The sequence below is a fragment of the Paenibacillus endoradicis genome (assembly GCF_024721975.1).
Window position 1 is genome coordinate 173,014 of the sequence record NZ_JANQBB010000001.1, and the last position, 57,671, is coordinate 230,684.

Genomic DNA, 57,671 nt, shown 5'->3' on the forward strand with positions numbered 1-57,671 from the left:
TGTAAAATTGATTTCGTGACTTGAGATAATCTAAGTTCATATTCATTATTTGAATTCATCTTAGTTTCTAAAGGAAATAGATGAAGTTGTTCATTTAATGACATCAATACATCTAAATCAATGTTTTTCGTGTTCCCTCGTTCTAGATTACTTAAATAAGAAGGAGAAACGCCAAGTAATTCTGCAAACTTATTTAGCGAAAGCTTCTTTTGCTCTCTTGATATGCGAATCCTTTGACCAATGTTTTGCATCGTGCACCTCCATAAAATGAAAGGATAGAAGACATCTATGAAAAAACAAAAAGTGATGACCATTCTAGAACCTATGATTACAAGTATTACCTATGTTGAGGACTCTCAAGCAGCGAGTGAGTGGCTAAAGTTATATATTGAATTTCGTAAAGAAACGCTAATGTCCATGATTAATAAGGAGATTAACTAAATGATTTCAACTAAAAAGACGGTTGTATATTTGAGGAATTCAGCTGGATTTCAAGAAAATTCAATTGCACTTCAAAAAGAAAGAGCACTCTTGTGTGCAAACCAAAATGGTCTATTTATTGACGGTTTTTATGAGGATAAGGATACGTCAGCAGTGAAAAACTCGATAAAAGAAAGACATTGGCTATATCGTCTAATTAAAGATATTGAAGAAGAAAGAGTAGGCACGATTATCGTGTATAAGCGAGATCGATTGGCAAGAAAAGTTGAAGAACACATGATATTGTACGCTTTATTTGAAGAAAAAAAAGTTAAGGTTTATTTTAGTGCAGCCAATGAATTTCCAATGGTTTATTCACCGCAAGGTTTCACAATAGAATATCTATTAGCTTCATTTGCAGAAAATGAGGAAGTTCAATTAAAACAAAGGATTAGCGATACGAGAGCTGCAAAGTTCAAAACTGGAAAAACTATACCAGCCAATCTGCCATTTAGATATAAAAGGGAAGTAGGAGGAAGTGATGGAAAAAAGAAATTTCGCATAGTGTTAGTACCACATGAAATTAAAGTGGTAAAAACAATCTTTTCAACCTTGTTACATGGTAACTTTCAAACTTTAGATGATTTTCGAATCTACTTAAAAGTGAATCGAATAAGTACAAGAGGGAATTAATCGACAATGGGTAGTAAGAATATCGAAGATCTTATTTCTAATCGGACATACAAGGGAGAACTTGTTCGCAGATTTAGTGAAAATGTAATTACATTGCCTCTAGCAAGTCATTTGCATGTGCTTTCTAAGCAAGAATGGGATATAGCACAACAGATTCTTGAACAAATTAAACCTAACAAAGAAAAGTTACCTAAGATGACGTTTTTACTCGAAGGTCTTATTGTCTGTTGTCAATGCAATAAGAAAATGAAAGTTGTAGTAGAGAAACGTCAGAATAAATTTATTGGCTTCTATCAATGTAATAAGCACAAATATCGTTATGAAAAAAAAGAAATTGAGCTCAGAGTTTTAGGTGATGTACTTAGAGAGATGAGCTTGCATTTAATATCAGTCAAAGAGTATAAGTTTTTAAAACCTCTTGCAAAGAAAATACATGTTCATATCCAAACTTTTAATTCTGAGATTAATCATTTAATGGATGAGTATGCGAAGTTAATGGAGAAATATCTTACTTTAGATGATATAAAAATGAAAAGGACACTGTTAGAGCAATGCAATAATATTAGGAATAAGGTAGATGATAGACGTGAGCGGGTAAATCAACTTCAAATAATGGAAAACAACTTCAGATTAAATGCGAAGCCCGTAAAGGAAGTTGATAATTTTTTGAAGGATTTCAATAATTATTCTGATGAATATCGAGCAATATTATTGAAAAATGTGATTGCTGAAGTGAAAGGCTCAAAGCAAAGCATTCATATTGTGTACAAATACTTTGATCAAATATTAGGAGGACGAGATGAAATCTATGCTAAATAAAAGTGAGATTAAAGGTAAAATAGGAGCTTTTTATGGTCGGGTATCTACGAATGCACAAGACTTGAATATGCAACAAGAATCATGCCAGTTTTTCATACAAAAATATGAATGTAGTATTAATCACCGTTATACAGAAGAGCTGTCTGCAACACGCAATCCTCTAGAAAAACGTAAAGAGCTTATGAAGCTAATTGCTGATGCTGAAGAAGGTTTGTTTGATTTCGTTGTGATTTATAATCATGATCGTCTAGCAAGAAATCCGATAGAACATCTTAAAATTAGACGGATTTTTAATGAAATAGGTATTCCAGTCTATGCCTCCAGTACAGAGTCGAATTATAGCTATAAAGATATTTTAAGTAATGCATTAAGAGATAATTACAGTAAAGTGGAAGCAGATAATATTAGAGTCCGGATGAAGGATAGTATTTTAACACGAGTTCATCAAGGGAAATGGACAGGTGGAAAACTCCCTTATGGTGTAGAATATGTAAATCCTCTTCAAGAACTAAATATTGATTCAAAAAAGAAATTGCGATTTGTTAAGGATAAAATACTAGTAGTTCAGAAAATATATGAACTGTATATTAGTGGATTTGGATTTAAGGCAATTGCAAATTATGCTAATGAGCATAGATTAGATACAGGATTTCTTTGGTCGAAGGAACGAGTAAAGTTCATTGTTACTAATCCCATTTACGCTGGATATTTGAGTATTTATAAACGTAAAGCAAAATCTACAAATAGCACTAACGATAAAAATAGCTGGGAAATTCACAAGATGGAAGAATTAGAACCAATTATAGATAAGCATCTTTGGGAGCAATGCTTTGAATTGTATCGCAGTAGAAAAGAGAAAGAAGTAAGTAACCCTAGATATTTGACTACACCATATTTACTGAAGGATATTATTCATTGTAAGAATTGCAGACGGAAGCTATTAACAAAAGACCAACGAAGTAAAGGATACGGAGAGAAAATTTATTATTGTAGTGGCAATTAAAAGGAAGCTCCATGCGGTATTCGTATAAAAGCAGATGATCTAGATAAAGTCTTTGTGGAATTTTTATCTAAAACAATTTTAGGAGAAATTCATAAGACGACGGTTATGCAAAATATGATTAAACAAATTACAGAATATTATGAGGAGAAGGTTAGAAGCTTATTGTTCGAGCGACATGAGGTTGATCAATCGATAAGAAAATTAGAGAGTCAAATTATCCAAGTTGAGCAGCAACTCACTCAAATCGTAAAATTAGATGCTGAGAAAGCAAAGGATGAGATTAAAAATCTACAGATGTATCACAGTTATAACATGAATAAGAAGGAAACTTTGAAAACAAAGCTAGTTGAATTAAATCAAGAGGTCGATCGTATTCAAATGCTGCATATGGATGAAGAATCATTAAAAATTATGCTCAGAACAGATAAACCATTCAAAGATTGCCCACAGCACGTGCTTCGTAGAATGCTTACCTACTTGATTCCAGAAGCAGTTATTGATGGTAGCGGGAAAATCTCTATTAAGTCAGTTATTCATATAGCATAAAAAATCGTCTTGATATTCAAGACGATTTTTTTGTGCTTTCTTTTCTCGGTAAATGGGTGTACAAGCTATAAAATTCTCTGCTAAAGGGTGATAACGGCATGCCGTTATCACCCTTTAGCAGAGGTAAAACGACGAAAGATCCCTTGTAATATGGGGATTTTTGGGCTGAAGTGTTTTATTTATGGATCATTTGTGATGATCATTTTGCTTATCTCGGTTAATGGGTGAGTAACTTTATTATGGTTTTATAGTTGTTGGAAAGTATTGGGTGTAATATTAAGCAGTATTTTGTATAATTAATTGAAATTAGTTTTTCTTCGGTAATTAGGTACTACGAGATTCATGAATAAGATGTTATCGGAAATTACCCAAAAATAAGAAAGAGGTCAGTAAAGTGCTAGCAACATATATAATGTTTGGTTTTGCAATAGTTTTTGGAATTGTTTTATTTGGAGCGATGATTACACTCATAAAAAAGTACCCAAAAGTAGCAGTATGGGTGGAGTTGTTTGGATATTTCATTTTAATAATATCTATTATTTGGGTTATGTTTGATTTTACTGCTGCTAAACAAAATCAAGATGGTCAGAATTTAGTAATTAACGAAAAGTTAGATAATATTTGGAGTTATTTTAATAATTTAAATAGTTACTATTCAAATAATGACCTAAGTGAACTTCAAAATTCTTACTATGAAAAAACCAAGTATATTCGCACCGTCATAGATCCAATAAATAAAGAAGGTTGGACAAAAATACATGAATTAACCTCAAAAATACAACTAATATTAATTGCAATATCTGGAGCAATGATCCCCGCAGGTAGATTTAATGAGTTAATCGAAAGATTAAGAAAGAAAAATGTAGAGTAGCTCGAAGAAGAGGGTAACACCAGATTCACACTGCGGTCGTACGCTCTTGGTTGGAAGAAGATATATTGCAATGAATTAACTCACCAACACATTCATTTTACTAAAATAAGTGTTATCTAAAGGAAATGAACGTCGTGAATCCACGAATCGTTATATGTAATGTCCTAAATAATAAAAAATGGAGATGAAAAAATGGAAAACAACATTAAAAATAAAGTCGAAAGGGTAATTGCTAAGATAAGTAATCGTGATCACTATTTACTGAAGAATGATCTAAATGAACGGACAATTGCTCATAAATTTGCGACTTACCTTCAAGAAGAATTTAATGATTATGACGTGGATTGCGAATATAATAAAAAAGTTGATGAAGATAATGGTTCGAAAAATATCTACATACTGAAAGTAGAATGTGAAAAACTTCGAAAGAAGACAAGAAATGAAATATTAATTAACGATGAGGAATACTCGAAATTCTCAATATATCCGGACATTATTGTGCATCACAGAGGAAATAATGACAACAACCTATTAATTATTGAAATAAAGAAATCCACAAATGCGATAGATAGAAAGTTTGATTATAAGAAATTACAATGTTATACAGATAAGTCCCCATACAATAAACTTCATTATAAATATGGACTATTTATCGAATTCAAAACAGGGAATTTAGAATTAACGACACCGGAGTTAATTTGGTATAGAGATGGTGATGAATATATCTAAAAAAAGATCACACAGTATTCACACTCCGGCTATGACTTGGTCACGGTGATGCTATTAGCAGAGTAGTTGATTCAGGTGACAATCTTGCTTACGTAAGGTTCGTGAATACCTGAATGTTTTGTAAAACTAATTAAAGGAGAAAAACTATGAACACATTAATAAATATTGATTTGATTAATTGTATTGAGACAGTAATTGATAGAATCCAAGATAATAACATTTCTGATTTTAACGAATTAGCTTACATTTCAGTAACGAGTAAAAGTGAGTCATACTTTAGAGATAAGATCGCGATTGAATTACAAAAACGGTATAAAGACAAAGTGATCTCAAGAGAATATGTCTTTAGAAATGAAACTGATGATAAGAGCAATAAAAGATATGATCTAGCTATATATGACACGAATTTATCTTTACCTATCAAAATTATTGAATTAAAAAGTTGGTATGTCCATGACATTAGATCTAGTAAAGTGTGGAATGAAGTTATTTATGATTTGAAAAAAATAAATGAATTATCGATCGAATTGGATTTTGAATTCGTAATAATATTTACACATGTTATGGATTCTTATCATGATTTACATGATGGTATTATAAAATATCAATCTATGGTAAATGCGGATTATAAAAAACGAATTCAAATGAAATATCCAGAAGATATTGATAATTACTTTAATATGCGACTTACAGATATAAATTTTGAATTCAAGCGAATTGATACCAAATTAGGTAAGTATAGAAATAGAGATATTAAGAATTATATTTATGTTATTTCAAAAAAGAATTAGCTTCACCTTACACCAGATTCACGCTGCGGGCATGCGCCCTTGGTTGGAGATGTATTAGCAGAGAAATCAGCTCATCAACACATTCATTTCCTAAGATAAGAGCTATCTAAGGGGGAATGAACGTATTGATTACGAAACTTTATAGGGATTTGTATTCTAAAATTAGGAGGTCATAAAATTGGGGCAAGAAGTTATTAAAATTCTAGATGATTATTTCACTGGTAAGTTCAAGCAGTTGAACCTTTATGTTCTGCCACAATTCATGTGGCTAATTTTATTATACTATTTGATGTTAAACTCATTTGTTAGCATTATAGATAAATCAAACTTGCTACAGAATATTGGATTGAAACCGATACTAACATATTTCCCTGAAATAATAATTGAGAAAAACGAATTAATATTACAATTTTTAACTGATTGGTGTCCGTTTATTATATTTTTATCAATAGGTTTATTACTTTGTGGTGTGATTCTGATACTTCTTAAAGAGATAATTGTGATAGGTGAATATAAAGTTATCTGGAATCATTCAAGTTACGGTATATCAGCATTTTTATGGTACTCGTTGATAGGTATTACAATATACTTTTATGAATTAATGCAAGCTTGGTTTCCTCTTTATGTTATTGTAGCGTATACATTATCTAAATCTTTCGAAATTGTAAAGGAAAAAATAAATAAGGGTGACTTAACTTTCTTAAGTTAGGTCTATGCTGGCAACAACATCCTATAGAATCACACTGACTCAGCGGTTACGCTAGGTAAGAAGGTGTGTATTCATAATTATATTTTAAATTTGAAGTTGAGAGAGTTAACAGACAGATAGTTTGCACTGAAAAGTATTTTATATAAATTAAATAAAAACTCTGATTCAGCTGAATTGCATAGAAGTCATCACATCACTCCGCACAGAATTCATGCGGTAGGTATACTTGTAAGATGAACACACGCTTTTTATCACCATTTTACTTACGCACTAGCCAACTACATTCCTATAAGAGAAATTAACCATTTTATCCGTTTCCTATCTCCAAGTCATAGGACATTCCCATCACCTCATAGATTGTGATGAGGTGGTTGAGGTGGCAAATGAAAGTAAGCTTAAAATCACTTATCAGCATCAAAGCATAGTCAATGACAAAGAGAATAACGATAGTCAGCGTGAATTGGATAAAGTTATTAAATACGTTTGGGAACAATTAGCACCTGATATATTACAAGAGATTCAGAATGAACTAACCTATAGCTAGCAGCCGACAGTGATTAATCACTGTCGGTTTTTATTTCCACTAATCAAGCCGTGTACTATTCACTATAATTAGTTCATACCTTGTTTATAACGAGTATCTAATTGATGTGTACAAAGGTGGAAGAAGAATGATTGGATTATACGTTCGGGTATCGACTGCCCTGCAAATAGATAATACAAGCTTAGACCAACAGGTAGAATTATGTCGTAAGTTAGCTTTCGAGATGGGCTATACCGATAAAGACATTATTGTATATAGAGAAGAAGGATATTCGGGAGAAGATATTGACATCCGTCCTGAGATGATGAAGCTGCGTGAAGATGTCGCTGATGGGATCATTACGAAGATTATTTGTTCCCATCCAGATCGGTTAAGTCGTGACTTAACCGACAAGCTGATCGTCGTTCGTGAACTAGAAAAGAACGGTGCAGAGATCTTGTTCACGGATACAGAGTTTGAGAAGTCTCCTGAGGGTTTACTTTTCTTTAACATTATCTCAGCTATCGCTAGTTATGAGTTAGCCCTAATTAAGAAGAGAACGGTGCGTGGTCGAGAGCGAGCAGTTCGTGAGCTACATAAAGTGATGCCAATGCGTGTAGCACCGTTTGGATACGATAAGGACGAAACGGGACAGCTCATCATCAATGAGCGAGAAGCGCAATATGTCAAAATGATCTACGAATGGTACGTGTACGAGCATCTGACGACAAGGGAAATAGGAGATCGTCTCGTTACTTCTGGAATTATGCCTAAGCGTGGAGAATCTAAAAACTGGAGCGCATCCAGTATTGGTAGAATACTATCCTCCGAAATTTATATTGGGAACTATTATTATAACCGTCGTAAGACAGCTAAGGTAAAAGGGCAAACGACTAAAGGTGGAAATCCAAAACGTGAGATCGCCTATCGTGATGAACAGGAATGGCTTCAAGTATCTGTTCCAGCAATTGTTGATAAGCCTTTATTTGATCTTGTCCAACGTCAGAAACTGAAAAATACAACGAATAAGCATATTGGCAATCCTAAGCATGAGTATTTACTGAAGTCATTACTGAAATGTGGTTGCTGCGGTAGAACATGGGATGCCACTACTTATTCAGGAAGACTAGATAAGGAAACAGGAAAAAAAGTTAAATATCGGTGTTATCGTTGTCCAAATCTAGCTCCACGCAAATACGGACCTAATGTAGAGAAATGTAAAAGCCAATCACTTCGTGCAGAGCTAATTGAAGATTTCTTATGGAAGCAAGTTCTCTCGCTTATAAGTCAGCCTGAGCTTTATGTCCAACAAATGAATCAAAGCAATGAAGCGGGTGTGGATGAGCTTCGTCTAAGAGTGAATGCACTGGATGCAGAAGCTAAACAGCGACAACAGGAGAAGGAAAAGATTAAGCTGATGTTTCGCAGAGACGTTATTACAGAGGATGAAATGCTACAGGACATCCATAAACTTAACGAGACCTTCGAGCGTTTAGAGCAATCCAAAAAGCAGATTCAGATGAAATTAGCTTCAATTGAGAAAGAGCATGTCTCACTAGAGCAGCTACAGCAGGTGCTTCAGCGTATTCAAGTGAAGCTACAGGAACCGGAAAACTTAACCTTTGAATTTATGCGGAAAGTGATTGAGATGCTGTTCGAGGAAATTATTTTAAGATTTGATGATACAGAGGACGGACAAACCGAGCTAATTGTGACCTCAGTAGGGGCATTTGACCAGTTTTCCATGAAGGATAATCACATCGGAGTTCGACCACATCATCTTGACGATATGTGCAACTAGACGAAGGTTATGCTCTATAAGTATGTTGCGGGAGTCAGCATCACCAAGTGCCATCTGCGCTAGATGATATTGCTCTTCATCCTCCTTTAAAGGCTGAGGAAACGCATTGTTCTTAACATAAGATACTAATAAAGTAAGTTGCTTAATGAACAACGCTATTGATGAGAAAAAACCTGGCATATATCCACCTCCACATGCAAGTAAGGGCCAAGACTAATGATACTTAGCCTATATAGTCTGTTCTCTAATGTATGAGGGCGGGTGCCTAGATGTGCATGTACCTAGTTAAAATTTCTTAAAATTTCAATGTAGTGAACAAATGGACATATATTTTATTGTCTAATTAATTAAGACGATTCACATTTGACCACTTACTTAAAAAGTGGTCTTTCTCTTGCCCAAACTATGAATGAAGGTAAAGTAAATTCTCAAAAGTTTAATAAAGATTATGTAATTTTTTAGTGATCTGTAGTACTTAGATTCACACTATGGATGTGAATTTATGGATAACCTTCTGATCGTATAGAATCACTTTGCTTAGTGCAATATAAGTCCAGGAGGTGATTAATTCATGTATAAACGCATGGCGTTTGCACTAATTTCTGCAAGCATAGTTCTGACAATGTCAGGATGCGGAATGAACACAAAAAACGTTAAAACGAATGAATTAAAAGTTCGTTCAACGGAAAACCGAGCAATATTAGACGAAAATATGTATGGTAACACGAATGGCAACACGAATGGTAACATGAATGGCAACATGAATGGTACTATGAACGGCAACAAGAATGGTAATGCAAACGGGTATAACATGGGCACCAAGAATGTGCATGTTGATGCAGCCGAAAATATTCAAAATTCTATTTTGAAAATAAAAGGTGTATCAGCAGCTACTGTCTTTGTTAACAACAATGATGTTGTCGTAGGGGTTGACTTGAAGGATAATGCTAACAAAGCAGAAGTCGAAAAACAAGTCAAAAAAGCAGTTGAGAAGTCTGATAAAGGATACAAAGTACATGTGACTAGCGATAAAAACATGCATACTCGTATTCAAGATATGAAGACTCAAATGGTTCCTATGGACGGACATCCTGTTCGTAACATGGCAAAAGATGTAGGAATTCTAATTGAAGATATAGGTAAAGCTATTACTGCTCCTCTACGTTAATAATGATGCAGTATCAACTTGCAGTGTAAATTCAATTAGTTTACATCAATGAGTACTTGAAGATTTATAAATAACCCGCTAACTATTAATTTAGTTTAGCGGGTTATTTTTCATTTATTAATCTATTGGCTAAAAACTTAAATTTATCGTTTCAAATAAACTATTTTAACAAGCATTTAAAATAGTTAGAATCCATTGAGCTTCTTCTTATTGCAGTACAGAGAAAGAGCTATGTGATTTCAGAACTAATGATCAGTACCGATATTTAACACTAACGTTGAGCGACGGAACGATAGTTACGTTAAATTTTGTGCGTGAAGGATATGTAGGATATGGAAATACTAATGTTTATTTCAAATTTGAAGGAGATACGCTCCAAGATGTATGCGTTTTGCTAGAACCGTAAGACGATTTATCGAGGGTGTTTTTGATGAAAATTATCTTTTGAGCTCAATTTGTAATCAGTTATCAGATATCGACTATTATTAGGAGTAATATTTATTCAGACAGGCTAGGTATATTCCAGTTCATTCTCACAATCTATGAATATGTTATTATGTACCATCAATGCATAATTTTTTCATAGGGGGTGAGCGTAATGGAGTTTATTTTCGATAACGAGATATATGTTCTATTGAAACAATATATTCAGCCAGAAATGCTAATTGTAGTGCCAACATTATTGTTTCTTGGCTGGATGATGAAGTCCACTCCTAAAGTACCTGATTGGCTAATACCATATGTGAATACCGTCGTAGGTATAATAGCCGGCATCGCGATGACGCCTTCGGTGATTGATGGCATTATTCAAGGGATACTTGTGTCAGCAATGTCTATCCTTGTTTACAATTTATATCGCCAATGGAAACGTAAAAATGGTACAGACGCTAATAATGAGAAAGAACAGCCTAAATAGTTGGGCAGTACGTTTTATTAATTGTACACTAAGATTATATTGGCTTCATTGTAGAAAGAAGATAATTAGCGCACATAGTTGCTGCTAGTTATCTTTTTTCATTTGTTATGATCAATTTTACTTAATGGAATCAGATAAGTTATTATAGTGTTATCACTTAGGCAAAAGGAGGTTACATGATGAATGAAGTTATTGAGACGATGATGCAACATCGTTCGATTCGCAACTATAAGGATACAATAATTACGGATGAGCAATTATATACAATAATTGAAGCGGGTCAAATGGCTTCAACCTCCAGTAATTTGCAAGCATATAGCATTATTAATATTGTAGATCGTCGACTGAGACATGAACTCGCAGAACTGGCAGGACCACAATGGCATGTAGATACTGCCCCAGTTTTTCTTGTATGGTGCGCTGATCTTAGGAGAGTCGCTGTAGCTACGGAGACAACTATTGATAAACATATAGAAAATCTTGAACTTACTGAGAATTTTCTCGTCGCAACAGTAGACACTGCTCTAGCGGCGCAAAACAGTGCATTAGCTGCGGAATCAATGGGACTTGGTATACTCTTTGTTGGTGGTATTCGTAATCAGATAGAGCAAGTTTCGCAATTGCTGAAATTGCCACAACATGTAGTTCCTTTGTTCGGAATGTGCATAGGATACCCAGATGAACAACCATTTATCCGTCCTCGATTTTCATTAGAAGCGGTGTTACATCAGAACAGTTATAATGAGGAAAAGATTGAGGCGACTATTGCCGAGTATGATGAGAGAGTTGTAGATTATGTTATGGAACGTAGCAACGGAGCGGATAGTTTTAGTTGGAGTGAATCAATGAGAAGAAGACTATCTCAAGCTCGCCAACGTACCACTCAGCAAGCATTTTTCCAAAGCAAAGGATTAATGAAAAAGTAATATTTATGAAGAAATAATTAGAATTACAGTGAAATATAATAAAGCCTTAGATATGATGCGTACATGCTCAATCCTATCTAAGGCTATTTCTAATGAGGGAATTCATTATTTAGTTTAATTCGTAGGTGCAGTTAAGTATTTACGACCTGTTGCAGCTGAAAGGATGAAGCATAAGAATAAGACCATACCTGCTAAAAGATACGGATAATCGATATTAATATCGTATAGGATACCAGCAATAATCGGTCCAAGAATATTACCAAGACTTGTATAAGCAGAATTCAATCCGGCGACATAGCCTTGTTCGTTCGTCGTCATCTTCGACATTAATGTTCCTAAGGCGGGTCTAAGAATATCCATTGCCAAGAAGACAAGGAAGGTGACTGCGAAAATTAGCCAGTATTTATGAACAAATATCGTTAATATAATGAATAAGGCTGATCCAAAAAGACAAGCGGTAATAACTTTGAATTCACCAAACTTGTTCAATATTGTACCAAATGCGGTAGCTTGAATGACGGCACCAGCTATAGAGCCGAATGTAATAATATATGCGATATCAACGGTACTAAATCCAAATTTATCATTAACATAAAGTGTAAACACCGTCTCAAAATTAGCAAGTCCGAAAGATGCAATGAAAATAATGATTAAACTCATAAAGTAAGGTTCTTTCACTGAAAGTGCAAGTTGCTTCCAAAGCGGTATGGAAGCTTTGGCGTCATCTAATGATTCATTCTCATCTTGGTCAGCAATTTCTACTTTAGATGGTAAAAATATAAATGTAATTAATGCAGCAATTAGTCCTGCGATTGCTGCACCATAGAATGGTATTCTAACGCCATACTGGGCTACGAATCCACCTATACCTGGACCTATAATGAAGCCAGTTGTTATCGCTGCATTAATAAAGCCCATTCCTTGAGCACGTTCTTGCTTTGTTGTAACATCAGCTGCATACGCAAGTACGGCGGGCATTATTAATGCAGCACCTACTCCTCCAAGCATGCGAGCAATAAATAGTAATGGGATATTGTTAGATGCTCCAAAAATCCATTCTGCTAAAGCGAATATAAGCATTCCTGCTATGATAACTGGTTTTCTACCTAGACGATCTGAGATCCGTCCAGCAATAGGGGAGAATATGAGCTGAGCAATAGAAAAAGCTGCTACCATAAGACCGATTTGGCTACCGCTTATATGCAATAATTCCATATATTTAGGTAAGATCGGAATAACTAGTCCAATTCCGACAAATACAATAAAAATATTGATCATTAATAATAAAATTGACCCACGATTACGTAATAATAACGACATAATAAACCTCCACATGATGAAACACTCGAATTAGGTATCCGTAATACATGATATTGATAGCATGGACAAATTCCACATATTCATTGCAATAGTTGGCAGGTAAATATTGCAACGTCCTGATATTCTATAGCAGATCCCTTCATCCTCTCATCTATAGCATGCTTCGTGTAATGTAAATTCGCTAAGCAATAACATTAAAAAATGGACATGCTCTATATTCTACAAGTACGCATATAATAAGCAAACAGTAGAGAGGGGGTTTATTGATGAAGAGAAGAACGGTGACTATCATTTCACTTGTTTTATACGGCATCGCTATTATTACGTTAATAACCTCTTATTGTCTCAATAAATAGTTATAAGTAACATAATTCGTTGTTGTAAATGACAAAAATTCCATATAATGCTCACAAATGTAATGGGATATGGTAATGTTAATAGATAGTATGTTAGCGCATTCATTGAAATACAAAGTGGCATTACTAACCGGTCAACACATACAGCCTCAGATATCTTTTTGATCTGAGGTTATTTTTGTATTCTAGTAACAAATCATCTATAGACTAGTAAGAAAGCTAATTTCTATATGAAAAGTACAATAAAGTGTTGGGTGTTAGCAAAGAGGAAACTAAGCTAATATGAATACAATATATTTTTTAGGAGTTTGTGATAACTATGACAACAAATGCATCCGGAACTAAATTATATTATGCACTGCCTGCTTCCGAATGGGAAGAAGCACTTCCTATCGGTAATGGTCGTATTGGCGTAATGGTATTTGGTAATGTGAACAAAGATCGATACCAATTAAATGAAGATACTTTATGGTCGGGTTTTCCAAGAGACACGAACAATTATGAAGCACTCCGACATTTGAAAACATCACGTGATTTACTGCAGCAAGGGAAGTATGCAGATGCTGAAGTGTTAATCGAAAATAAGATGCTTGCAGTAAATTGCCAAGCTTATCAACCTTTTGGTGATCTATATATTGAATGGTTGAATGCACCAAGTAATGTATCTCAATATGAACGTAGCTTAGAACTATCAACAGCCGTTGCCACAACGGTAGCTGTTGATGGGGATAATTCCTATATTCGTGAAGCTTGGGTGAGCTCAACGGACGATATTCTATTTATCACTTATCGATCCCAAGGAAGAACAAACCTTTCCTTGAAAGCAAGCTTTGTTCTTCCTCATCCGTCCAATGTTCTCATCGAAGATGAGCGCTACATTGTAAACAGTAAATGTCCAACGCATATTGCAGATAATTATTTTGAGGATCATCCCTTCGCGGTGCAATACGAAGAAGGTAACGGAGTTATATTTCAATCACAATTGCAAGCGTTCTCGAATGGTGAAATTTTTGTAGATGAAAGCGGCGTATCTGTTAACAATGCCACTGATATTGTGTTCGTAATATCAATAGCAACAAGCTTCAATGGATTTGATAAGCAACCACATCACGATTACGATGCACTTTCACTTACGAATAAAGCCAAATTAGCAGCTGTAACGGAATTGAAATATGATCAACTTTTACATGCCCATATTACTGAACACAAGCGATTATTTGAACGGGTTCAATTCCATTTAGAAGAAAATGAACCTATGCATCATATGCCTACGGATCAACGACTAGAGCGATATAAGCTTGGCGAACAAGATTTGGCACTAGAGAGTTTGTATTTTCACTACGGAAGATATTTACTAATAACTAGTTCCAGACCTGGTACGCAGCCAGCTAATTTACAAGGCATATGGAATCACCGAGTTCAACCACCTTGGAATAGTGATTATACAACGAATATTAATACTCAGATGAATTATTGGCCAGCAGAGTCAACTTCATTGAGTGAATGTCATGAGCCATTATTACAAATGGTCGAAGAATTAACGGTAACTGGCGCTCGTACGGCACGCGTTCATTATAATGCAGATGGTTGGGTGACCCATCACAATGTAGATATATGGAGGATGTCTTCTCCCACAGCAGGTCATCCAAGTTGGGCATTTTGGCCAATGGGTGGTGTATGGTTAACGCAACATTTATGGGAACGTTACTTGTTCCATCCGGATCAGACCTATTTAGCAAAGCGAGCTTATCCTGTTATGAAAGGTGCAGCTCAGTTCTGTCTTGACTGGCTTATTGAGGACGAGCAAGGACAGCTGAAGGTAAGTCCGTCAACTTCGCCAGAGAACAAATTTATATATGGTGATAACAAAGTAAGTAGCGTAGCAGAAAACTCTGCGATGGATATCACTTTGGTAACTGAATTGTTCCAACACGTTATTGAGGCAGCTCATATTCTGAATATTGATCAAGACTTCCGAGCGAAAGTTGTACAAGCATTGGCAAAAATGCCGAAGCTGACTATTAATGAAGCGGGTCATATTCAAGAATGGTCAACGAATTTTACAGAGCAAGAACCAGGCCATCGTCATGTTTCGCATCTATATGGTTTGCATCCAGGTACATCGATTAATACATCTGAGCTTATCGAAGCAGCAAAGCAATCATTAGCTAGTCGGATTTCTCATGGTGGTGGTCATACAGGTTGGAGCTGTGCTTGGCTTATTAATTTATATGCGCGCCTTCGTATGCCAGAGGAATGCTACTCATTCGTCCGTACATTGTTAACAAAATCTACTTATCCTAATCTCTTTGATGCACATCCACCTTTCCAAATTGATGGAAACTTTGGGGGAATTGCCGGGATGGTAGAGGCTTTAGTTCAAAGCCATGCTGGGGTGATAGAACTTCTCCCATCTTTACCGAAAGTTTGGGCAACAGGTGAGATCAACGGATTAACAGCACGCGGCGGATTTAAAGTAAGTTTGAAGTGGGCAGATGGACAATTAAGAGCTGCATCAATTGAGTCGTTATATGGACAACCGCTACGTGTAGCATATAACCAAGCGATTATTATAATGGACGAAGTAACAAATCAGACGTATGCAGCAAATCAATTGATTTCTACCAATATAGGTAGTCGATATACAGTTCACATAAGCTAGTTCAATATATTCAAGGGAGAGACTACTATGACTACAACTAACCAATATCCGTATCAAGACCATACATTAGCACTAAATGATCGAGTGAACGATCTTATCTCAAGATTTACGCTTGAGGAAAAAATAGAATCAATGGTGCAATATCAACCAGCGATTGAACGTTTGGGAGTTGCTGCATATAAACATGGTACAGAAGCAGCACATGGCTTGGCTTGGTTAGGTGAAGCTACATCGTTCCCACAACCCATTGGACTTGGTTGTACGTGGGATCCACAATTAATGAAAGAAATTGGCTCCGTTATTGGTGATGAAGCCCGTATATTCTACCAACGTAATCCAGAAGTTAACGGACTAACATTATGGGCTCCAACTGTTGATATGGAACGTGACCCACGTTGGGGACGTACCGAAGAAGCTTATGGTGAAGATCCAGTACTTACTGGTGAGCTCACATCTGGTCTAGTACAAGGTATGCAAGGCGATCATCCTACCTATTACAAATCGATTGCAACATTGAAGCATTTCATTGGTAACAATAATGAGGTTGATCGTGGTAGCTGTTCCGCAAGTATTGATCCACGTAATATGAAGGAATACTATCAAGCTGCATTCAAGCCAGCATTTGTTAAAGGCGGAGCGAAGTCTATGATGACTTCGTACAATTCAGTAAATGGTACGCCAACTATTCTTCTTAATGATGTAAAGAAAGTTGTTAAAGAAGAGTGGAATATGGATGGCTTTATTGTAAGTGATGCAGGAGATTTACTAGGAATCGTTAATGATCATCATTACTATGATAACTATAAAGAAGCGGTTGCTCATTCGATAAAAGCTGGTATAGATAGCATTACAGATGATAAAGAAAAATCTTGTAATGCAATTCGTGAAGCATTAGCAGAGGGGTTGTTAGTTGAGCAGGATCTTGATACTGCACTGTTCAATACGTTCAGAGTACGTTTCAAGCTAGGAGAATTTGACCCAGTTGAGCTTAATCCATATGCGAATGTACCAGAGTCTAAATTAATGGCGCCTGAGCATACCCAGCTTGCTCTACGTGCAGCACAAGCATCCGTTGTTCTATTAAAAAATGATGGTAACATATTACCTCTTCAAGCAGAGAAACTTCAATCCGTGGCAGTAGTTGGACCACTTGCTAATATTGTGTTCCGTGACTGGTATGCAGGAACTCTTCCATACAAAGTAACTGTATTAGAAGCGGTTGAACGTAAACTTGCGGGCAAATCTGTTAGCTTTTCTTCTGGCAATGATATCGTGACTTTAGCAAAAGCAGCGACAAAGCAAGGTTTTGTTGTTGATACAGACAATGAGAATAGATTGAAATTAATTGAATCCGGTGAGGCAGCTACATCATTTGAAATGGTCAATTGGGATTGTGGAAGCTATACGCTTCTAAATACAGCAACGAATAAACTATTAACTACCGCTGATGACAAGCATCTAGCAGCCAATGCAGATGAAGCATTCGGTTGGTTCGTTAAAGAAGTTATTCGATTGAAGGAAGAGAAAGATCAATTATTCAGCATTAAGTCTTGGAATAACAAAGCGATTAAATTACCACAAAACATGGGTGAAGTCATTACAGTTGATGAAGAAGCGGTAACTACAATGGATGACCTACTTCACATTATACAGTTGAATGATGGAATTGCGGAGGCTACAGCGCTTGCTGCTATAGCTGAACAAGCGATAGTTGTTGTTGGTAACAATCCGCTTATTAATGGTAAAGAAGAGATCGATCGTCCTAGTTTAGAACTAGCTGCTGATCAAGTTAAACTAATTGAAGAAGTTTTGGCAGTTAATCCGAATACAGTGGTTGTTATTATTGGTGGATATCCATTCGTACTTGGAGCTCTTGCGGACAAAATCCCAGCCATCGTCTACCTTTCACATGCGGGACAAGAATTAGGTAATGCCGTAGCTGATGTATTGTTCGGCGATTATTCGCCTGCAGGTCGCTTGAATATGACATGGTATACAGGTGAGGAGCAACTTACAGATCTGTTAGATTACGATATTATCAAGAGCAAGCGTACCTATCTATATCTTGAAGATAAACCACTATATCCATTTGGACATGGTCTAAGTTATGCTAGCTTTGCTTATAGTGACTTCAATGTAACGACAGCTTTCAATGCAGCTGATCAGCTTGAAGCAACCGTTACAGTTAGCAATACGTCTAGTATTACCGCAGATGAAGTAGTACAGATCTATGTAACGGTATCAGGCTCTCGCGTGAAGCGCCCTGTCAAAAAACTGGTTGCTTTTACGCGTGTGAAACTTGAAGGTGACGCTACTGCGTTCATTACTTTACCAATCCATATTGATCAATTGCATATGTGGGATGTTACGAGAGATCGCTTTGTACTTGAACAAGCAACTTACAACTTCCAAGTAGGTTCTACTTCTGCGGATATTCGCGCTGAGCAGTCACATGAGCTTGCTGGTGAAGTTATTCCTGCTCGTAATCTTACCGATTGGACACGTGCTGAAAATTATGATCAATATACAAATGTATACTTGGATGAATCCAAGGAAGGTACTACTTGCGTAAGGGCAAATGGAGAACAAGGTTCGATTGTATATGAGAATGTAGATTGTAATTTACCACATACTAAGCTTCAAGCTAGAGTAGCTGGTGGTGAATCTGGAGGCAAGCTTCAAGTGAAGTCTAACTCCGAAATAGTCATTGGAGCTATCGATATAGCTCCATCAAGCGAGCAGCAATGGTCAGATGTTGTAGTGGAGCTACAAACGGTAAATGATGAATTAACAATCGAGCTTATTGGATCTGTGAAGATTAGTGGCTTTAAATTAATTTAGATAGTTATATCTATAAGTACATGTTCAAAGAGTGGACCAGTCTTCATCAAAGAAGATACATTACGATGTCGACTATATTACGTTAGCATAGTCATCGTTATCAAGTCCGCTTTTTGAACATCCTCTATATTAACCCATGATGTAACGGAGCTCCTCCGTTACACCATGGGTTATCGTTTTGTGCAACCTATGTTATGATACGATAGTATTTATACAAAAATCAGATTCTATATTTCATCAAGTGAGGATAAGAAATCATGCTATCAAAGTTTCTTGCTCGGCTAGATAATGTGCGTATAAAACAAAAGTTGTTTGTCTCATTCATTGTTGTTGCCTTCGTACCGATTATTTTTGTAGGTGTATATCTTACGTCGCAATTCAGGCAGCATGTACTTGAGCAAGCAACGGAGCAATCCAATAATAATGTTGAACGAATTAAGTTGCAATTGGAAAGTACAATTCAACGACCAATTGATATTTCTGGTATATTGATGAGTGATGCGAATCTTTCGAATGTTATAAATACACAATATGAGAGTACATATGAAGTCGTCAAAGCATTTCAAGATTACAGTGATTTTCGTGAATATTTGAAACTTTACAATGAAATATCCAATATTAAATTTTATTCAAGTAATAAAACGCTGTTAGATAACTGGGAATTTATGCGACTTACAGATGAGATTACCGAGAGTTCATGGTATGACTATACTAATCATAGTGGACTTATCTATTGGGCATTCATTGCTGATGAAACAAAGAAAAATCAATCCTATCTTTCCCTTGTAAGAAAGGTGGAATTTCCATTATATAGAACCAATGGTATCCTTGTTATGAATATATCGCCTGATGTATTGAACAATATCGTTAGGCAAGAAACATTTGATACGTATATTATTGATAGCTTAGATACGATTGTAGCAGCTAAAGATCATAGTTTAGTTGGTCAGAGAATATCCGAATTAGACTTCGCAAGCGAGCGAATCAATTGGGGTGTTGGACAGTACGAGATGAAGGTAAATGGAGAACCCTCAAGAATTATCGTGGAGGAATTGTTACCGCAATACAGTCAAAACAGTTTGAAGATTATGTCGATTTTCAGAATAGATAGTATAGTGAGTGGTGCTGATCGGATTTCATATCAAGGTTTAATAGTTATGTTAATAAGTATCATTATTTCTATGATTCTAATCTATGCAACGTCTTCTTTAATATCTAAGCGAATATTGGCTTTAAACCGCCACATTAGTAAAGTCAGTACGGGGGATCTAAATGTTAACTCCGATATAACCGGTAATGATGAGATAGGATTGTTATCGCGCCAGTTCAATAATATGGTTGGTAATATACGCGATCTAATGGATCGCGTTCGAGATACAGAGTATCAAAAATCTCAGCTAGAACTACGCCAGCGGGAAATTAAACTGAAAATGATGGCAAGTCAAATCAACCCACATTTTCTGTTCAATGCATTAGAATCTATTCGTATGAATGCTCATATGAAAGGTGAAAAGGAACTTGCTGGCATTGTGCGAATGCTTGGTAAAATGATCAGGAAAAATTTAGAGGTTGGATCAGGTTCAATTTCAATGGCAGATGAAATCGAAGTTATCCGTTGTTATCTAGAAATTCAAAAATTCCGATTCGGGCCTGAACGATTAGCTTTTACATTAGACGTTGATGAAAGTGCTTTAGAACAGAAAGTACCACCACTATTAATTCAACCAATCGTTGAAAACGCCGTTGTGCATGGTTTAGATCAAGTGATAGTAGACGGGAAAATTCATATTTCAATTCAGTATCATTTGGCCCAGTTGAGAGTGGTTATTACAGATAATGGACAAGGTATGGATATCGAGAGATTACAACAAGTTATGCAAGCAATAAGTGAGCTTGAAGAAGAGAATGGATCACGTATTGGCCTAAGGAACGTACATCAAAGATTAGTTATGACATACGGAGTCGAAGCTGGTTTACAAATAAATTCTCAGCTAGGTGAAGGTACTTCCGTTTCATTTGCAATCAATATGGAGGAGAACTAGATGTATAAAGTAATGATTGTTGATGATGAACCAATGATTAGACAAGGCTTGCAATCATTAATTGAATGGGAAGAGTATGGTTTTCATGTAGTTGCTCTTGCTAGTAATGGAGTAGAGGCTATTGAGTTATATAAGGAACATAACCCCGACCTCATACTCGTTGATATTCGTATGCCAATCATGGATGGAATTCGAACGATTGGAGAGCTTCGTCAATTAGGTTCCAAATCACGAATATTAATATTAAGTGGCTATGGTGAATTTCAATATGCCCAACAAGCGATTCGATTTAAAGTGGACGGTTATGTGTTGAAGCCTATAGATGAGAATGAGCTAACGCTTTATATTGAGAAGGTTAGCAAAGAACTGAATAAATCACAGCAAGAAGCAGTTATTAGTACACAAACATTAGCGTTGCTTCGAGAAGAATGGTTAAAAGGTTTTGTGGAATATGAGCTACAAGAAGCGGAACTAAGTTTAGAACATTGGAAGCGTCTTTTTACGCACCCATATTCAGAAGCGAATATCATTTTACTTGATACATATAGTCGTGAACATTCATTAACGACTCGCAATATGATTAAACAACAGCTTTCTAGCTTTATTGAAGACCAGAAATGGGGATATGTATTCTCAACAGATGCATATATTGGCATATTAATTAATCAGGTTTCGATGAACCAGTCGAAGAAAGAACGTTTAAATAATATTATTGAACTCTCATGCAATCAGAAAGCACAATTCGTTGCAATTATGAGTGCTACACATACAGACTTAAAGGCATTGTATGAGGAACTTGTTCAAGTGAAAATTGCATTGAAAAATCGCTTCTTTATGCATGCAAATGATTTATTTGAACTTAATGAGATTAAACTTGCGCATGATTTTGACAAGCCTGAGCTTCCATTGTCGGTATTTATTGATCAAATGTCTCAAAAATTATTTTATGTGATTGATGTTGGCAACAAAACGATGCTAGATGAACTTCTCGATCAAATAGCTGATCTATTGAGAAATTATTGTGAAACTGAGCAACAGATGAAATCTAGTTGGGCACAATTGTTAACGATGGTGATGAATCGAATCTCTGCGATGCATCCACAATTAGCACTTGAAGACGATTTGAAACTTGTTACGCAGCTTTATTTGACTCATCATTATCATCTTATGATAGACCAATTAAAGCTCCAATTAACTTCGTTAATGAATCGCTTAACAGTAACAGAAAGTACGAATACAACAGTTATGAAACAGATGATTGATTTTATTGATCGACATTACGCAGAACCGCTGCGATTAGAGACGATGGCTGATCTATTCAATTATAATAGCGGTTATCTGGGTAAAATGTTCAAAAATCATACCGGCGATAGCTTTAATACGTATTTAGACAATGTGAGAATTGAGCAGTCCATTGTTATGCTTCAAGAAGGTTACAAAGTACATCAAGTGGCGGAGCGAGTAGGATATGCTAATGTAGATTATTTCCATAGCAAATTCAAAAAATATAAAGGGGTTTCGCCCTCTGCATATAAACCTACCTCTATGAGTAAAAAATCATGTGAATAATAATTATTTTAGAACTAATTTATAATTAGTTCTATTTTTTTGTGTTGAAAACGCTTCGATTTATATAAAAACCACTAATTATTATGGCAAAAGTCATTTTTTGATATGATTTTATAGCAAATTTATATGGTGTTACCGTTTTTTTATATCAGCTATTATAAAGCTATCAACGAATCAGTTATATGGATCATTGTAGTAGGAGGAAGCCGGATGAAAGAACAAACAACAAACATCACGACAGTTAATGGTGCAAGCAAGGGCAAAAGGTTTTGGCAAACGATGCTTCAACAAAAGTATTTATATCTAATGTCTATGCCATTTGTTATATGGGTCATTATTTTCAGTTACGTTCCGATTTGGGGATGGTTGATGGCCTTCCAAAACTATAGACCTCGGAATTCAATTATGAATCAAGATTGGGTGGGTCTTAAACACTTTATTGAACTATTCACAGATGAGCGCTTTTACTTAGTGTTACGTAACACCTTAGCAATGAGTTCAATGGGATTGATTGTTAGCTTTACAGTGCCCGTTATCTTTGCACTTTTACTTAATGAATTGCGTCAACAATTTTTCAAAAGAACGATTCAAACGATCGCTTATCTACCTCACTTTGTATCTTGGGTAGTTGTATCAGGTATCGTTACGAAAATGCTATCTACGGATGGCGGTGCAATTAATGATTTTCTAATTAGTTTACACATAATAGATCATCCGATTCAATTTATGGCTAAGGGAGAATGGTTCTGGTCAATCGTAACCATCTCAGATGCTTGGAAAGAAACAGGTTGGAACTCCATTATTTTCTTAGCTGCAATGTCTGGTATTGACCAGGAATTGTATGAAGCTTCAACAGTAGATGGTGCAGGACGCTTTAGAAAAATGTGGCATATTACATTGCCAGGCATTAGAACGACATTTATGGTACTGTTCATACTTTCTATCGGTCACCTTGTTAGTATCGGCTTCGAGAAACAATTCTTACTCGGAAATCCGGTCGTCGTCGACTATGCGGAAGTCATAGACTTATACGCATTAAATTACGGTATTAATCTAAGTAGATATTCTTACGGTACTGCGATTGGTATTTTCAACTCTGTAGTTAGTATCATTCTCGTATTCCTCGCGAACTATATTTACAAAAAGGTTACGAAAGAATCTATCATCTAGAGGAGGAAATATAAGATGAGTTCAAATGCAAGCAAGCTTATGAAAAGAAGTGTAGGCGATAAAATATTCGACACAGTCAACGTGGTCATCATGTTGCTGGCTGGTATAATAACACTTTATCCGTTCTTGAACGTTCTAGCCATTTCATTGAATGATTCCGTTGATACGGTACGCGGTGGAATAACGATTTTCCCACGCGAATTCACTTGGCAAAACTATCAAACTATTTTTGGTTATGAATCACTAGGTACTGGTCTTCGCAATACGTTAATTAGAACGATTCTAGGTACAGGTATTGGTGTACTTACCGCTTCGATGCTTGCTTACACACTTAGTCGTATTGATTTCCAAGCAAGAAAATGGTTGTCTCCAATGTTCGCAATGACAATGTACTTCTCAGGTGGTCTTATCCCAGGGTACATGCTGATGCGTCACCTTGGATTAATTGGTACATTCGAAGTGTACTTACTGCCTGCACTATTAAGTGTATGGAACGTATTTATCGTAAGATCTTACATCGATGGATTACCATTAGCACTACAAGAATCAGCTAAAATTGATGGTGCTAATGACTTAACGATTTTCTGGAAAATCATTTTACCTCTATGTACACCAGTTCTTGCAACGATTGCCTTATTCATTGCAGTAGGTCACTGGAATGCATGGTTTGATACTTATCTTTACAATAGTCAGAAGCCACAATTTACGACATTGCAGTATGAATTGATGAAAGTGCTTCAATCAACACAGTCATCTGCAAACTATCGAGATCCAAATGCACAACAAGCGATTGCCTCAGTATCTCCTGAGTCTATCCGAATGGCAATTACGATTGTAGTTACTGTTCCTATTTTATTCATCTATCCATTCTTACAACGTTATTTCGTAAAAGGAATGACATTAGGTGCAGTAAAAAGTTAATTTTTCCTTGATATTGTCGAGATGCTTTTACAAACGTTCAAGCATCTCGTAATATAATACACAGATAGATAAAGGGAGGCAGTTTCTAATGAAGAAAGTAAAGATGGGTCTTAGCTTGTTGTTAATGATGACGATGTTATTTTTAGCAGCTTGCGGTAATAACAGCAATAGCACTAATACTCCTAGTACTACTAATAACAGTACTTCTGGTTCGAGTGAAGCAACTCAAGAACCTATGACAATTAGTCTTGTATCTGGTGATGTGAATCCAGACTGGGACAAAAATCAAAGTGAAATTGGTAAAGTAATCAATGAAAAAACTGGTATTACTGTGGATGTACAATTCCCAGTTGGTGGTTCGGATGCAGATACATTCGCATTGATGGTTGCTAGTGATGAGTATCCAGATCTAGTAATGCCAAAAGGCAACACAAATAAATTGGTAGATGCTGGTGCGCTTCTTGACCTTCGTCCATTACTTGAAGAACATGCTCCTAACCTTATGAAAGTATATGGCGAATATCTTGATCGCCTTGTATACAGTTCTACTGACGATTCTATCTATACATTACCGCTTGATGGCGTTGGACAAACTTATTTTGAAGCTAGTGGTGGTTTCCAACTACAGCATCAAATATTAGAATCTCTTGGCTACCCAGAAATTAAAACTGTAGAAGATTATGAAAGCGCAATTAAAACTTATATTGAGCAAAATCCAAAAACTGAAGATGGTCAACCTCGCCTAGGACTTTCCTTGAACGGTGGAGAATGGCAAATTCTTATCTCTGTAACAAACCCTGCATTCTATGCAACAGGTGCGCCAGATGATGGTGAATACTATGTTAACCAAGAAAACTATGAAGTTATTATGCATTACCAACGCGCTGAAGAAAGAGAATACTTCCGTTGGTTGAACCATATGAATGATATCGGTCTACTTGATCCGGAATCCTTCGTCCAAAAATATGATCAATATAAAGCTAAAGTTGCTTCTGGTCGTGTACTAGGCCTAATCGATCAAGCTTGGGACTATCAAGAAGCAGAAAATGCTTTGAAAGCTGAAGGGAAAATTGATTCAACTTATGCACGTTTCCCTGTAACACTTGATGAAACATTCAAAGATGCATCATTCCAAGGTACTGGTTACATTGCTGGTTATGGCATTGGTATAACAATTGATGCAGAAGATCCAGTTCGTATTATTAAATACCTTGATTACTTAGCTTCTGATGAAGGTCAAGTACTTGTTAACTGGGGTATTGAAGGTGTTCACTATACAGTAGATGCTGATGGTAAACGTTCAATTCCTGCTGAAGTACAAGATCGCAAAGCAAACGATGCGAGTAACTTCAGAAAAGAAACTGGTATCGGTAACTACTGGATGTCTGCACGTTATGGCGATGGCGTTCTAGATCCTTCTGGTAACTACTATACGACTAACTTCCCTGATCAAATCGTAGCCGCATACTCAGATGCAGATAAGAAAACTCTTGCTGCTTATGGCGCGACAACGTACAAAGATCTATGGCCTGCTGATGATGAATTTGCAGAACGTGCATATGGTGCTGGTTGGACAATTAATTTCGATACAGCTTCTGATGCGAATGTTATCTTCCAAAAATCACAAGATTTGATGAAGAAATATATTCCACAAGCGATTCTTACTGACCCAGCTAATTTCGATAAAGTGTATGATGAATTTATGGCTGAACTTGATAAAATCGGAGTTTCTAAAATGACAGATGAATATTCAAAATTAATTAAAGATCGTGTTGAAATGTGGTCTAACTAGTCTCGATTATATGCTAATAGACAGAGAGCCCAGCAATGGGCTCTTTGTTATATTCGTGAACATGATAAAGGAGAATGAAACGTGATTAATAATAAATTACCTAAAATGTGGTACGGTGGAGATTATAATCCTGAGCAATGGGATACGCCAACAATGGAGGAAGATATTCGCATGTTCAAGCTTGCGAATATAGACATTGCTACAGTGAATGTTTTTTCATGGGCATTAATACAACCAAGTGAAAACGAATATGATTTTTCAGGACTAGATCGTATTATTAAACGTTTGACAATGGATAATGTATATATTTGTTTGGCGACAAGTACTGGTGCACATCCTGCTTGGATGGCACATCGTCATCCTGATGTTACTCGTGTGGATTATGATGGACGCAAACGGAAATTCGGAGGACGTCATAATTCATGTCCTAATAGTCCTACGTATCGCAAGTATTCACGTGAAATCGCCAGCAAACTATCAGAACGTTATGCTAACTATGAAGGGTTAGTTGTATGGCATATTTCTAATGAATATGGCGGGTATTGCTATTGTGTCAATTGTGCCGAAGCATTCCGTGGCTGGCTAAGCAATCGCTACGAAACAATTGAAGCTTTGAACAAAGCTTGGTATACGAACTTCTGGGGACATACGTTCTACGATTGGGCAGAGATTGTTCCACCGAACAGTTTAAGTGAAGAGTGGGCAGGTAATCGTACCAATTTCCAAACCATTTCATTGGATTATCGTCGTTTCCAATCTGATAGCTTACTTGAATGTTTCAAAATTGAATATGATGCAATTCGGGAATTTTCCAAAAATGTTCAAATTACTACGAACTTAATGGGTACATATCCTGAACTTGATTATTTCAAGTGGGGCAAGGAGATGGATGTTGTTTCTTGGGATAACTATCCTTCGATAGACACTCCGGTTAGTTTCACTGCAATGTCTCATGCTTTAATGAGAGGTCTTAAGGGTGGGCAACCATTTATGTTAATGGAACAAACGCCTAGTCAGCAAAATTGGCAACCTTATAATTCTTTGAAACGTCCCGGTGTTATGCGCTTATGGAGCTATCAAGCAGTTGCTCATGGTGCAGATACAGTTATGTTCTTCCAACTTAGACGCTCATTAGGTGCTTGTGAAAAATATCATGGTGCCGTAATTGAGCATGTTGGTCATGAACATACTCGTGTGTTTCGTGAGTGTGCAGATCTAGGCAAAGAGCTTGTGCAACTTGGGGATACATTACTTGATGCTAGACACCAATCTAAAGTGGGTATCGTGTTTGATTGGGAAAATCGATGGGCTCTTGATCTTACAAGTGGTCCTACGATAGATTTGAAGTATGTTGATCAAGTGCATAAGTATTACGACGCTTTCTTCCAACATAATATACAAGCAGATATGATTAGCGTAGAAGAGCAATTCGAACGCTATGAAATTGTTGTAGCACCGGTAATATATATGATGAAACCAGGATTTGCTAAGAAAGTGGAGCAGTTTGTTGAAAAAGGCGGTACGTTCATTACAACGTTCTTCAGTGGTATCGTGAATGAAAATGATATTGTTACTACAGGGGGATATCCAGGGGAATTGCGCAAAGTATTGGGGGTATGGGCTGAAGAGATTGACGCCTTACTTCCAGGTCAATCGAATGAGATCGTCATGAATGATCAATATGGTCATATGAGTGGTCAATATCAATGCAATATTTTATGTGATTTGATTCATAGTGAAGGTGCTGAAGTACTTGCAACCTACGGTAGTGAGTTCTATAAAGGAATGCCAGTTCTTACGAAAAATGAATTTGGAAACGGTCAAGCATGGTACGTTGCTAGTAGTGCTGATGCACAATTTTTATCTGACTTTGTGAAAACAGTTGCCGAAGAAAAAGGTATTCATCCATTACTGAAGCCTGTAGCTGGGGTGGAAGTGACGGAGCGGATTAAAGACGGACAGGCATATCTATTTGTTCTGAATCATAATGCTCATGAAGTAACGATGGATTTAGGTGAGATACAAGGAACTGATCTACTAAGACAATCATTAGTACATGGGGAATTGCAACTGAGTGCCAAAGATGTGATGATTATTAAGAAATAAATGAATTTATTAATTATAGCTGCTGGTATCTATTGATGGTATATCCATCAATAGATACCAGCAGTTTTTATTTGAACTTTCATTGTAAGAGGAAGTTCAAAAAGTTGGCTTTGATAACGATGATAGGCATTGTAGACTAATCGGCATCGAATATACTCCGAACTTGGCAAGTCCAACAGTTTTAATCATCTGGAGGACAATCAGTCAATTTTAATTACATAGAACTTGAAATTTTGTAAACAATATAACTAATCGTAAGTCATCGCTTCGAAAGTTTTTTGTTTGCATAGAAGCAAATCAATGTAGTCGCTATATGTTTTAGCGTATGCTTCCGTATCAACTTTTCATTACGAACAGGTGGTTCATAGGAGCTATATGAAAAGTTTTAGATTAAGCTTTCGTAGTGACTTTTCATTACGAAGCTGTTGTTCAGAGGATGATATGAAAAGTTTTAGGAGGATTATTATGAGCAAACCGAGTAAAAAAACTGTTACAAAATATTCAAAGTCGAATATGAGTTCTAAAGAGTATCAAAGTTTCGCTAAAACACAAGAGCCTCCACGTACAGTACTTAAAAATTGTGTGATGGCGTTTCTCATTGGTGGAGCGATATGTACGCTTGGCCAAGGTGTCACAGAACTATATATGTACTTCTTCAAAATGACTTCTGAAGAAGCGAGTAACCCTACAGTAGCTACATTAATTCTTGTATCTGTTATTTTGACTTCGCTCGGAGTATATGACAAATTTGCGCAGGTCGCAGGCGCAGGTTCTGCAGTGCCAGTTACAGGTTTCGCAAATTCAATGGCTTCTGCTGCGATAGAACATCGCTCGGAAGGTTTCGTGCTTGGCGTTGGTGCTAATATGTTTAAGTTAGCAGGTTCAGTTATCGTATTCGGAACGGTAGCAGCATTTTTTGTGGGAATAGCCTATATCGTACTAGGTATAGGGGGTCATTAATATGTTACGAGGACAGCAGACTTGGTGGTTTGAGAAAGCTCCCAAAATAATTAGCACAGCTACAATTGTAGGACCGTTGGAAGGTCTAGGGCCTCTTTCGGATACTTTTGATGTCATTCATCCTGAATTGGATATGAATGAGAAGACATGGGAAAAAGCTGAACGTTCAATGCTTAATCAAGCGACACAAAAATCACTATCGAAAGCGAATTTGGATTCTTCTGATCTACAGATCTATGTAGGAGGAGACTTACTTAATCAAATCATTACGAATAGCTTTGTTGCTCGGGAGTTAGCTATCCCTTACTTAGGTGTTTTTGGTGCTTGCTCCACTTCAATGGAATCTTTAGCTATCGTAGCGCAACTAGTCAGTAGCGGTGCTGTGAAATATGGGATGGCAGCTACTAGTAGCCATAATGCTACTGCTGAGAAACAATTCAGGTATCCAACGGAGTATGGTGCGCAAAAACCACCTACAGCACAAAATACAATTACTGGATCAGGTGCAGCGATTGTTAGCTTGCAAGGAAAAGGACCTAGTATTGAAGCGGCTACCATTGGTAAAGTCATTGATCTCGGCATTACTGATCCTTTCAATATGGGCGCTGCTATGGCTCCAGCTGCGGTAGATACCATTATTGCTCATTTCAATGATCTAAATCGAACGCCTCTTGATTATGATCTTATTATTACTGGTGATCTGGCGAGTGTGGGGCATCCTATTGCCAAAGAGTTATTACTGAAGGAAGGTGTACCAATCAATCAAACTTGTTTTGATGATTGTGGTCTTAGAATTTACGATATTGAGCAGCAAGATGTACAGGCAGGTGGTTCAGGTGCGGGCTGTTCAGCGGTCATTACTTACGGTCAAATTATACAACAACTTACAGAAGGTAAATTAAAACGAGTGTTAATCGTTGCAACGGGTGCGTTGATGTCACCGATTTCCTTCCAACAAGGTGATACAATTCCTTGTATAGCTCATGCCGTTGCATTGAAAGGAATGGGGGTAGAGTAAATGATTTATTTTTGGGCTTTTGTCGTTGGTGGTGCGATTTGTGTAATTGGACAATTGATGTTTGATGTTATGAAATTAACACCTGCTCATACGATGGCAACACTCGTTGTAGTAGGAGCGATTGTAGATGGACTTGGTTGGTACGAACCATTAGTCGAATTTGCTGGAGCAGGAGCAACGGTCCCAATTACGAGTTTTGGTAATGCGCTGGTACATGGTGCGTTAACTGAGTTATATGATGTAGGGTGGATAGGCGTTATATCTGGTATTTTCAAAGTAACGAGTGCCGGTATCTCAGCTGCGATCATATTCTCCTTTTTAGCAGCGCTATTTGTGAAACCGAAAGGATAATCGTTGAACATAGTAGAAGGCTTTCACCGATTTTCGCGTTTACTGCGAAAGTCGGTGAAAGCCTTTTTTACTTATAATACTCCATTTTGAAAACCGATAAGAGTTTCAATGTTTCTCAGTATCAATTGCTCCAACTCTAGTATGCCTTCAGTATCGAGTGCGGGTCTTGTTAACGTCGCACGTTCGAGTTGAAATTGTTTTGCTAATGCTAATGCGACATTACCTTCTGCCATTTGGAGTTTGTAACGGGTTGATATCTCATGTAATGACGATGCATTTTTTTCATCCGTCCCTGCAGTAATACAAAGTTCATACATATCGATAATATGATCTTCTCTTTCTGTAGGAAAGTATTCATGAGGTGCGGTACTATCAAAGATTGCAAAACCTAAATCTCTGCAGATGACCATGTCTAAGCTGTTCGGATCTAATCCACATTGATACACTTCAAGCTGATAATGTTGATCAATTCCTTTTTGTACAAGTTTTCGGAGTAATGTTGATTTGCCAGAGCCAGGTCTGCCTTTAATGAAATAGCGTTTTAAGCCCTCTGTTAATATGGGAACATAGTCTACAGCACCATCAGGTGTTGCGGCGCCAAGAAATCGATGAATCGGTGCTGAGAAAGGTTGGTCTCCGAGTGTAGGAAACAATTTATCAGCTAACTGATCCGCAAATTGATTGGCTTTTCCATAGTCCATCGCATCAATATATATTTTTTCCCATTCATCATGAATGACTAATGCTTGCTCATAGCTACGATAAGCATGTAAGTGATTTTTATATATTTGTTCACCAAGTGCATCGATTGCTGCTTTATGCTGATCGATTATTTCTAAATTGTAAAAGTCGTATACGTTCAATGTTATAATCGAACCTTTAAAATCTGTCGTCTCTATCATTGCTGGAGGGGCGGAACTAATAATGCCAAGACCATAACGTGGCAATAGTATAGCTTGTAATTGCTGTGGTGATGAAGGATGATGTATCAGTTCTAATTCGAGCATTTCATTGTTGCTCAATTGTTTATGCAGCCGATCCATTATCTCACCGTTTTCAGAACTGAAAGGACCATCAATTAATATTAAGTATTGTAATTGTTTCATCGTTTCTGGAATGAGACTAATATGACCCTGTGAAGTGTTACCCGATAAAAAGTAATGTAGTTGTGTCAAAAACTCACGCACCTTTCTAGGTTGTTGGGGATGGTATAGTCTATTAATCAGGGCATAAATGTGTGCCTATGAGATGTAGTTCAAAAAGTGGACTTTGATCACGATGCTAAAGCTGAAGTGGTTTACTCGACATCGAATATGAAGCGAACTTGGGAAGTCTAGCATAAGCTTCCGATGTATGTTTCTTGCAGAAACATTGTAGGTCCGCGTGTACCAAACACGTACACTTGCGTTTCCTCCCTCCGCAAGTAGCGCTTCGTTTTCTCGGCTTTCTGAAATATTCTAAAAATTGTGAAACCTTAGTCATGTGACGAGCGTCTACATTTATATAGAAGAAAAAAGATTTTTTTCTAAATTTAATGGAGGGAATTTGTAAATAGTTACAATTATATGCATTTTTACTTAATATTAATAGGATTCTCAAAGTGCTTCATTTATAATAGACAATAACATCAGAATCTATCATTTCAACGTTACATATGCTTACGTAGCAACTTTTTTTGGTGAAAAAACTCTCAAAAAGTTTTAGGAGGTTATATTATGGAGAATTCGTCAATTGCGATGCAATTATGTCATAAAGTATTTCATCAATTATCTTCAGCGATAGTAGGGAAAGAGGCAGAAATCGAAAGATTACTAATTGCAGTACTTGCAGGAGGGCATATATTGCTCGAAGATGTACCTGGTACTGGAAAGACTCAACTAGTAAAATCATTGGCTAACACGATAGGCGGTCAATTCCGCAGAATTCAATGTAACCCCGACTTACTTCCATCAGACATCACAGGTGTTTCCATTTTCCATCCCGCTCAGCAGCAATTTGTTTTCCGAACTGGTCCTGTTCATACGAATGTTCTCCTTGCAGATGAGATTAATAGAGCAACAACAAAGACACAATCCGCATTACTTGAAGCAATGGAAGAAGGGTATGTAACGGTTGACGGTGAAGGACATAAACTTCCTGAACCATTTATTTTGCTAGCTACACAAAACCCGATTGAATTTGAAGGTACATATACTTTGCCGGAAGCTCAATTAGATCGCTTTATGTTAAAGCTGCGTCTTGGTTATCCATCGCCACAAGATGAGCAAAAAATGATTCAACATACGAAAAGTATTCATCCAGCGGATGGTTTACAGCCATTAATGGATATCGAACAGCTTCTAACAATTCGTGACCTAGTGCAGCAGGTTCATTTAGATGATATTTTAGCTCAATACATAATTAAACTCATTGGAGCAACAAGAAGTCATCCTTATTTGATGCTTGGAGCTAGTCCAAGGGCCTCGATTTCTCTAGCAAAGGCAGTTAAAGCTAGAGCATTCTTATACCAAAGAAATTATGTGCTTCCAGATGATGTGAAGTTATTATTCCCGCATATTATTGGTCACCGCGTGATGTTAAGCATGGAAGCACGCTTGCAAGGTGTTAATGTTAATCAAGTGCTGGAGCAAATGCTTACTACGGTTGATGTACCACTTTTTGTCCAGAGATAAGGGGGCAATAAGATGAAAAGTAAACGCAGCTGGATCGGTTTGTTAGCACTCTACACATGTAGTTTGTTCTATTTCTTATTTCAAGGTGGAAAAACTTCGCTAATGCTGTTTGGTATATTGAATATATTGTTGTTGTATTTGTCTATTGGTTATTGGAGTGGTATTCGAAAGGTGAAAGGCAACAGACTAATCGGCTACGAAGGACACAATAGACAACAAACTCAGATCATAGCAGGTCATTCCTTACAAATTACATTCAGCGCCAAATTCACTAGAATCATGCCAATGCCATACGTTCTAGTGAGAGAAAATCTTATCCGTCATGACGGTACGAAGCAAGTGTTCGAAGGGACAATGGTTCCGGGATTTCGAAATGAAAGTCAGTGGCAATATATTATTCCTCATTTAAAGCGGGGACAATATGCTTTCGGTTCGACGATATGTTTAAGCTACGATGCATTCGGATTAAAATCACATAGTGGAGAACTCCATATTAGTAGTGCCATTCAAGTGTTTCCGCAAATACTATCAGCTAAACAGTGGACAGAATTACTGCGTAGTCATCATGGTATCTTTTCATCTAATTCATTCTCCAAACATGCGAAGGAATCTACACAACAAAATGGTGTCCGTGACTATATGCATGGAGACCGCTTAAGCAAAATTCATTGGGGTGCAACTGCACGTACAGGATCATGGAAATCGAAAGATTTCGAGCGAGAAGCAATGAAAAAATCGGTAGTTGTATTAGACCGCTATGTACAAGTTGCTTCATCTAAAGATACAGATCGACTGCAACAGCGATTTGAAATTTCGGTTTCAATGGCTGCATCTATATTGGACTATAGTATGAAGAATGATTCTGCTATTGGTTTACTATCTGCAGGAGAAAGTTACTTCTATAGTAATCCTTCCACTGGAATGGCTCATCATGTTGGGATGATGAATCATCTTATGACTGTAGATGCCGATGCATCCAAACCACTAAGCCAGTTACTAAATCATAGAATGAGGGAGTTACAAGGTAACAATGTATTGCTAATCGTTACTTTTGAACTTAGTAATGCGCTATTAAATACATTGAAACAAATACGAAGTGATTCCACGTTGTTCTATATTGCAAGCTACACTACGGCAGCAGAACAATTGGAAGCTATTGCAGCTTTAAGTGCGTTTCGCATAGCAGGACTTCGAGTCATTGAAATTAATGAATGGGCAACAATATTTGATAGTCTTGAAGGAAGTGGGGCGTGATGAATGTGAAAGGTCATTATGAATGGCTACAACGCCTAACTCCATTACTCGTTGCTATAATAATTGCAAATGTGCTTACTGTCTTTCGAGGTTATTGGTGGAATGATACTTACAATATCATCTGGTTATCGCTAGCGATAATAAGTTTGGTCCACTTTTTGGGAATTGGCAGATTACCAAGGTTCGTATTGTATACCATCGAATTTATATCAATTGTTATTGTAACGATTATGATTAGGAAGGAACACTTTGTTCCAATAGCTGAAGATGTAAAGAACCTAACGCGGCTTTGGCATTATATACAAAGCATGCATCCATTTATTGAAATTGTATTAGTTGTTTCAATCTCTCTGTTGTTATTGAGTGCATGGGTCACTTCGAAAAAACGACTATATATATTTTTTGCGGTTTCGTTGTTAATTCTTTGTGTTAAAGATTCTTACTCGCCAATGAAGTTATGGCTGCAAATTGCAATTATCATTGTTGTATTTCTTATTTGGCATACGTTACTTCATTTTCATTATTTACAACAAAAAAATTCTACTAGTTTCAAATTATTATTACACCGTCCGTTAGCTGTTATCATGCCGATGTTTGTTGTAATCGCGATGTTAATTGTTATTGGAACGAATTTGCCAGCCAAGCCACCATTATTAGAAGATCCGTATGCGTTGTGGAAACAATCACGTGGCGAAAAAGTGGAGATTGGCAATGGTTTGGGAACAGGTGGAGGAGGAGGCTTAAGTTCTACTAATGATAGTTCACCATTAAATTCGATGACTTCTGGTTATAGTAGAACAGATAAAAAGCTAGGTGGAAGTTTTCAGTTTGATTACTCACCAGTGATGACCGTCAAGACGACACATAAGAGTTACTGGCGTGGTGAGTCTCGCTATTATTACGATGGTACAGGATGGTACGACACATCTTATTTGTCAGAGAACGAAGGTTTAACAGAAATTATACGGGTTGATGAAGAGTTTATAGCGGAGGAACGTCCGCTGGCACAAACTGTTATGGTAGAGCAACAATATAACTTTGTCAGACAAGCCCCACTACCTGTATTATTTGCTGCTGGGCAAGCTACACGGTTATTAGAGGTTGTATATAAGGATACCGTAAATCTTAGTGAAGAATTAACTGATATTACGGAAATTACGACGATAGGACCAGGTGAGTTACTTAAGGGAGCGTTATGGCACCCATCTGATTGGCGTATTGAACAGTATGGAGATGGTACTGTAAAATCTAATATTGCTACATATCAAGTAGAGTCCGAAGTTATTGTGATTGACCATCAAGCTTTAGCAGAAGCAACTGCGACAATTGAGGACGAGGATGCGATGGAAGCATATACTTCTATTCCCTTATTATTTCCTGAGCGAGTTAGGAAATTAGCTGAAGAGGTGACAGCAACTGCTAATAACGATTACGAAAAGGTATTACTGCTTGAGCAACACTTGAAATCTTCATACAATTATACAAATACACCAGATACAACGAAATTAACAGGGACAAGCTCAGACTTTGTAGAGCAATTTTTGTTTGAATTACAAGAAGGGTATTGCGATTACTTCTCAACTTCAATGGTAATGATGGCTCGCACCCTAAATATACCTGCGAGATGGGTGAAAGGTTTCTCTTCAGGAGTGAGTGATGAACCAATCGTTAATCAAGAACAATTAGCATATACGCAGTATATGAAAAATTCAGATACTTCTGGTACATATACCGTCCGCAATGCTGATGCACATTCATGGGTAGAGGTATATTTTGAAGGTTATGGTTGGGTAGCATTTGAGCCTACACCAGGCTTTGCTTTTCCTTATACTTATGTAGATGATGAGATTAATCCATTAGAAAATGTATTGGTTCCTACTCCAGCACCATTGCAATCAGAAGACATAACCCCGAAGCAGAATAAAGAAGCTAATCAATCGCTTGGATGGATCGGCTACGCACTGTTAGCTGTTTTAGTTATTTTAGCTATTATGCTTGGTGTGAAGTACCGTAAAGAGCTCATCGAATTAATGAATCGCATTCGCTATCGCAAGTACTCTATGAATGAACGTGTAATTGTGGAAACGACTAATTTTCTTAGCTATTGCTATCGGAATGGTTTAGTGAAAGTTAACAATGCTACACTTCGTGAAACGGTATCCAGTTGGAATTTTGGGTCAGCAGCTTGGCGTAATGATTTACAACAGTTACTGCATTATTATGAACGAGCACATTATAGTGGTGAGGTAATGAACGAAAAGCAGTTAATTGAAGTTCAAAATCTTGTAAAATCATTAAAAAAAGGGTTTGCAAAAAACAAACTTTGATAATGAAGTGATACCAGAGATTAATCGACGTCGATTATAAAGTGAACTTAGAAACTCTAGCATAAGCTTCCGATGTATGTTTCTTGCAGAAACATTGTAGGGCAGGGTGTACCAATAACGTACACTTGCGCTTCCTCCTTCCTTAAGTAGCGACTTATCTTCTCGACTTTCGAAAGCTTACTTTTTGCACGTACACTGAAAAATAATTGGAATTCATGAAATTTTAGTGGTCATTTCACTCTATTTCTTCTATTATAATAGAAGAAGTAACAAATGAATGCTGACTTTCGCACCCGTCCGCAAGTTTTTCCTTGTGGGCGGGGTTTTGTTTTGCAACAAAATGACGATGTATGTTATAGTTTCGTAATAAAGCATGAAGCTGGAGGAGTACGTTTAATGATTGAGTTGTTTTTACCCAAAATGAAAGTACAATCGATATATGATATTCCTTTGGATCGGCTCTACGAACAAGGGATTAGAGGTATTGTTACTGATCTGGATAACACTTTAGTTGGAGCACACTCTCCACTAGCTACTGAAGAACTTGTGAGATGGCTTGCAGAAGTAGCTGCTAAAGGTTTCGAGGTTGTAATTGTGTCCAATAATAATGATAGTCGTGTCGGTACATTTGCTGCTCCATTGCAGCTTCCCTATATTCATGCAGCCAGAAAACCAGCGCAACGCGCGTTCGTTAAAGCAATAAGTATATTAAAACTAAAGCCAGCTCAAACGTTAATGATCGGTGATCAGATGATGACTGATGTGTTCGGTGGAAATCGGATGGGTATGTATACCGTACTCGTTGCGCCAATTGCACCCCTTGAAGAAGGCATCATGACGAAAGTTAATCGTCGACTTGAACGTATCGTGATTTCAAGATTACGCAAACGTAGTTTATGGCATGAGGAGGAAACAAAATAGTGAGTCAAAGAAGTAATAAGCATGAGTCTGATGGTCGTATTCATTGTGCTGGTTGTGGTGTAGCTATCCAATCAGAAAATAAGGAATTAATCGGATTTGTTCCGGCATCAGCATTAGAGAAACAACCTATTATCTGTCAGCGTTGTTTCCGTATTAAAAACTATAATGAAGCTTCATCTGTAGCACTTGATCAAGATGATTTTTTACGCTTGCTAAGCGGTATTGGAAATACGAATTCGTTAGTTGTGCATATCGTTGATATTTTTGATTTTGAAGGAAGTTTAATTTCTGGTCTTCAACGTTTTGTAGGTAATAATGAAGTATTACTAGTTGTTAACAAAATTGATCTTCTACCTAAAGTGATGAATATGAATCGTATTCGTAACTGGGTTCAACAACAAGCGAAGCAACAAGGACTACGTACGGTAGACGTTGTACTGTGTAGTGCGAAGCGTAATATCGGATTTGAACGAGTAATTGAAGAGATTGAGAATTATCGCAATGGTAGAGATGTTTATGTTGTTGGTGCAACAAATGTAGGTAAGTCCACGCTTATTAATCGTTTAATCTCTGACTATAGTGATCTTACTCAAGAATTGACGACTTCTCGTTATCCAGGTACAACACTTGATGCGGTTCGAATTCCACTTGATGATGGAAATGCGATTATTGATACACCGGGCATAGTTTATACAAGTCGTATGACTGAAATTGTTCCGCGTAGTTTCTTAGGAACACTATTGCCAGACAAGCCAATTAAGCCACTTGTATATCAATTGAATGAAGGTCAAACATTGTTTATGGGCAGTATCGCTCGTTTTGACTTCGTGGAAGGTGACCGTCAATCATTTACTTTTTATGTGTCTAATGGGCTGAACATTCATCGTACTAAGCTAGAGCGTGCTGATGAGTTGTATGAACAACATCAGGGTGAATTGTTAGGTGGTCCTAGTAGAGAGGAACTCGCTGATATTCCTACGTGGACAAGACATTCATTACGTGTAAAACGTGGACAATACAATGATATTTATATTTCCGGATTAGGTTGGATTCAAGTAAATAGCGACAGTGGTGCATTACTTGATATCTATGCGCCTAAAGGAATTAAAGTTGTTTTACGTGATTCAATGATCTAGCAGTTTCAGATGCAGATGAGGTGATCAGTTTGGACATTATCCAACAATTATTACAGTGGCAACAGGCTCATAATAGTAAGGCGTTGTATTGTGTAATCGGTGATCCTATTAAGCAATCCAAGTCTCCACTTATGCTGGGTAGAGCATTTCAACAATGTTTTATAGATGCGATATATGGGTCTTTCCAAGTCACACCTGAGCAATTACCTTCATTCGTACAAGCAGTACGAGATCTTGGTATATTAGGTATGAATGTAACGATACCGCACAAGCTTCATGTGATGGACTTAATTGATGAGATAGATGCTGATGCATTAGCATTAGGTGCCGTTAATACTGTAGTTAATCGAAATGGTCGTTTGATCGGGTATAATACGGATGGCATTGGCTATGTTCGATCTTTGAAAGAAGAAGCGGTTGCTAATATTGCAGGCAAGCAGATTGTTGTCGTTGGAGCGGGTGGTGCATCTAGAGGTATTATCTATGCTTTACTTCAAGAAAATCCATCAACTATACATGTTGTTAATCGTACAGTTGCTAGAGCCGAAGAATTAGTTGCCTCATTGAATAGTACTGTGCCATTAATTGCAGCAGGACAAGATGATCTGAAGCAATTATGTAATCAAGCAGACATTGTCATCAATACGACATCAGTAGGAATGTATCCGCACATTGAAGAAACGCCTATTGCTGGGGAATGGATGAAATCCGGAGCAGTAGCAAGTGATCTTATCTATAACCCGCTGAAAACTCAATTTCTACTAGAGGCAGCGCAGCATGGATGTGTCGCTCATGGTGGTCTAGGGATGTTCATATATCAAGGCGCATTTGCTTTTGAATATTGGACAGGTAAGGAAGCGCCTGTGGTTGCTATGAGAGAGGCTGTGCTTGCTGTATTACAGTAAGCGGTAGTTCAAAATCGCTGACTGTGATCACGCGGTAATGCGTTGTAGCGTAGTCGGCGTCGAAGCTGCGATTCATCGGAAGCCTGCGATGCTCGTGTACCAAGTACGTACACTCCGCTTCTCGTTTCCTAGCTTCATGGCATCTTCTTGGTGCTGACAGCCCGCATTTTGAACTTTCATTTTAAGCAGTAGTTCAAAATCGCTGACTGTGATCACGATGTAACGCGCCGTAGCGTAGTCGGCGTCGAAGCTGCGATTCATCGGAAGCCTGCGATGCTCGTGTACCAAGTACGTACACTCCGCTTCTCGTTTCCTAGCTTCATGGCATCTTCTTGGTGCTGACAGCCAACGATTTTGAACTTTCATTTTAAGAGGTAGTTCAAAATCGCTGACTGTGATCACGCGGTAATGCGTTGTAGCGTAGTCGGCGTCGAAGATGCCATTCATCGGAAGCCTGCGATGCTCGTGTACCAAGTACGTACACTCCGCTTCTCGTTTCCTAGCTTCATGGCATCTTCTTGGTGCTGACAGCCAACGATTTTGAACTTTCATTTTAAGAGGTAGTTCAAAATCGCTGACTGTGATCACGCGCATTATGAACATTACAATACGAAAGAGGTTATTATATATGTTAACAGGAAAACAAAAGCGTCATTTGCGTTCATTAGCGCATCATTTAACACCTATTTTCCAAATTGGTAAAGGTGGAGCGAATGAAAACCTTGTTCGCCATATTGAAGAGGCGATAGAAAAAAGAGAATTAATTAAAATCTCTGTATTGAACAACTGTGATGATGATGCGAAAGAAATCGGTCTAGAGATTTCTGAAGCTTCAGGTACTGAATTAGTGCAAGTCATTGGTAAGACGATTGTACTTTACAAGGAATCTGTAGATTACAAAACGATTGTTCTTCCAAGATAGATCGAATACGTTAACACAGCGATTGGAGGTGGCATAATGCGCAAAGTTGGCATAATGGGTGGGACGTTCGATCCAATTCATATGGGTCATTTGATTGCAGCAAGCTCAGCTATGGAAGCGGCGTCCTTAGATGAAGTATGGTTTATCCCTACTGCCACTCCTCCCTTAAAGCCGAATGCTCCGCTGGCAACAGCGGAACAGCGTTTGCAGATGGTTCAGTTAGCAATTGCAGATCAATCTGCTTTCCGCGCACTAGATATTGAGTTAAGCCGTAGTGGCATTAGTTACTCTTTCGATACAGTAACTAGATTAATGAGTCAGTATCCTCATCATCAGTTCAACTATATTATTGGTTCTGACCGTATTCATGATTTGCCGACATGGCATCGAGCAGAAGAATTAAGATCATTAATCTCATTTATTGGTCTAAATCGCCCTTCTGATCCGTTGCAACTTGACTTACTTTCTAGTGAGTGGAGAAGTAAACTAACGATTGCATCTATGCCACTTATCGGTATATCATCTACAGAGCTCCGATTGCGTGCGGAGCAGGGATTATCATTACAGTACTATGTACCCGACTCCGTAGCGCAATATATAAGGGGGAATCGAATTTATGGATAGGCAGCAGATTATACAATCTGTAAGTGTGCAGATGCCAGAACGTCGCTGGATTCATACACAAGGTGTTATGAGTACTGCGATTGAGCTGGCAGAGCGTTATGGTGAGAATCCAGAGCGTGCAGAACTTGCAGCAATTATCCATGATGTTGCCAAATATTGGCCAATTGCAGATCAAGCGGCTTATATTAAGCAGAACTCACTTGATGAGCGAGTGCTTCATTATAATAAGGAACTATGGCATGCTGAAGTCGGTGCATCCGTCGCGAAAGAACAATATGGTGTGCACGATATCGAGATATGTAATGCTATTCGGTACCATACTTCTGGGCGAGCCAATATGTCCCTATTAGAGAAAATCGTCTGGCTTGCCGATTATATTGAACCAAATCGTGATTTTCCAGGTGTTGATGTTGCGCGTGAACTCGCAGGAGTTAGCTTGGATAGAGCCATATTGTTTGGTCTTGATCAAACGATCGTATTTCTAATTGAAAAAGGGAAAGTAGTTTACCCGGTTACTTTAGAAGCGAGAAATAGTATCGTACAACAATTAAATATGAAATAAGTATTCATGTTTCGAGAAGTTATTCAAAAATAGATATACAAATTATAGGAGGGTTCAAATGAAAGGACATGAACAAGTACAAAAATTATTAACAGCAGTGATAGATGCAGCAGAGGACAAAAAAGCACATGATCTAATTGCATTAGATTTGAATGGCTTATCTTTAGTAGCCGATTATTTCGTAATCTGTAGTGGTAACTCAGACACTCAAGTATTAGCAATTTCTACTGAAATTCGTAAAACTGCGGACAAGCTTGGCTTTACGGTACGTGGTGTAGAAGGTGAAAACACAGCACGTTGGGTATTAATTGACATCGGAGATGTTGTTGTACACGTCTTCCATCGTGAAGAAAGAGAGTATTACAATATCGAGAAAATTTGGTCGGATGCGAAGGTTGTGGAATTAGTATGAGCTATGTAGCAGGAACTACTGAGCGATTACAAATTTCTCGCGAAGTTTCTCCTTATGGTTATTTTCTTAATAATGGCGAAGAAGATGTATTGTTGCCGTATACGGAACTTGTTGGATCTAAGCCACATGTTGGTGATGAGATTGAAGTTTTCATTTTCTTTGATTCAGAAGATCGTATTTGCGCGACAATGAACAAACCATTCATTTCATTCGGAGAAATGGCTCGATTAGTTGTAGCTGATGTACATCCTAGACTAGGTTGTTTCCTAGAGATGGGTCTTGGACGTCAATTATTGCTACCACTAAGTGAATTGCCGGAAATGATTGAGTATCGTCCGATTGTTGGTGACGAAGTGTTCGTGTTCATGGCTCATGATAAGAGTGGCCGTCAAATCGCTAAGCTTGCACAAGAACCAGAACTTGCACCACTTACGTTCCCAGCTCCAGCAGCTTGGAGAAATCAGTGGGTTGAAGGATGGGTTACGAAAAGCTTACAAATGGGTTCTTTCGTTGTCATTGATGGCGGCGTAGTAGGATTCGGTGCATACGGATTAATTCCGAGCACAGATCGTATTGAAAGCTTACGTCTTGGTCAACGTGTTAAAGCTCGTGTAACGTTTGTTCGTGAAGATGGACGAGTTAATCTATCGATGACACAGCAGAAGGAATTTGGACGTGTTGAAGATGCTGATCGTATATTAGCATACATCAAGGAACGACCAAGTGGCGGTATGCCGTATTCTGATGCGACAGAAGCAGAACTTATACGTAGTCGTTTTGGTGTGAGCAAAGGTGCTTTCAAACGTGCATTAGGTAAGCTAATGCGTGAAGGTATCGTTGTACAACAAGGTAGCTGGACGTATCTAACAGAAAATGCACCACAACCGAAAAACGAAAATACGGATGAGGTTGAATAATAATGGAATCATACGGTCAATTTGCTACGGTGTATGATCGACTTATGGCAGATATGCCCTATGAAGAGTGGATCACTTTCGCTGAAGCCGTATGGCAACAACACGGAAAACCGCAAAAAGTTGTAGATCTAGGGTGTGGTACAGGTAGTATTGCTATACCCTTAGCGATCAATGGGTATGAAGTTGTTGGTATTGATCTATCGAGTGATATGCTAGCTGTAGCGGAGCAGAAGTGGGCGCAACAATCTTCGATGAATGGTAATCTTACATTGCTTGAGCAAAATATGTGCCAGTGGGAAGTGTTAGAACAAGTAGACTCAGTGATCTCATTCTGTGATTGCTTGAACTACATTGTCGATGAAGATGATCTGTTAGCTACATTATCAGCTACGTATGACCAATTGAAGCAAGGTGGTAGCTTTATATTCGATGTCCATCCAATTACGCGCTTTGAGCAATATGCTGCGGATCAGCCATTTGTATATGATGAGAACGGAATCTCATACATGTGGAGTAGTGATTATGATGAGGATGATCATATTATCGAACATTTTCTCTCGATATTTGTTCAAGAACCTGATGGTCGCTATAGTAGAATAGATGAGGAACATGTCCAACGAGCATATAGTTCTAAGTGGTTAGAAGGGGCATTACGCTCAGTCGGCTTTACTCATATACATCTGTATAGTGATTTTCAGTTAAAGGCAGCTGACGACCACTCAACTCGTTTGTTCTTCGTTGCCATTAAGTAAATGGTGTTAGTTTGTGTATGTTCGTTTTTTGAATTGTTACTGAAAATGAAAGTTCAAAAAGCGGGCTTTAAGAACCGAGAAGATGACTCACAGCGGAAACGAGTAGCACAGCGTACGTTATGTGTACGTGAGCACACTCAGGCTTTCGATGGGTGGCATATTCGATGCCGACGAAGCTACATTAGCATATACATCGTTATCAAAGTCCGCTTTTTGAACTACCGTTAGTAGTAAAAAGGCTGTCCATAGTTAACCTATGGCACAGCCTTTTACTATTCTCTCAGTGCATCAGTCAATTTACTGTGCATACTAGATATAGTGTTTCCCTTTTGTGCGATCGTTGTGCGTAATTTGTGTAAAGTAAGCTTAAGCTGCTCATTTTCAGCTGCTTGATGTTCTATGTACTTCACCAATTCAATATCTTGTATTTGGCTTGCTTGGCATAATTGTTCAAGTCTGTTAAGAGCTTCTTCTGTTGATAGTATTGCTTTCATAAGCGCCTCCAAAACGATCTATAAAATGTCACTATCACATCATAACGCTATCTGATAAAATAGTCGAGTGGCGAAATCTCAAGCCCCTATTGGGACGAGCGTTATGAAAATATTTTCATAGCTTAAATTGCAAAGAATATGACGAAATCTCATTGACTCCACCTATATATTGAGGTATGATTCTATTCATCGACTATATCTAGTTATGGATATAGCAATCTAGCAGTTTAACTGCTTACACCATGGTTCCGACTACAAGCGCATCTGCCTGTCATGTATAGGGGGTAGAGCGCTTTTTGATTGGGATAAATGGTAGGGGGAGAGAGTGGGAAATGTTAGTTGTATATGACTCTAAGACAGGCAATGTCAAACGCTTTGTGAAGAAATTAAATATGCCCGCAGTCTCTATTGATGAGATGCCCAAGGTGGACGAGCCGTACGTTCTTATTACATATACAACAGGCTTTGGACAAGTCCCGCAGAAAGTCAATGATTTTTTGCAAGATAACCACAATATGTTGAGAGGCGTTTCAGCAAGTGGTAACCGTAACTGGGGCACTGGCTTCGCAAAAAGTGCTGATACAATATCTGAGACGTACAATGTACCGGTCATTTCTAAGTTCGAACTTTCTGGCACAAATAAAGACACGCTACAATTCATGGAAAGGGTGCAAACCATTGAAACATATTGAACTGAATAATGAGCTCTTGCAACGCGGAGCAGACGGTTTCTACCAGCTAGAAAAAGATAAAGAAGCAGTTGCAGCATTTATGGCTGAAGTTGACGAAAAAAGTGTTAAGTTTGCTTCTTTGAAAGATAAACTGGACTATCTTATCGAGAATGATTTCTATGACAACGTATATGACAAATATACATATGATCAAGTGAAAACAATCTTTGATCTTACTGAGGCGGCAAATTTTGAATTCCAATCTTATATGGCTGCTTCAAAATTTTATAAAGACTATGCTATGAAAACAAATGACAAGGCACAATATCTTGAGCAGTATCATGAACGTGTTTCGATCGTAGCTTTGCATCTTGGCGAAGGTGACATCGAAAGAGCTACTCGCATTGCACAGGCAATGATTGATCAACGTCTACAGCCTGCGACTCCAACATTCCTTAATGCTGGTAAGAGTCGTCGTGGTGAGATGGTGTCATGTTTCTTGCTTGAAATGGATGATTCTTTGAACTCCATTAACTATGTGCTTGGCACATGCATGCAACTTTCCAAAATCGGTGGTGGCGTTGCTGTCAACCTATCCAAGCTACGTGGTCGTGGTGAACCGATTAAAGGTGTAGAAGGCGCTGCAAAAGGAGTTATGCCTGTTCTGAAGCTAATGGAGGATGCATTCTCTTATGCGGATCAGATGGGTCAACGTAAAGGTTCTGGCGCTGGATATTACAATATCTTCGGTTGGGACGTTATCGAATTCTTAGATAGCAAAAAGATTAATGCTGACGAGAAATCTCGTATCAAAACATTATCAATCGGCCTTATTATTCCTAACAAGTTCTATGACTTAGCAGCACAAAACAAACCTCTACATGTATTCGGACCATATTCCGTATACAAAGAGTACGGTCAACATCTTGATGATATTGACATTGATGCTATGTATGATGAATTACTAGCAAATGACAATGTTAAGAAAAAAGTTGTAATGACTGCACGTGAAATGCTTACAAAAATTGCATCGATTCAACTTGAATCTGGATATCCATACATTATGAACAAGAGCAATGCTAACAAATGGCATGCATTGAAAGACATTGGTTCTGTAAAAATGTCTAATCTATGTACTGAGATTTTCCAATTGCAAGAAACTTCGGAAATTAACGACTATGGATATGAAGATATCATTCGTCGCGATATAAGTTGTAACCTTGCTTCCTTGAACATTGTAAATGTAATGGAACGCAAAGAAATTAAAGATTCCGTACATGTTGGTATTGAAGCTTTAACTACAGTAAGTGATCTTTCGCAAATCGATAACGCACCTGGCGTTCGTAAAGCGAATGATGAACTTCACTCAGTAGGTCTTGGCGCAATGAACCTTAATGGATATCTTGCAAAAAATAAGATTGCTTATGAAAGTCCAGAAGCTCGTGAATTTGCAGGCGTATTTTTCATGATGATGAATTTCTATTCCATCGAGAAAAGTATGGAAATTGCAAAAGAACGTAAAGCAACGTTTAAAGACTTTGATCGTTCTGAATATGCAAAAGGTACGTATTTCGATCGTTACGTTGAAACGGATTTCCGTCCTCAGCTAGCTCGTGTACAAGAACTATTCGATGGTATGCATATCCCAGGTCCTGCTGATTGGGAAGAGCTTAAAGGTAAAGTACAAGAGCATGGACTATTCCACGCTTACCGTTTAGCGATTGCACCGACTCAAAGTATTTCTTATATTCAAAATGCAACGTCAAGTGTAATGCCGATTGTTGAACATATTGAAACTCGTACGTATGCTAACTCAACAACATATTACCCAATGCCGTATTTAGCACAGGATAACTTCTTCTTCTATAAATCTGCTTATAACATCGATCAGTTCAAATTGATTGATCTTATCGCAGAGCTAGGACAGCATATTGACCAGGGCGTATCAACTGTACTCCATGTTAATAGTAATGTTACGACGCGTGAACTTTCTCGTTTCTACATTTACGCTGCACAAAAAGGATTGAAATCCTTATACTATACAAGAACAAAACGACTAACTATCGAGGAATGTACAAGCTGCGCCGTATAAAGCGCAGCTGTATTTCATCATATTGTGAAGGAGTATACTGAACATGAAAGCAGTAAACTGGAACCGTCCTGACGACGATTTTACTCAAACGTTCTGGCAACAAAATGTTATGCAATTCTGGACGGATGAAGAGATTCCTTTATCAGATGATAAAATGGATTGGGAATTAATGACGCTAGATGAGCGTTCTTTATATAAAAAAGTACTAGGTGGCTTGACATTACTTGATACCGTTCAAGGCGGTGTTGGTATGCCGAAGATTTTGGAGCATGTGGAAGGTTTACAACGTAAAGCAGTGTTAGGCTTTATGGGAATGATGGAGCAAATTCATGCGAAATCATACAGTAGTATTTTCACGACACTAGCTTCTACTGAGGAAATTGATGAAATTTTCATCTGGGTAGAAAACAATCCACAGTTACAGAAAAAAGCTGGTATTATTGCAGATTGGTACAATGGCATTGAGAACGATCGTGATCTTTATAGAGCAATGGCAGCTTCTGTTCTATTGGAAAGCTACTTATTCTATAGTGGTTTCTTCTACCCACTATATCTAGCTGGACAAGGAAGAATGACGAGTAGTGGTGAGGTTATTGACTTAATCTTACGCGATGAAAGTATTCACGGATTGTATATCGGTGTGCTTGCACAAGAAATTGCTGCGACATTCTCTCAAGAAGAGCAAGATAAACTTACACAAGAAGTTCTTGATCTGTTGCTTGAACTTTATGACAATGAAGTGATTTACACGGATTCGTTGTATTCAGATCTTGGATTACAAGAAGAAGTTAAAGCTTATGTTCGTTACAATGCAAACAAGGCTCTGATGAATCTTGGACTTGAACCTCATTTTGAAGAAGAAGCCATTAATCCAATTGTGTTGAACGGAATTAGTACTAGCACGAAACAACATGATTTCTTCTCGAAAAAAGGAAATGGTTATGTGCGTACATTGAATGTTGAACCATTAACTGATGATGACTTTGTATTCAACTTCTAAATTCTGTATATCTCAACTAGATTATACGAATCAACAAGTATATAATAAATAAAAAGAAACTCGCTCTCGTAGACATATACGAGGGCGTTTTTTGCCACGATGGAGGTATTGGTGATGAAGGTAATAGAGGTTAAAGAGCTAATTAATCAGTTTTCCTTGGAAGTTATCGCTGGTGCTAATGAGCTGCATCGCACGATTACGAAAGCGAGAGCATATCGACCTGGACTTGAGTTTGTCGGTTATTTTGAATTTTTTCCTCAAAAACATATTCAAATATTGGGCCGCAAAGAAATTACATATTTGCATGGGTTAACTGAGGAACAACGAAATCATCATATTGGAAATATTGTAAAGTATCATCCACCTTGTTTTATCGTTACAGCAGGTCAAGATGGACTAAAATATTTAAAAAAATATTGTGAAGAGGAAGGCATTCCTTTATTACGGACGAGTGATGATTCGGCGACATTTATTGGAAAGTTAGATCATTATCTGTTGAAGCAGTTAGCACCTGAGCAATCTATACATGGCATATGTATGAATGTATCTGGAATCGGAATTATTATTCGTGGTAAATCAGGCATCGGCAAAAGTGAAACAGCACATACATTAATCCGTCGTGGACATCGCCTTGTAGCGGATGATATTATCGTGCTGAAAAAGCTCAGCCAGCATGCACTTATCGGTTCACACAATGAGAAAACCAAAGAATTTCTTGCACTTCGCAGTGTGGGACTGATCAATGTTGTACGCTTATATGGTCGGAAGGCATTTCAGGATGAGTCAAGAATTTCACTAGATATTGAATTGACTCGTTGGCGCGAAAATGATCTCAATAATGATCTTGATCTTGAACCAACTTTTGTAGAGTACATGGGTGTGAAAATTCCACATCTAGAGATTCAATTACAGCCTGGAAGAGATGTTGCGGGGTTAATCGAGGCTGCGGCAAACAACTGGTATTTGAAGCAACAAGGCTATAGTGCAATGGAAGATTTCATGAAGAGACTTGAAAGTGAATAACTTTCATTTTCATATTGATTTATGCTACAATATTGACCGAGACTAGCTATAATATAGATCTTGTTGTTCAGCTAACGCTTCCGAAGTACTTTTCATATACTTGGAAGTTATATTAGGAAGTTGATGAAAAGTTTTAGGAGGAGTATAGCATGGAAACTTGCTCAATTGTTAATAAATCAACGCTGCATCTTGTTGGAGTTCCTTATTGTGGACCATATTCATCTTTTCCGGATGAAGCGATTCGCCTGCAGACCGATTTTCTTGCAAGAAAGCATGAACTGAATCATGTTATACAGTCAAATGTGATGTATTGTCCGTACTTTGGTAATGAGACATTTGCTACGTATTGGGCTTGTTTTGAATCTGAGTACAGTGAAGATCCGCTGCCCCAAGGTATGGTTGCGATCACGATTCCGATGCATCGATATGCTTTAGTTAGTAGTTCCTCTCAAAGAATGGGCGAGGGCTATGAAATGCTAAAAGCATGGATCGAAGAACATGGTTATAAGCGGCTAGATCAAGCAGTGTCACTTGAAATTTTCTATCTTGAAGGTCAGCATTGGGAAGAAGAAATTGTTGATATTCTCATACCGATAGAGGATGAAGCTTAATACTTAGGAGTTGCTAGAGATGAGCATTCCATATGCGATGATTAATGCGTACGGAGATGGGCCATTCACAGGTAATCCTGCTGCAGTGCTTGTCATAGAACAAGATCAATTAAGAGATCCACAACTACAGCAGATTGCTGCAGAAATGAATGTATCAGAAACAGCATTTATATATAGAGGTGCAACGAATAACCAATTTCAACTAAGATGGTTTACACCACAAGTTGAAGTGAATTTATGTGGTCACGCTACGCTGGCATCAGCGCACTATTTGTATCATTTCGGTATTGTTCCAACAGACATTACCATCCATTTTCACACATTAAGTGGAGAGCTTGTTGTTAGCCTACATGATGGGGTTCTTAGGATGAGGTTGCCGCAAGAGTCACCTGTAGCTTGCTCGGCGCCATCTGATCTCATTACAGCACTTGGTGTAATTCCGAGAGCAGTTAGTAAAAATCGGATGGATTATATCGTTGAGCTAGCAGATGAGCAAGATGTTCGACAGTTACAAGTGGAGTTTTCATTGATTGCTGGATTAGACGCGCGTGGTGTTGTAGTGACTAGTCGTGCAGATGACCCATCAATTGATATCGTGTGTCGTACATTCTACCCACGTATTGGCATTGATGAAGATCCAGTTACTGGTTCAGCATTTTGTGCGCTTGCTCCGTATTGGATGAAACGACTAAGAAATAATACAATTCTAAAAGTAGTACAACTATCAATACGTGGCGGTTCAGCCACGTTAATGCTTGAAGACGAGATCGTCATTCAAGAGGGCAGTTGTTTCGTATGGGCTGAAGGTAGTCTACATATATAGTTAGAGTAGGCTATATTAACTTAATCTGACTGTGTCAGTACATTTGAATAGCTATATTACTCAATAAATAAGGGCATCTAAAGACTCTGGTAGAGTCGATTAGATGCCCTTATTTATTCAATTTCAAACTTTATTTTTGACAGCGGCAGGTAAAGAACGATAGGCCGAAACTTTATTTTTACCTGTAGATTTGGAATAGTACATCGCTTCATCCGATTGCTTAATTAACAATGTAAGATTGTCTGCTTCTTTAGTCGTACTGAAACCAACGCTAACGGTAACGATCGTTTCTAATTCAATTCTAGCGCGAATTCGCTCAGCAATCTGCATCGGCTTAATACGGTCAATGACGATACCTCCGAGTAATTCTTCGCCACCATAGCGTCCAGCGATACCGAATGGTGATACTTCCTCTTTCAAGATGGAAGCAACCTGTTGTAATGCTTTGTCAGCTACTTGATGACCTTGAGTATCATTTAATCGTTTAAAGTTGTCAATATCACAAAATATTATAGCTACTTGTTTACGTGCAATAATTGATGTTAATTTTTTCTGGAAATAGCGTCTAATATATAATCCAGTTAGTCCGTCAACGATAGAAGATTGATACGTCGATAATAAACGTTCAAGTACCCATTCAAACAATAAGAAGAAGATAAGTGCGAAATAAATAACTGGCAATGAGACGACTAAGTAAAATAGCCATCGCTGATCCATTTCAAATACGTACATATGTAGTAGATAAGCAAGCTCGTACATGAACATTACCATTAAGCTAATATAATATGGGGTTGTCATTTGAATATGACGAGTCTCGACAAGCATAGTAATAATTAAGATAAACATATAGAAATCCATAATTGGAAATGCATAGTACTCTACATTATTAAAAATGATTGAGTATGGATCGACGATACAGTTAACGATTGTAAGTGCAACGGCTCCTAATAGTAGCATAGTAATAGGTGTTTTTCTTAAATTTGTCCCAACAGAATACATCTTCATCAGCACAAAATTTAAGATGATAAAGGAGATTAGCTGTATACTTGTCGAAATAATATATAAGTAAGTCGGTATTGGCTGCTGATACCACACGTCTAACCCAACAATTATTTGACGGATTAGAGTAATAGCAAGAGTAGAAATTAAAATAATATAAATCAGTTTATTCCGATAATTGGACATAATTCGTATAGCCATGACGATCATAAGCAAAATAATAATACTACATGTAGTGATGGAAAAAAGCTCAATAAGAGTGGTATTAATTGAAAGGTTGTTCATTCATATATCCTCAATGTATAGTAGTAGTATGTCATAAACGAAACATATGTTCTAATATATCATAATTTGGCGAATTAATGTATGAATTATTTTTAGCCTATGCCTCCGATGATACTTTTCATCTGAAGGATGATTAAATTGGTCGAAATGAAAAGTTTAAGGAGTTGGTACCTATGCAAATTTTACAAGCATTGTTTTTCCCGCCGGAGCAACCGGGTGGAGTATCCTCAATGGTGCCTTATATTCGAGAGCGATTCAATCAGATGGAATATGAGATGGAATTATTTTCTTTACCGAAAAGAATTAGAAATAAAGGAACGGATGAAGTCGTATTTAAGACTTTTGATGTGACACCTTTTCTTGGAAATAAACTCGTAGATAAATATATTCAGACTTATCGTGATTATTTATGGTGGGTTAAATTACGGATCAAAAAGTCGTATGATCTTATTCACGCTCATCATCCGATTGCGGCTCTAGCGATGAAAGAGATATTTCCAGACACGAAGCTTATATTGACACTACATTCTAGCTATGAACGAGAGCTAATTTTGAACAATAAAATACAAGTAAACGGTATTGAGCATCAATTTTTAACGAATATTTATCGGGAATTAGAAGATCGCGCAGATCGAATATTAACAGTATCACATGCATTCCAAACGTATCTCAACGATTACGTTGAAAACGCAAGTGGCATTAAAGTTATCCCGAATGGCTTTGATGAGAAGCGATTCCGTCCGATTGCCCATGAGAATGAAGTCGCACAATTAATATCAGTTTGTCGTCTTGTACCAGCCAAAGGGCTTGATGTGTTGCTAGAAGCGTGTGCGAAGTTAAAAGAAAGAGGACATCCTTTCGTCTTGCATCTAATTGGAGATGGTCCAATCCGTGAAGAATTAGAAACGATGGCGCAAGATCTTGGGTTATATGATGATATTATCTTCTACGGTTACATGCTTCATCCAGAAGAATTTATGCCTTTCTTTGATATATTTGTACTGCCATCTCGAGCGGAAGCTTTTGGCTCAGTATTTGCTGAAGCAGCGCTTTGTCAACTTGCACTAATAGGGACGGATGTAGGTGGTATATCAGAGCAAATTGAGAATGGAATTAACGGATTACTAGTACCTGTGGAGGACCATGCTGCTCTAGCAGATGCGTTGGAAACAGTTATTATTGATCCAGATTATAGATATCAGCTTGCTAGAGAAGCATCTGAAAAAGCAAAGCGAGATTATTCTTTGCAACGTGTTATTGCACAATTGAACAAAGTATATCATGAAGTTTCTCAGTACTAAGGATTAGGTGGTGCTGAAATGGCAATTCCATTTCGCTTTATTCATGCCGCTGATTTGCATATTGACAGTCCGTTTAAGGGACTAACAACTGTTCCAACATATGTGAGGGAGTCGCTTCTTGAGGCGACCTTCCTTGCATTTAAACGGCTTATTGATACTGCAATCACGCAGCAGGTGCAATTTATCGTCGTAAGTGGCGATTTGTTCGATGAAAGTGATCGTTCATTGAAAGCACAATTGTTTCTATTACAGCAATATGAACGACTAAGAAAGTATCAGATTAGTATCTATATTATTCATGGAAATCATGATCATCTTGCAGGACAGACTATACCATTCCCTTATCCTGATAATGTACATGTATTTTCTAGTTCCGTTGTATCAACGAAGATAGTCACGAATGATAATGGATCCATTCTCGCCTATGTACACGGTATATCTTATCCTACTAGACATGTGATGGATAATTTAGCAAAGCAATATAAGCGTGAGCCAGAGCAAGGTTATCATATTGGACTATACCATGGTAATGTGGGCAATGTTAGTGAGCATGATCCATATGCGCCTTGTCAATTATCTGATCTATTAGTGCATCAATATAATTATTGGGCACTGGGTCATATCCATAAGCGTCAAGTGTTACATCAATCTCCTTATGTTGTCTATCCAGGTAATACTCAAGGAAGGCATCGCAAAGAGAGTGGCGATAAAGGTTGTTATCTCGTCACTGTCAATGAACAGCATGAGACAACACTACAATTTCTATCATTAGCACCCATTAGATGGCTTCAGATATCTATAGATGTTTCATCCATTGAGAATGAAGCACAATTTCTTGTCGCTATTAATCATCACACGTCAACACTATTAGCAGAGCAAATCCATTGTAGTGTACTACTTTCGGTTGAGCTAACAGGTAGCGGGTATATCCATGAATTGTTACAACAAACAGGTAATGTAGCGCAGATGCTTACACATATTCAAGGCTTGTACGAAGATGATTCGAGCAGTGAATGGTTATATATATATGAATTGCAATTACATACTCAAGTACAATATGATGAAGCGTTACTTCGTCAGGAACAAAGTTTTATTGGAGATTTTTTAACGTATTATGAACAATTATTACGACAGCCAGAGCAACTGAAACAGTTATTTACTGAAGCACAGCAAGGGTTATACGTGCATCAAAGCTTGAATCGATATCTACGGCAAACTGAATCAATACTAGATGAGACCTCACAACATGCTCAGCTAGCAGAGGCAAAGCAAAAAGTATTAGAATGGCTCCTTCTCCATCAAGATCAAGGAGTGAGTATATGAAGTTTTTAGAATTGTACATTAATGGGTTTGGTAAGATGCAAGATGTAACATTGCAACTAGATGCGCCCCTTGTTGTTGTCTATGGTCATAATGAAGCAGGGAAAAGTACTTTGTTTCAATTTATCCACACGATGTTATTTGGTTTTTCTCGAAAGAATCAAGTCAATCGCTTTCTCGAGCCCGTGTACGGGGGAAGTCATGGAGGCAGCATCGTTTTTATTACAGATAAAGATGAAATCTACCAACTAACGCGATATCGAGAACAGCATCAAGGTAAAGCGCAGCTTGCGCGAGCAGAGAAAGATAATAATAACGAGCGATACATCCCTATGGCTACTGCCACTATTGTAGAGCAAGCTAATCTTGAACGTAATTTTCTATCTGGTATTAATGCTCGATTATTTCAACAGTTAAGTGCGATTACGTTGAATGAATTACAAGCAACAAGTGTTATGACTGAAAATGAATTAAGTCAATATTTATATCATGCGAGTTGGGAAAGTGGTAAGCAGATTGCTGAGTTAGAGAAACAACTCGTAGCTGAGCAGGACAAACTTTTCAAACCAAGAGGACAGAATCAACTGCTTATTCAAGAGCTTAAGCAATACGAACAACTGCAACAGCAATATAAGCAAGTGGAGATGGAGCTTGAACAATATAACACTGTTCAATTAGAACTTGAGCAATGTGATTATCGCTATGCAGATTTACAGGTACAACTTACAAGGCAGCAAAACATTGTACAGATGATGAATCGTGCAATGTCCCAGCGAGAGTGGTGGTTAGAGCAACAAGAAGTAAGCTGGCAACTTGAACAGTTACAATATGTTCGAGGGATTCCTAATGGCTTTTCACAGCATGTAGACCAAATTGTAGCTAGTGAACAGCTGATCTCAGGCGAGATTAGACAAATGCAAGTAGCAGAAGAGCAATTGGAACTAAAAATAACTGCTATTAACGTTAACGAAGATATCATAACGCGAGCAGCAACGGTGGACCATTATCTCCAATTGGGTAGCGTCATTATGGAACAACAATCGCAATTAGCCATTCGGCAAGATGAACTACAACAACTCCAGCAAGTAATTGTAGAGCTGCAACAGCAGTTACCCAATTATTGGACAAAAGAACAGTTGAGACAACTTAATCCGTCTGCTGAGCAAGTAACAGAATATGAACGATTACTATCGTCCATGAAACATTTGCAAGTAGAGCAACAGCTGCTAGAACAAGATCAGACTAAATATGATAATGAACTACTGACACTCGATCAACAACTGCTAGTAACTCAAAATCAAATAGATCAAATAGAGCAAGAGCTGAAAACTTTCAGGCAAAGCCATCGTTTATTGCCACAGACAAGAGATGAACTACATGAGGCAACAATTATACTTGATGAGGCTTACCGTCAATATGACTATGAAAGAATGAATGTACATGCTACAGAGCGGATTGAATCGCCACAGAGTAATACAGTCCGTACCAGCAGAAGTAATGGATATAGTCGAGTTAATAGATCTCAGAAAAACGAATTTGTCTCTTTACGTGTCATTATGCTATCTGCTTTTTCTATTATTTTGGTGATCTTTACTCTATTAGTATCAAGTAAAGTTTTGCTAGAACCATGGAATATCTGGTTATCGCCTATACTTATTGTGATGACTTTAATTGCCGTACTAATAACGGGGATGGAATGGTCTGGCAGTCGAAATAGCAAACAATACGGAAATAACGAGCGGAATGACGATCAAGCTGAAGGAATGAAAGGTTTATATCGGGCGTTATCGCTTATTGTGGAGCTTAGTCAACCGATTAATGAAAGTAATTATTACGATCATCGCAGAGAGTTGAAAGAGAAAATCGGCAATTTACAATTATTATTACAAAAGCGGGAACAACTAGATCAACAGGTTTTAGTTGTGGAACAACAAGCTCAACAATTGGAATTAGCTCAACATAGCATTGATAATCAACTTCAACAATTACAAGTTCAGCTTGAACAAGTTAACGAACAGTGGTCTCATTTTTCCCAGAAGCTACAATTACCTTCGCAATGTGAGTGTGATCATTTTAGTGAGATACTGAAGCTGTATCGGAATATTCAACACCATTATTATAACTATGACAAGCAACAAATGATGATTGTTCAGTATGAACAACAAATTGATCAATATGTGGATGATGTATACGGATTAACTCAAGCAGTCTGGCTTCAACAGTTGCCCGAAGGATCACAACAACTTCAATTGTCTAATATGCGTAGCCAGATTCAGATTCAAAAGGAAAACCTAGCAGAGCGAGCATCGTTGCAATTGCAATTACAGCAATTGCACGAACAACAACGTGTTAAACAACAAGAACTACAACAATTACACAATCAGTTGACGCAATATTATGAGCAGTACCAAGCAACGACGATTGGCGACTTGCTAGCAATTGTCGAGCATATGAAGTCATATGAATTATGGCAAGTTCAATACGAGCGGCTAGCACTGCAACGAAAAGCAGGTCTTACTGTGGAGGAAGTTGAAGCATTGGATCATATGTTCACACAGTTTGATGGGGATGGGATTCGGGAAAAAACAATAATCGAGCAGCAATGTTTGGATGATTTGCGCACTG

General features: G+C 37.6%; 51 protein-coding genes and 1 pseudogene (2 of these 52 only partly in view). 46 read left to right on the top strand and 6 right to left on the bottom strand.

Going from position 1 to position 57,671, the window contains the following annotated elements; genetic code table 11:
• On the bottom strand, nt 1-251 hold the 5' portion of the coding sequence (locus NV377_RS00750) for a helix-turn-helix domain-containing protein (protein WP_258199272.1). Its footprint begins 124 nt before the window's first position; only the first 251 of its 375 coding nucleotides appear in the window; it begins with the start codon at nt 249-251; the stop codon falls past the left edge of the window.
• Between the two features lie 37 nt (nt 252-288).
• Between NV377_RS00750 and NV377_RS00755 the strand changes: the two genes are divergently transcribed.
• The 11 genes from NV377_RS00755 (at nt 289) to NV377_RS00805 (ending at nt 8,905) form a co-directional block, all read left to right on the top strand.
• Nucleotides 289-441, top strand: a complete 153-nt coding sequence (locus tag NV377_RS00755) for a hypothetical protein (RefSeq protein ID WP_258199273.1) — start codon at nt 289-291, stop codon at nt 439-441.
• Entirely contained in the window at nt 442-1,113 is a 672-nt protein-coding gene (locus tag NV377_RS00760) for a recombinase family protein (RefSeq protein WP_258199274.1), read from the top strand. It begins immediately after the preceding gene.
• A gap of 6 nt (nt 1,114-1,119) precedes the next feature.
• Nucleotides 1,120-1,932, top strand: coding sequence for a hypothetical protein (locus tag NV377_RS00765; protein WP_258199275.1), 813 nt, complete (start codon nt 1,120-1,122; stop codon nt 1,930-1,932).
• Nucleotides 1,913-2,935, top strand: coding sequence for a recombinase family protein (locus NV377_RS00770; protein ID WP_258199276.1), 1,023 nt, complete (start codon nt 1,913-1,915; stop codon nt 2,933-2,935). Before NV377_RS00765 ends, NV377_RS00770 begins: the two co-directional genes overlap by 20 nt.
• A 105-nt stretch (nt 2,936-3,040) precedes the next feature.
• On the top strand, nt 3,041-3,481 hold the full coding sequence (locus NV377_RS00775; RefSeq protein ID WP_258199277.1) for a hypothetical protein: 441 nt from the start codon (nt 3,041-3,043) through the stop codon (nt 3,479-3,481).
• 394 nt (nt 3,482-3,875) lie between these two features.
• The gene (locus NV377_RS00780; RefSeq protein ID WP_258199278.1) at nt 3,876-4,352 is read left to right on the top strand and encodes a hypothetical protein; all 477 of its coding nucleotides are present in this window, start codon (nt 3,876-3,878) and stop codon (nt 4,350-4,352) included.
• A gap of 192 nt (nt 4,353-4,544) precedes the next feature.
• On the top strand, nt 4,545-5,081 hold the full coding sequence (locus NV377_RS00785) for a hypothetical protein (RefSeq protein ID WP_258199279.1): 537 nt from the start codon (nt 4,545-4,547) through the stop codon (nt 5,079-5,081).
• Between the two features lie 146 nt (nt 5,082-5,227).
• Entirely contained in the window at nt 5,228-5,872 is a 645-nt protein-coding gene (locus NV377_RS00790) for a hypothetical protein (protein WP_258199280.1), read from the top strand.
• A gap of 178 nt (nt 5,873-6,050) precedes the next feature.
• Complete coding sequence (locus NV377_RS00795) at nt 6,051-6,581, top strand: hypothetical protein (protein ID WP_258199281.1); 531 nt, start codon at nt 6,051-6,053, stop codon at nt 6,579-6,581.
• A gap of 376 nt (nt 6,582-6,957) precedes the next feature.
• On the top strand, nt 6,958-7,125 hold the full coding sequence (locus NV377_RS00800; RefSeq protein ID WP_258199282.1) for a hypothetical protein: 168 nt from the start codon (nt 6,958-6,960) through the stop codon (nt 7,123-7,125).
• A gap of 127 nt (nt 7,126-7,252) precedes the next feature.
• Entirely contained in the window at nt 7,253-8,905 is a 1,653-nt protein-coding gene (locus tag NV377_RS00805) for a recombinase family protein (RefSeq protein ID WP_258199283.1), read from the top strand.
• Here the strand turns inward: NV377_RS00805 and NV377_RS00810 are convergent.
• A pseudogene (locus NV377_RS00810) lies at nt 8,885-9,085 on the bottom strand (RNA polymerase subunit sigma-70); the annotation flags it as partial. The gene NV377_RS00805 and the pseudogene NV377_RS00810 sit on opposite strands and share 21 nt — an antisense overlap.
• Before the next feature lie 391 nt (nt 9,086-9,476).
• Between NV377_RS00810 and NV377_RS00815 the strand changes: the two are divergent.
• The 3 genes from NV377_RS00815 to nfsA all read left to right on the top strand — a co-directional run bounded on the left by NV377_RS00815 (nt 9,477) and on the right by nfsA (nt 11,915).
• The gene (locus tag NV377_RS00815; protein WP_258199284.1) at nt 9,477-10,073 is read left to right on the top strand and encodes a YhcN/YlaJ family sporulation lipoprotein; all 597 of its coding nucleotides are present in this window, start codon (nt 9,477-9,479) and stop codon (nt 10,071-10,073) included.
• A gap of 598 nt (nt 10,074-10,671) precedes the next feature.
• On the top strand, nt 10,672-10,989 hold the full coding sequence (locus NV377_RS00820) for a phage holin family protein (RefSeq protein WP_258199285.1): 318 nt from the start codon (nt 10,672-10,674) through the stop codon (nt 10,987-10,989).
• A gap of 176 nt (nt 10,990-11,165) precedes the next feature.
• Nucleotides 11,166-11,915 (top strand): oxygen-insensitive NADPH nitroreductase, encoded by a 750-nt coding sequence (nfsA, locus tag NV377_RS00825; RefSeq protein ID WP_308860042.1) that lies wholly within the window; start codon nt 11,166-11,168, stop codon nt 11,913-11,915.
• Between the two features lie 114 nt (nt 11,916-12,029).
• Here nfsA and NV377_RS00830 read toward each other — a convergent pair whose 3' ends face one another.
• A complete protein-coding gene (locus tag NV377_RS00830) occupies nt 12,030-13,235 on the bottom strand; it encodes an MFS transporter (RefSeq protein ID WP_258199286.1) in 1,206 nt (401 codons plus the stop codon).
• A gap of 675 nt (nt 13,236-13,910) precedes the next feature.
• On the opposite strand from NV377_RS00830, the gene NV377_RS00835 reads away from it, so the two are divergent.
• The 11 genes from NV377_RS00835 (at nt 13,911) to spoVAE (ending at nt 31,023) form a co-directional block, all read left to right on the top strand.
• The gene (locus tag NV377_RS00835) at nt 13,911-16,253 is read left to right on the top strand and encodes a glycoside hydrolase family 95 protein (protein ID WP_258199287.1); all 2,343 of its coding nucleotides are present in this window, start codon (nt 13,911-13,913) and stop codon (nt 16,251-16,253) included.
• A gap of 27 nt (nt 16,254-16,280) precedes the next feature.
• Nucleotides 16,281-19,094, top strand: coding sequence for a glycoside hydrolase family 3 C-terminal domain-containing protein (locus NV377_RS00840; RefSeq protein WP_258199288.1), 2,814 nt, complete (start codon nt 16,281-16,283; stop codon nt 19,092-19,094).
• Nucleotides 19,095-19,351: 257 nt separating this feature from the next.
• Nucleotides 19,352-21,136: a cache domain-containing sensor histidine kinase gene (locus NV377_RS00845; protein WP_258199289.1), complete on the top strand. Its 1,785-nt coding sequence runs from the start codon at nt 19,352-19,354 to the stop codon at nt 21,134-21,136.
• Nucleotides 21,137-22,705, top strand: a complete 1,569-nt coding sequence (locus NV377_RS00850; RefSeq protein ID WP_258199290.1) for a response regulator — start codon at nt 21,137-21,139, stop codon at nt 22,703-22,705.
• Nucleotides 22,706-22,915: 210 nt separating this feature from the next.
• Nucleotides 22,916-23,875, top strand: coding sequence for an ABC transporter permease (locus NV377_RS00855; RefSeq protein ID WP_258199291.1), 960 nt, complete (start codon nt 22,916-22,918; stop codon nt 23,873-23,875).
• A gap of 15 nt (nt 23,876-23,890) precedes the next feature.
• Nucleotides 23,891-24,796: a carbohydrate ABC transporter permease gene (locus NV377_RS00860; RefSeq protein WP_258199292.1), complete on the top strand. Its 906-nt coding sequence runs from the start codon at nt 23,891-23,893 to the stop codon at nt 24,794-24,796.
• A gap of 88 nt (nt 24,797-24,884) precedes the next feature.
• Nucleotides 24,885-26,588: an ABC transporter substrate-binding protein gene (locus NV377_RS00865; RefSeq protein WP_258199293.1), complete on the top strand. Its 1,704-nt coding sequence runs from the start codon at nt 24,885-24,887 to the stop codon at nt 26,586-26,588.
• Nucleotides 26,589-26,669: 81 nt separating this feature from the next.
• Nucleotides 26,670-28,694, top strand: coding sequence for a beta-galactosidase (locus NV377_RS00870; RefSeq protein ID WP_258199294.1), 2,025 nt, complete (start codon nt 26,670-26,672; stop codon nt 28,692-28,694).
• Nucleotides 28,695-29,159: 465 nt separating this feature from the next.
• Nucleotides 29,160-29,654: a stage V sporulation protein AC gene (spoVAC, locus tag NV377_RS00875; protein ID WP_258199295.1), complete on the top strand. Its 495-nt coding sequence runs from the start codon at nt 29,160-29,162 to the stop codon at nt 29,652-29,654.
• A 1-nt stretch (nt 29,655) separates the two neighbouring features.
• A complete protein-coding gene (gene spoVAD / locus NV377_RS00880; protein ID WP_258199296.1) occupies nt 29,656-30,672 on the top strand; it encodes a stage V sporulation protein AD in 1,017 nt (338 codons plus the stop codon).
• Nucleotides 30,673-31,023, top strand: coding sequence for a stage V sporulation protein AE (spoVAE, locus tag NV377_RS00885; protein WP_258199297.1), 351 nt, complete (start codon nt 30,673-30,675; stop codon nt 31,021-31,023).
• Nucleotides 31,024-31,094: 71 nt separating this feature from the next.
• Here spoVAE and NV377_RS00890 read toward each other — a convergent pair whose 3' ends face one another.
• Nucleotides 31,095-32,198 (bottom strand): hypothetical protein, encoded by a 1,104-nt coding sequence (locus NV377_RS00890; RefSeq protein ID WP_258199298.1) that lies wholly within the window; start codon nt 32,196-32,198, stop codon nt 31,095-31,097.
• 540 nt (nt 32,199-32,738) lie between these two features.
• Between NV377_RS00890 and NV377_RS00895 the strand changes: the two genes are divergently transcribed.
• The 12 genes from NV377_RS00895 (at nt 32,739) to NV377_RS00950 (ending at nt 44,427) form a co-directional block, all read left to right on the top strand.
• Nucleotides 32,739-33,695, top strand: a complete 957-nt coding sequence (locus tag NV377_RS00895; protein WP_258199299.1) for an AAA family ATPase — start codon at nt 32,739-32,741, stop codon at nt 33,693-33,695.
• Nucleotides 33,696-33,707: 12 nt separating this feature from the next.
• A complete protein-coding gene (locus NV377_RS00900; protein ID WP_258199300.1) occupies nt 33,708-34,949 on the top strand; it encodes a DUF58 domain-containing protein in 1,242 nt (413 codons plus the stop codon).
• Nucleotides 34,949-37,276: a transglutaminase-like domain-containing protein gene (locus NV377_RS00905; protein ID WP_258200328.1), complete on the top strand. Its 2,328-nt coding sequence runs from the start codon at nt 34,949-34,951 to the stop codon at nt 37,274-37,276. Before NV377_RS00900 ends, NV377_RS00905 begins: the two co-directional genes overlap by 1 nt.
• Nucleotides 37,277-37,549: 273 nt before the next feature.
• Entirely contained in the window at nt 37,550-38,197 is a 648-nt protein-coding gene (locus NV377_RS00910) for a YqeG family HAD IIIA-type phosphatase (RefSeq protein ID WP_373425782.1), read from the top strand.
• Nucleotides 38,197-39,333, top strand: a complete 1,137-nt coding sequence (gene yqeH, locus NV377_RS00915; protein ID WP_258199302.1) for a ribosome biogenesis GTPase YqeH — start codon at nt 38,197-38,199, stop codon at nt 39,331-39,333. Before NV377_RS00910 ends, yqeH begins: the two co-directional genes overlap by 1 nt.
• Before the next feature lie 20 nt (nt 39,334-39,353).
• On the top strand, nt 39,354-40,238 hold the full coding sequence (gene aroE, locus NV377_RS00920) for a shikimate dehydrogenase (protein WP_373425783.1): 885 nt from the start codon (nt 39,354-39,356) through the stop codon (nt 40,236-40,238).
• 628 nt (nt 40,239-40,866) lie between these two features.
• On the top strand, nt 40,867-41,160 hold the full coding sequence (gene yhbY / locus NV377_RS00925; RefSeq protein WP_258199303.1) for a ribosome assembly RNA-binding protein YhbY: 294 nt from the start codon (nt 40,867-40,869) through the stop codon (nt 41,158-41,160).
• A gap of 36 nt (nt 41,161-41,196) precedes the next feature.
• On the top strand, nt 41,197-41,784 hold the full coding sequence (nadD, locus tag NV377_RS00930; RefSeq protein ID WP_258199304.1) for a nicotinate-nucleotide adenylyltransferase: 588 nt from the start codon (nt 41,197-41,199) through the stop codon (nt 41,782-41,784).
• Complete coding sequence (gene yqeK / locus NV377_RS00935) at nt 41,777-42,346, top strand: bis(5'-nucleosyl)-tetraphosphatase (symmetrical) YqeK (RefSeq protein ID WP_258199305.1); 570 nt, start codon at nt 41,777-41,779, stop codon at nt 42,344-42,346. The genes nadD and yqeK overlap by 8 nt, the downstream gene beginning before the upstream one ends.
• A gap of 58 nt (nt 42,347-42,404) precedes the next feature.
• Nucleotides 42,405-42,758, top strand: coding sequence for a ribosome silencing factor (gene rsfS, locus NV377_RS00940; RefSeq protein WP_258199306.1), 354 nt, complete (start codon nt 42,405-42,407; stop codon nt 42,756-42,758).
• The gene (locus NV377_RS00945; RefSeq protein ID WP_258199307.1) at nt 42,755-43,675 is read left to right on the top strand and encodes a CvfB family protein; all 921 of its coding nucleotides are present in this window, start codon (nt 42,755-42,757) and stop codon (nt 43,673-43,675) included. Before rsfS ends, NV377_RS00945 begins: the two co-directional genes overlap by 4 nt.
• A 2-nt stretch (nt 43,676-43,677) precedes the next feature.
• On the top strand, nt 43,678-44,427 hold the full coding sequence (locus NV377_RS00950) for a class I SAM-dependent DNA methyltransferase (RefSeq protein WP_258199308.1): 750 nt from the start codon (nt 43,678-43,680) through the stop codon (nt 44,425-44,427).
• A gap of 272 nt (nt 44,428-44,699) precedes the next feature.
• Here the strand turns inward: NV377_RS00950 and NV377_RS00955 are convergent, their stop codons facing one another.
• Nucleotides 44,700-44,921, bottom strand: coding sequence for a hypothetical protein (locus NV377_RS00955; protein ID WP_258199309.1), 222 nt, complete (start codon nt 44,919-44,921; stop codon nt 44,700-44,702).
• A 332-nt stretch (nt 44,922-45,253) separates the two neighbouring features.
• Here NV377_RS00955 and nrdI point away from each other — a divergent pair, with 332 nt between their 5' ends.
• From nrdI to NV377_RS00985, 6 genes are all read left to right on the top strand, one after another.
• Nucleotides 45,254-45,613: a class Ib ribonucleoside-diphosphate reductase assembly flavoprotein NrdI gene (nrdI, locus tag NV377_RS00960; protein ID WP_258200330.1), complete on the top strand. Its 360-nt coding sequence runs from the start codon at nt 45,254-45,256 to the stop codon at nt 45,611-45,613.
• A complete protein-coding gene (gene nrdE, locus NV377_RS00965; protein WP_258199310.1) occupies nt 45,600-47,684 on the top strand; it encodes a class 1b ribonucleoside-diphosphate reductase subunit alpha in 2,085 nt (694 codons plus the stop codon). Before nrdI ends, nrdE begins: the two co-directional genes overlap by 14 nt.
• Nucleotides 47,685-47,727: 43 nt before the next feature.
• The gene (nrdF, locus tag NV377_RS00970; protein WP_258199311.1) at nt 47,728-48,684 is read left to right on the top strand and encodes a class 1b ribonucleoside-diphosphate reductase subunit beta; all 957 of its coding nucleotides are present in this window, start codon (nt 47,728-47,730) and stop codon (nt 48,682-48,684) included.
• A 114-nt stretch (nt 48,685-48,798) separates the two neighbouring features.
• Nucleotides 48,799-49,707, top strand: a complete 909-nt coding sequence (gene hprK, locus NV377_RS00975; RefSeq protein ID WP_258199312.1) for an HPr(Ser) kinase/phosphatase — start codon at nt 48,799-48,801, stop codon at nt 49,705-49,707.
• Nucleotides 49,708-49,856: 149 nt separating this feature from the next.
• Nucleotides 49,857-50,318 (top strand): effector binding domain-containing protein, encoded by a 462-nt coding sequence (locus NV377_RS00980; RefSeq protein WP_258199313.1) that lies wholly within the window; start codon nt 49,857-49,859, stop codon nt 50,316-50,318.
• Between the two features lie 19 nt (nt 50,319-50,337).
• Complete coding sequence (locus NV377_RS00985) at nt 50,338-51,141, top strand: PhzF family phenazine biosynthesis protein (protein ID WP_258199314.1); 804 nt, start codon at nt 50,338-50,340, stop codon at nt 51,139-51,141.
• A gap of 123 nt (nt 51,142-51,264) precedes the next feature.
• On the opposite strand, the gene NV377_RS00990 is transcribed toward NV377_RS00985, so the two are convergent.
• Nucleotides 51,265-52,425, bottom strand: coding sequence for a GGDEF domain-containing protein (locus NV377_RS00990; RefSeq protein WP_258199315.1), 1,161 nt, complete (start codon nt 52,423-52,425; stop codon nt 51,265-51,267).
• A gap of 173 nt (nt 52,426-52,598) precedes the next feature.
• Here NV377_RS00990 and NV377_RS00995 point away from each other — a divergent pair, with 173 nt between their 5' ends.
• The 3 genes in view from NV377_RS00995 to NV377_RS01005 are tightly spaced (at most 18 nt apart) and all read left to right on the top strand, a layout consistent with a single transcriptional unit that may run on beyond the window.
• Nucleotides 52,599-53,726 carry a glycosyltransferase family 4 protein gene (locus tag NV377_RS00995; protein WP_258199316.1) on the top strand — a complete coding sequence of 376 codons (1,128 nt, stop codon included), beginning with the start codon at nt 52,599-52,601 and terminating at the stop codon, nt 53,724-53,726.
• An 18-nt stretch (nt 53,727-53,744) separates the two neighbouring features.
• The gene (locus NV377_RS01000) at nt 53,745-55,049 is read left to right on the top strand and encodes a metallophosphoesterase family protein (RefSeq protein WP_258199317.1); all 1,305 of its coding nucleotides are present in this window, start codon (nt 53,745-53,747) and stop codon (nt 55,047-55,049) included.
• Nucleotides 55,046-57,671 carry the 5' portion of an AAA family ATPase gene (locus NV377_RS01005; RefSeq protein ID WP_258199318.1) on the top strand. 599 nt of this gene lie beyond the right edge of the window, so 2,626 of the gene's 3,225 nt are visible here — the first part of the coding sequence; the start codon lies at nt 55,046-55,048; its stop codon lies off the right edge, out of view. The genes NV377_RS01000 and NV377_RS01005 overlap by 4 nt, the downstream gene beginning before the upstream one ends.

What these genes read in the sequence shown, in the direction of transcription:
- NV377_RS00755 (WP_258199273.1), top strand. Translation starts at nt 289, where the DNA reads ATGAAAAAACAAAAAGTGATGACCATTCTAGAACCTATGATTACAAGT.
- NV377_RS00760 (WP_258199274.1), top strand. Translation starts at nt 442, where the DNA reads ATGATTTCAACTAAAAAGACGGTTGTATATTTGAGGAATTCAGCTGGA.
- NV377_RS00765 (WP_258199275.1), top strand. Translation starts at nt 1,120, where the DNA reads ATGGGTAGTAAGAATATCGAAGATCTTATTTCTAATCGGACATACAAG.
- NV377_RS00770 (WP_258199276.1), top strand. Translation starts at nt 1,913, where the DNA reads ATGAAATCTATGCTAAATAAAAGTGAGATTAAAGGTAAAATAGGAGCT.
- NV377_RS00775 (WP_258199277.1), top strand. Translation starts at nt 3,041, where the DNA reads ATGCAAAATATGATTAAACAAATTACAGAATATTATGAGGAGAAGGTT.
- NV377_RS00785 (WP_258199279.1), top strand. Translation starts at nt 4,545, where the DNA reads ATGGAAAACAACATTAAAAATAAAGTCGAAAGGGTAATTGCTAAGATA.
- NV377_RS00790 (WP_258199280.1), top strand. Translation starts at nt 5,228, where the DNA reads ATGAACACATTAATAAATATTGATTTGATTAATTGTATTGAGACAGTA.
- NV377_RS00805 (WP_258199283.1), top strand. Translation starts at nt 7,253, where the DNA reads ATGATTGGATTATACGTTCGGGTATCGACTGCCCTGCAAATAGATAAT.
- NV377_RS00815 (WP_258199284.1), top strand. Translation starts at nt 9,477, where the DNA reads ATGTATAAACGCATGGCGTTTGCACTAATTTCTGCAAGCATAGTTCTG.
- NV377_RS00820 (WP_258199285.1), top strand. Translation starts at nt 10,672, where the DNA reads ATGGAGTTTATTTTCGATAACGAGATATATGTTCTATTGAAACAATAT.
- nfsA (WP_308860042.1), top strand. Translation starts at nt 11,166, where the DNA reads ATGATGAATGAAGTTATTGAGACGATGATGCAACATCGTTCGATTCGC.
- NV377_RS00830 (WP_258199286.1), bottom strand. Translation starts at nt 13,235, where the DNA reads ATGTCGTTATTATTACGTAATCGTGGGTCAATTTTATTATTAATGATC.
- NV377_RS00835 (WP_258199287.1), top strand. Translation starts at nt 13,911, where the DNA reads ATGACAACAAATGCATCCGGAACTAAATTATATTATGCACTGCCTGCT.
- NV377_RS00840 (WP_258199288.1), top strand. Translation starts at nt 16,281, where the DNA reads ATGACTACAACTAACCAATATCCGTATCAAGACCATACATTAGCACTA.
- NV377_RS00845 (WP_258199289.1), top strand. Translation starts at nt 19,352, where the DNA reads ATGCTATCAAAGTTTCTTGCTCGGCTAGATAATGTGCGTATAAAACAA.
- NV377_RS00850 (WP_258199290.1), top strand. Translation starts at nt 21,137, where the DNA reads ATGTATAAAGTAATGATTGTTGATGATGAACCAATGATTAGACAAGGC.
- NV377_RS00855 (WP_258199291.1), top strand. Translation starts at nt 22,916, where the DNA reads ATGAAAGAACAAACAACAAACATCACGACAGTTAATGGTGCAAGCAAG.
- NV377_RS00860 (WP_258199292.1), top strand. Translation starts at nt 23,891, where the DNA reads ATGAGTTCAAATGCAAGCAAGCTTATGAAAAGAAGTGTAGGCGATAAA.
- NV377_RS00865 (WP_258199293.1), top strand. Translation starts at nt 24,885, where the DNA reads ATGAAGAAAGTAAAGATGGGTCTTAGCTTGTTGTTAATGATGACGATG.
- spoVAC (WP_258199295.1), top strand. Translation starts at nt 29,160, where the DNA reads ATGAGCAAACCGAGTAAAAAAACTGTTACAAAATATTCAAAGTCGAAT.
- spoVAD (WP_258199296.1), top strand. Translation starts at nt 29,656, where the DNA reads ATGTTACGAGGACAGCAGACTTGGTGGTTTGAGAAAGCTCCCAAAATA.
- spoVAE (WP_258199297.1), top strand. Translation starts at nt 30,673, where the DNA reads ATGATTTATTTTTGGGCTTTTGTCGTTGGTGGTGCGATTTGTGTAATT.
- NV377_RS00895 (WP_258199299.1), top strand. Translation starts at nt 32,739, where the DNA reads ATGGAGAATTCGTCAATTGCGATGCAATTATGTCATAAAGTATTTCAT.
- NV377_RS00900 (WP_258199300.1), top strand. Translation starts at nt 33,708, where the DNA reads ATGAAAAGTAAACGCAGCTGGATCGGTTTGTTAGCACTCTACACATGT.
- NV377_RS00905 (WP_258200328.1), top strand. Translation starts at nt 34,949, where the DNA reads ATGAATGTGAAAGGTCATTATGAATGGCTACAACGCCTAACTCCATTA.
- NV377_RS00910 (WP_373425782.1), top strand. Translation starts at nt 37,550, where the DNA reads ATGAATGCTGACTTTCGCACCCGTCCGCAAGTTTTTCCTTGTGGGCGG.
- yhbY (WP_258199303.1), top strand. Translation starts at nt 40,867, where the DNA reads ATGTTAACAGGAAAACAAAAGCGTCATTTGCGTTCATTAGCGCATCAT.
- nadD (WP_258199304.1), top strand. Translation starts at nt 41,197, where the DNA reads ATGCGCAAAGTTGGCATAATGGGTGGGACGTTCGATCCAATTCATATG.
- yqeK (WP_258199305.1), top strand. Translation starts at nt 41,777, where the DNA reads ATGGATAGGCAGCAGATTATACAATCTGTAAGTGTGCAGATGCCAGAA.
- rsfS (WP_258199306.1), top strand. Translation starts at nt 42,405, where the DNA reads ATGAAAGGACATGAACAAGTACAAAAATTATTAACAGCAGTGATAGAT.
- NV377_RS00945 (WP_258199307.1), top strand. Translation starts at nt 42,755, where the DNA reads ATGAGCTATGTAGCAGGAACTACTGAGCGATTACAAATTTCTCGCGAA.
- NV377_RS00950 (WP_258199308.1), top strand. Translation starts at nt 43,678, where the DNA reads ATGGAATCATACGGTCAATTTGCTACGGTGTATGATCGACTTATGGCA.
- NV377_RS00955 (WP_258199309.1), bottom strand. Translation starts at nt 44,921, where the DNA reads ATGAAAGCAATACTATCAACAGAAGAAGCTCTTAACAGACTTGAACAA.
- nrdI (WP_258200330.1), top strand. Translation starts at nt 45,254, where the DNA reads ATGTTAGTTGTATATGACTCTAAGACAGGCAATGTCAAACGCTTTGTG.
- nrdF (WP_258199311.1), top strand. Translation starts at nt 47,728, where the DNA reads ATGAAAGCAGTAAACTGGAACCGTCCTGACGACGATTTTACTCAAACG.
- hprK (WP_258199312.1), top strand. Translation starts at nt 48,799, where the DNA reads ATGAAGGTAATAGAGGTTAAAGAGCTAATTAATCAGTTTTCCTTGGAA.
- NV377_RS00980 (WP_258199313.1), top strand. Translation starts at nt 49,857, where the DNA reads ATGGAAACTTGCTCAATTGTTAATAAATCAACGCTGCATCTTGTTGGA.
- NV377_RS00985 (WP_258199314.1), top strand. Translation starts at nt 50,338, where the DNA reads ATGAGCATTCCATATGCGATGATTAATGCGTACGGAGATGGGCCATTC.
- NV377_RS00990 (WP_258199315.1), bottom strand. Translation starts at nt 52,425, where the DNA reads ATGAACAACCTTTCAATTAATACCACTCTTATTGAGCTTTTTTCCATC.
- NV377_RS00995 (WP_258199316.1), top strand. Translation starts at nt 52,599, where the DNA reads ATGCAAATTTTACAAGCATTGTTTTTCCCGCCGGAGCAACCGGGTGGA.
- NV377_RS01000 (WP_258199317.1), top strand. Translation starts at nt 53,745, where the DNA reads ATGGCAATTCCATTTCGCTTTATTCATGCCGCTGATTTGCATATTGAC.